Origin of the sequence: Microbacterium sp. NPDC091676 (assembly GCF_044756645.1) — a bacterium.
In the GTDB taxonomy this organism is placed as follows: domain Bacteria; phylum Actinomycetota; class Actinomycetes; order Actinomycetales; family Microbacteriaceae; genus Microbacterium; species Microbacterium paraoxydans_D.
Map to the genome: position 1 here is coordinate 2376737 of NZ_JBIVTI010000001.1, position 56958 is coordinate 2433694.

At 70.4% G+C, this 56958-nt stretch carries 50 protein-coding genes (2 of these 50 only partly in view); 34 read left to right on the plus strand and 16 right to left on the minus strand.

The genetic code is table 11. The annotated features are described in order from the left end of the window. The 4 genes in view from ACIQID_RS11605 to speB are tightly spaced (at most 42 nt apart) and all read left to right on the plus strand, a layout consistent with a single transcriptional unit that may run on beyond the window. A protein-coding gene (locus ACIQID_RS11605; RefSeq protein ID WP_400285021.1) for an MFS transporter crosses the window boundary here: on the plus strand, window positions 1-435 show its end. 909 nt of this gene lie to the left of the window's left edge; the window shows 435 of its 1344 coding nt (coding positions 910-1344); its start codon lies beyond the left edge, outside the window; the stop codon is at window positions 433-435. Window positions 436-477: 42 nt separating this feature from the next. Next, complete coding sequence (locus ACIQID_RS11610) at window positions 478-2145, plus strand: amidohydrolase (RefSeq protein ID WP_400285024.1); 1668 nt, start codon at window positions 478-480, stop codon at window positions 2143-2145. Between the two features lie 10 nt (window positions 2146-2155). Further along, window positions 2156-3772 carry a thiamine pyrophosphate-binding protein gene (locus tag ACIQID_RS11615; protein WP_400285027.1) on the plus strand — a complete coding sequence of 539 codons (1617 nt, stop codon included), beginning with the start codon at window positions 2156-2158 and terminating at the stop codon, window positions 3770-3772. A gap of 30 nt (window positions 3773-3802) precedes the next feature. Next, entirely contained in the window at window positions 3803-4750 is a 948-nt protein-coding gene (gene speB, locus ACIQID_RS11620; RefSeq protein ID WP_292785745.1) for an agmatinase, read from the plus strand. Between the two features lie 9 nt (window positions 4751-4759). Here the strand turns inward: speB and ACIQID_RS11625 are convergent, their stop codons facing one another. After that, window positions 4760-5632, minus strand: coding sequence for a serine protein kinase RIO (locus ACIQID_RS11625; protein WP_400285031.1), 873 nt, complete (start codon window positions 5630-5632; stop codon window positions 4760-4762). A 249-nt stretch (window positions 5633-5881) separates the two neighbouring features. Here ACIQID_RS11625 and ACIQID_RS11630 point away from each other — a divergent pair, with 249 nt between their 5' ends. Continuing rightward, entirely contained in the window at window positions 5882-7078 is a 1197-nt protein-coding gene (locus ACIQID_RS11630) for an MFS transporter (RefSeq protein ID WP_400285034.1), read from the plus strand. A 46-nt stretch (window positions 7079-7124) separates the two neighbouring features. Here the strand turns inward: ACIQID_RS11630 and ACIQID_RS11635 are convergent, their stop codons facing one another. Continuing rightward, window positions 7125-8039, minus strand: a complete 915-nt coding sequence (locus ACIQID_RS11635) for a helix-turn-helix transcriptional regulator (RefSeq protein ID WP_400285037.1) — start codon at window positions 8037-8039, stop codon at window positions 7125-7127. A 135-nt stretch (window positions 8040-8174) separates the two neighbouring features. On the opposite strand from ACIQID_RS11635, the gene ACIQID_RS11640 reads away from it, so the two are divergent. Continuing rightward, the gene (locus tag ACIQID_RS11640) at window positions 8175-8636 is read left to right on the plus strand and encodes a DUF3817 domain-containing protein (protein WP_085605135.1); all 462 of its coding nucleotides are present in this window, start codon (window positions 8175-8177) and stop codon (window positions 8634-8636) included. A 25-nt stretch (window positions 8637-8661) separates the two neighbouring features. Here the strand turns inward: ACIQID_RS11640 and ACIQID_RS11645 are convergent, their stop codons facing one another. Together ACIQID_RS11645 and ACIQID_RS11650 are read right to left on the minus strand one after the other, a co-directional pair. After that, window positions 8662-9270, minus strand: a complete 609-nt coding sequence (locus ACIQID_RS11645) for an HAD family hydrolase (RefSeq protein ID WP_400285041.1) — start codon at window positions 9268-9270, stop codon at window positions 8662-8664. A gap of 32 nt (window positions 9271-9302) precedes the next feature. Beyond that, entirely contained in the window at window positions 9303-10106 is an 804-nt protein-coding gene (locus ACIQID_RS11650; protein WP_312674671.1) for a MerR family transcriptional regulator, read from the minus strand. Window positions 10107-10317: 211 nt separating this feature from the next. Here ACIQID_RS11650 and dnaK point away from each other — a divergent pair, with 211 nt between their 5' ends. From dnaK to ACIQID_RS11680, 6 genes are all read left to right on the plus strand, one after another. Beyond that, window positions 10318-12180: a molecular chaperone DnaK gene (dnaK, locus tag ACIQID_RS11655; RefSeq protein WP_136052245.1), complete on the plus strand. Its 1863-nt coding sequence runs from the start codon at window positions 10318-10320 to the stop codon at window positions 12178-12180. A 2-nt stretch (window positions 12181-12182) separates the two neighbouring features. Beyond that, the gene (grpE, locus tag ACIQID_RS11660) at window positions 12183-12827 is read left to right on the plus strand and encodes a nucleotide exchange factor GrpE (RefSeq protein ID WP_331201399.1); all 645 of its coding nucleotides are present in this window, start codon (window positions 12183-12185) and stop codon (window positions 12825-12827) included. Window positions 12828-12834: 7 nt separating this feature from the next. After that, on the plus strand, window positions 12835-13818 hold the full coding sequence (locus ACIQID_RS11665) for a DnaJ C-terminal domain-containing protein (RefSeq protein ID WP_400285046.1): 984 nt from the start codon (window positions 12835-12837) through the stop codon (window positions 13816-13818). 94 nt (window positions 13819-13912) lie between these two features. After that, the gene (locus ACIQID_RS11670) at window positions 13913-14326 is read left to right on the plus strand and encodes a heat shock protein transcriptional repressor HspR (RefSeq protein ID WP_136052243.1); all 414 of its coding nucleotides are present in this window, start codon (window positions 13913-13915) and stop codon (window positions 14324-14326) included. A gap of 47 nt (window positions 14327-14373) precedes the next feature. Continuing rightward, window positions 14374-15033 carry a GntR family transcriptional regulator gene (locus ACIQID_RS11675; RefSeq protein ID WP_025102667.1) on the plus strand — a complete coding sequence of 220 codons (660 nt, stop codon included), beginning with the start codon at window positions 14374-14376 and terminating at the stop codon, window positions 15031-15033. A 127-nt stretch (window positions 15034-15160) separates the two neighbouring features. Beyond that, window positions 15161-15604, plus strand: coding sequence for a DoxX family protein (locus ACIQID_RS11680; RefSeq protein WP_312674679.1), 444 nt, complete (start codon window positions 15161-15163; stop codon window positions 15602-15604). Between the two features lie 4 nt (window positions 15605-15608). On the opposite strand, the gene ACIQID_RS11685 is transcribed toward ACIQID_RS11680, so the two are convergent. The 4 genes from ACIQID_RS11685 to ACIQID_RS11700 are packed head-to-tail and all read right to left on the minus strand — an operon-like array spanning window position 15609 to window position 19461. After that, the gene (locus ACIQID_RS11685; RefSeq protein ID WP_136050609.1) at window positions 15609-16040 is read right to left on the minus strand and encodes an ATP-binding protein; all 432 of its coding nucleotides are present in this window, start codon (window positions 16038-16040) and stop codon (window positions 15609-15611) included. Next, window positions 16030-16362 (minus strand): STAS domain-containing protein, encoded by a 333-nt coding sequence (locus ACIQID_RS11690; RefSeq protein ID WP_071329288.1) that lies wholly within the window; start codon window positions 16360-16362, stop codon window positions 16030-16032. The genes ACIQID_RS11685 and ACIQID_RS11690 overlap by 11 nt, the downstream gene beginning before the upstream one ends. Continuing rightward, window positions 16346-18310 (minus strand): glycosyltransferase family 2 protein, encoded by a 1965-nt coding sequence (locus ACIQID_RS11695; protein WP_312674681.1) that lies wholly within the window; start codon window positions 18308-18310, stop codon window positions 16346-16348. The genes ACIQID_RS11690 and ACIQID_RS11695 overlap by 17 nt, the downstream gene beginning before the upstream one ends. Next, complete coding sequence (locus ACIQID_RS11700; RefSeq protein WP_312674683.1) at window positions 18307-19461, minus strand: SpoIIE family protein phosphatase; 1155 nt, start codon at window positions 19459-19461, stop codon at window positions 18307-18309. The genes ACIQID_RS11695 and ACIQID_RS11700 overlap by 4 nt, the downstream gene beginning before the upstream one ends. Before the next feature lie 199 nt (window positions 19462-19660). On the opposite strand from ACIQID_RS11700, the gene ACIQID_RS11705 reads away from it, so the two are divergent. The 16 genes from ACIQID_RS11705 (at window position 19661) to ACIQID_RS11780 (ending at window position 35888) form a co-directional block, all read left to right on the plus strand. Beyond that, the gene (locus ACIQID_RS11705; protein WP_025102661.1) at window positions 19661-20581 is read left to right on the plus strand and encodes a carbohydrate ABC transporter permease; all 921 of its coding nucleotides are present in this window, start codon (window positions 19661-19663) and stop codon (window positions 20579-20581) included. Next, the gene (locus tag ACIQID_RS11710) at window positions 20581-21534 is read left to right on the plus strand and encodes a carbohydrate ABC transporter permease (RefSeq protein WP_312674685.1); all 954 of its coding nucleotides are present in this window, start codon (window positions 20581-20583) and stop codon (window positions 21532-21534) included. Before ACIQID_RS11705 ends, ACIQID_RS11710 begins: the two co-directional genes overlap by 1 nt. A gap of 26 nt (window positions 21535-21560) precedes the next feature. Then, window positions 21561-22925, plus strand: a complete 1365-nt coding sequence (locus ACIQID_RS11715; RefSeq protein ID WP_144881801.1) for an extracellular solute-binding protein — start codon at window positions 21561-21563, stop codon at window positions 22923-22925. 63 nt (window positions 22926-22988) lie between these two features. Beyond that, on the plus strand, window positions 22989-23774 hold the full coding sequence (locus ACIQID_RS11720) for a class I SAM-dependent methyltransferase (protein ID WP_312674691.1): 786 nt from the start codon (window positions 22989-22991) through the stop codon (window positions 23772-23774). 93 nt (window positions 23775-23867) lie between these two features. Then, window positions 23868-24827: a tripartite tricarboxylate transporter substrate binding protein gene (locus tag ACIQID_RS11725; protein ID WP_231729519.1), complete on the plus strand. Its 960-nt coding sequence runs from the start codon at window positions 23868-23870 to the stop codon at window positions 24825-24827. Window positions 24828-24886: 59 nt separating this feature from the next. Continuing rightward, window positions 24887-25426 (plus strand): tripartite tricarboxylate transporter TctB family protein, encoded by a 540-nt coding sequence (locus tag ACIQID_RS11730; protein WP_312674693.1) that lies wholly within the window; start codon window positions 24887-24889, stop codon window positions 25424-25426. Further along, the gene (locus ACIQID_RS11735) at window positions 25423-27093 is read left to right on the plus strand and encodes a tripartite tricarboxylate transporter permease (protein WP_312674694.1); all 1671 of its coding nucleotides are present in this window, start codon (window positions 25423-25425) and stop codon (window positions 27091-27093) included. Before ACIQID_RS11730 ends, ACIQID_RS11735 begins: the two co-directional genes overlap by 4 nt. Continuing rightward, window positions 27090-27959 (plus strand): dihydrodipicolinate synthase family protein, encoded by an 870-nt coding sequence (locus ACIQID_RS11740; RefSeq protein WP_312674695.1) that lies wholly within the window; start codon window positions 27090-27092, stop codon window positions 27957-27959. Before ACIQID_RS11735 ends, ACIQID_RS11740 begins: the two co-directional genes overlap by 4 nt. Window positions 27960-28140: 181 nt before the next feature. Beyond that, complete coding sequence (locus ACIQID_RS11745) at window positions 28141-28857, plus strand: FCD domain-containing protein (RefSeq protein WP_312674696.1); 717 nt, start codon at window positions 28141-28143, stop codon at window positions 28855-28857. Window positions 28858-28940: 83 nt separating this feature from the next. Further along, window positions 28941-30188 carry a sugar ABC transporter substrate-binding protein gene (locus tag ACIQID_RS11750; protein WP_312674698.1) on the plus strand — a complete coding sequence of 416 codons (1248 nt, stop codon included), beginning with the start codon at window positions 28941-28943 and terminating at the stop codon, window positions 30186-30188. An 8-nt stretch (window positions 30189-30196) separates the two neighbouring features. Next, window positions 30197-31150 (plus strand): sugar ABC transporter permease, encoded by a 954-nt coding sequence (locus ACIQID_RS11755; RefSeq protein WP_312674700.1) that lies wholly within the window; start codon window positions 30197-30199, stop codon window positions 31148-31150. Continuing rightward, a complete protein-coding gene (locus tag ACIQID_RS11760; RefSeq protein WP_312674701.1) occupies window positions 31147-32001 on the plus strand; it encodes a carbohydrate ABC transporter permease in 855 nt (284 codons plus the stop codon). The genes ACIQID_RS11755 and ACIQID_RS11760 overlap by 4 nt, the downstream gene beginning before the upstream one ends. 40 nt (window positions 32002-32041) lie before the next feature. After that, a complete protein-coding gene (locus tag ACIQID_RS11765) occupies window positions 32042-33127 on the plus strand; it encodes a mandelate racemase/muconate lactonizing enzyme family protein (RefSeq protein ID WP_136052890.1) in 1086 nt (361 codons plus the stop codon). Window positions 33128-33141: 14 nt separating this feature from the next. After that, window positions 33142-33969, plus strand: a complete 828-nt coding sequence (locus ACIQID_RS11770; protein WP_312674702.1) for an SDR family oxidoreductase — start codon at window positions 33142-33144, stop codon at window positions 33967-33969. Beyond that, a complete protein-coding gene (locus ACIQID_RS11775) occupies window positions 33963-34874 on the plus strand; it encodes a dihydrodipicolinate synthase family protein (RefSeq protein ID WP_400285064.1) in 912 nt (303 codons plus the stop codon). The genes ACIQID_RS11770 and ACIQID_RS11775 overlap by 7 nt, the downstream gene beginning before the upstream one ends. Window positions 34875-34904: 30 nt before the next feature. After that, complete coding sequence (locus ACIQID_RS11780) at window positions 34905-35888, plus strand: LacI family DNA-binding transcriptional regulator (RefSeq protein ID WP_312674704.1); 984 nt, start codon at window positions 34905-34907, stop codon at window positions 35886-35888. 11 nt (window positions 35889-35899) lie between these two features. Here ACIQID_RS11780 and ACIQID_RS11785 read toward each other — a convergent pair whose 3' ends face one another. Beyond that, window positions 35900-36946: a coiled-coil domain-containing protein gene (locus tag ACIQID_RS11785; RefSeq protein WP_400285068.1), complete on the minus strand. Its 1047-nt coding sequence runs from the start codon at window positions 36944-36946 to the stop codon at window positions 35900-35902. Between ACIQID_RS11785 and ACIQID_RS11790 the strand changes: the two genes are divergently transcribed. Further along, a complete protein-coding gene (locus ACIQID_RS11790) occupies window positions 36903-38420 on the plus strand; it encodes an FGGY-family carbohydrate kinase (RefSeq protein ID WP_400285071.1) in 1518 nt (505 codons plus the stop codon). The two genes, ACIQID_RS11785 and ACIQID_RS11790, sit on opposite strands and share 44 nt — an antisense overlap. Further along, entirely contained in the window at window positions 38417-40051 is a 1635-nt protein-coding gene (locus ACIQID_RS11795; RefSeq protein ID WP_331201387.1) for a fucose isomerase, read from the plus strand. The genes ACIQID_RS11790 and ACIQID_RS11795 overlap by 4 nt, the downstream gene beginning before the upstream one ends. Before the next feature lie 139 nt (window positions 40052-40190). Here the strand turns inward: ACIQID_RS11795 and ACIQID_RS11800 are convergent, their stop codons facing one another. The 5 genes from ACIQID_RS11800 to ACIQID_RS11820 form a co-directional block, all read right to left on the minus strand. Further along, window positions 40191-42053 (minus strand): heavy metal translocating P-type ATPase, encoded by a 1863-nt coding sequence (locus ACIQID_RS11800; protein WP_400285075.1) that lies wholly within the window; start codon window positions 42051-42053, stop codon window positions 40191-40193. Window positions 42054-42121: 68 nt separating this feature from the next. Next, a complete protein-coding gene (locus ACIQID_RS11805) occupies window positions 42122-45325 on the minus strand; it encodes a GH92 family glycosyl hydrolase (protein WP_400285078.1) in 3204 nt (1067 codons plus the stop codon). Further along, complete coding sequence (locus ACIQID_RS11810) at window positions 45322-46254, minus strand: carbohydrate ABC transporter permease (RefSeq protein ID WP_312674711.1); 933 nt, start codon at window positions 46252-46254, stop codon at window positions 45322-45324. Before ACIQID_RS11810 ends, ACIQID_RS11805 begins: the two co-directional genes overlap by 4 nt. Further along, window positions 46251-47138 carry a carbohydrate ABC transporter permease gene (locus ACIQID_RS11815; RefSeq protein WP_060922295.1) on the minus strand — a complete coding sequence of 296 codons (888 nt, stop codon included), beginning with the start codon at window positions 47136-47138 and terminating at the stop codon, window positions 46251-46253. The genes ACIQID_RS11810 and ACIQID_RS11815 overlap by 4 nt, the downstream gene beginning before the upstream one ends. Before the next feature lie 41 nt (window positions 47139-47179). Further along, on the minus strand, window positions 47180-48481 hold the full coding sequence (locus tag ACIQID_RS11820; RefSeq protein WP_400285083.1) for an ABC transporter substrate-binding protein: 1302 nt from the start codon (window positions 48479-48481) through the stop codon (window positions 47180-47182). Between the two features lie 177 nt (window positions 48482-48658). Here ACIQID_RS11820 and ACIQID_RS11825 point away from each other — a divergent pair, with 177 nt between their 5' ends. After that, the gene (locus ACIQID_RS11825; RefSeq protein WP_400285086.1) at window positions 48659-49957 is read left to right on the plus strand and encodes a glycosyl hydrolase; all 1299 of its coding nucleotides are present in this window, start codon (window positions 48659-48661) and stop codon (window positions 49955-49957) included. A 96-nt stretch (window positions 49958-50053) separates the two neighbouring features. Here ACIQID_RS11825 and ACIQID_RS11830 read toward each other — a convergent pair whose 3' ends face one another. Then, on the minus strand, window positions 50054-51079 hold the full coding sequence (locus ACIQID_RS11830; RefSeq protein WP_312674720.1) for a LacI family DNA-binding transcriptional regulator: 1026 nt from the start codon (window positions 51077-51079) through the stop codon (window positions 50054-50056). A 134-nt stretch (window positions 51080-51213) separates the two neighbouring features. Between ACIQID_RS11830 and ACIQID_RS11835 the strand changes: the two genes are divergently transcribed. Then, window positions 51214-54228, plus strand: coding sequence for an alpha-mannosidase (locus ACIQID_RS11835; RefSeq protein WP_400285089.1), 3015 nt, complete (start codon window positions 51214-51216; stop codon window positions 54226-54228). A 99-nt stretch (window positions 54229-54327) separates the two neighbouring features. Here ACIQID_RS11835 and ACIQID_RS11840 read toward each other — a convergent pair whose 3' ends face one another. Further along, window positions 54328-54915, minus strand: coding sequence for a hypothetical protein (locus tag ACIQID_RS11840; protein WP_025102630.1), 588 nt, complete (start codon window positions 54913-54915; stop codon window positions 54328-54330). Between the two features lie 121 nt (window positions 54916-55036). On the opposite strand from ACIQID_RS11840, the gene ACIQID_RS11845 reads away from it, so the two are divergent. Continuing rightward, window positions 55037-56266 carry a glycosyltransferase gene (locus ACIQID_RS11845; protein WP_400285744.1) on the plus strand — a complete coding sequence of 410 codons (1230 nt, stop codon included), beginning with the start codon at window positions 55037-55039 and terminating at the stop codon, window positions 56264-56266. A 5-nt stretch (window positions 56267-56271) separates the two neighbouring features. Then, window positions 56272-56958 carry the 5' portion of a glycosyltransferase gene (locus tag ACIQID_RS11850; RefSeq protein WP_400285747.1) on the plus strand. Its footprint extends 540 nt past the window's final position, so 687 of the gene's 1227 nt are visible here — the first part of the coding sequence; it begins with the start codon at window positions 56272-56274; the stop codon falls past the right edge of the window.

Genomic DNA, 56958 nt, shown 5'->3' on the forward strand with positions numbered 1-56958 from the left:
AAGTGGGGCCGGAAGAACGTGATGTACATCGGCCTGATCACGTCGGTGCTGACCTTCGCCCCGTTCCTGCTGCTGATGCCGGGCCGTGTCGAGCCGCTGATCTTCCTCTTCGCCTCGCTCGTGCGCATCGCGATGAGCGCGACCTACGCCCCGATCGCGGCGATCCTCGCGCAGATGTTCCGTCCGCAGGCCCGCTACACGTCCATCGCGCTGTCGTACGGCGTCGGCGCCGCCATCTGGGCCGGATTCTCGCCCTGGTTCGCGACGCAGCTCATCGCCTGGACCGGCAGCGTCTGGTCGGTGATCGCGATGTTCGTGGGCATGGCCGTCATCGCCGGGATCTGCACGCGTCTCGCGCCGCAGCACTCCGACGAGGCCCCGGTCACCGCGTCGTTCACCGCCCGGACCGACACCACGGCGAACCGCCTGCCCTGACCCGGCACCCTTCCCCGCACGACACCACCGCGAACAGGCATCATGAGAAAGCTCACCCCCTTCGACCGCTCGGCCCAGGCCGCTCCCGTCCTCGTCACCGCGCGAGCCATCCACACGGCGGACGCGGCGGACACCACCGTCACCGCGATGCTGACCGACCGGGGGCGCATCGTCGCCCTCGGCACGGCGGCGGAGTGCGAGGACGTGGCGGCGCGGGCCGGACTCACCCCGGAACGCGTCGATCTGGGGGAGGCGGTGGTCGTGCCCGGCTTCGTGGACGCGCATGCGCATCCGCTGATGTTCGGGCAGATGATGACCTGGGTGGACTGCGGTCCGGAGAAGGCGGGGAGCATCCCGGAGATCGTGGCGCTGCTGAAGGCCGCGGCCGCCGAGCTCCCCGCCGGACGCCCGGTGCGCGGCTACGGCTACGAGCAGCGGAACCTCGCCGAGAAGCGGCATCCCACCCGTTTCGAACTCGACGAGGTCGCCGCCGACCGGGAGGTGTACCTCATGAACGCCTCCGGCCACGGCGGGGTGGTGAACTCGTACACGCTCGACCTCAACGGCGTCGACCGGGACACCCCGAACCCGGACGGCGGCGAGTTCTTCCGCGACGGCGACGGCGAGCTCACCGGCGAACTGTCCGATGCGGCGTGCAACATCCTCACCGGCGTCCACGGGGTGAAGATCGGCCACCACGGTCCGAACTTCCACCTCGCGGACGAGCCGGAGGAGCACCTGCGCCAGCTCGACGCGGCGACGCAGCGCTTCCTCGCGGGCGGGGTCACCTCCATCGGCGACTGCCAGGTCACGCGGCGCGAGTTCGACATGTACCTGCGGCTCGCCGAGGCCGGGCGGCTGGAGCTGCGCGTATCGATGTACCTGCTGTCGCACCTGCTCGACGAGGCGCTGGAGATGGGTCTCGTCGGACAGTTCGGCAACGCCCACCTGAGTTTCGCCGGCATCAAGTTCTACGCCGATGGCACCCTGGGCGGCTGGACCGCGTACTTCCCGGACGGCTACGTGGGCGACCCCTGCCGTACCGGCCAGCTCTACCACGAGCCCGCCGACTACGCGGAGCTCATCCGCAAGGCGCATGCAGCCGGACTCCAGACCGCGACCCACGCCCAGTCGCCCACCGCGATCGAGATGGTCGTGTCGGCGGTCGAGGCGGCACTCGCGGAGCGTCCGGATGCGGACGCCCGGCACCGCATCGAGCACTGCGGCCTGCCGACCCCCGCGCAGATCGAGCGGATGGCGGCCGCCGGCATCCGTCCCGTGAACCAGACGCAGCACTACTTCAACTGGGGCGAGGGTGTGGAGGAGGCCATCGGCACGCCCGGTGAGCGCTTCAACCCGCTCGGGGAGTTCGAGCGTGCGGGCGTGCCCATGACGATCTCCTCGGACGCCCCGGTCGCCGAGCCCATCCCGCTGGAGGCGATCCAGACCGCGGTCACCCGGGTCACCCGCCGCGGACACCGGCTCGGCCCGGACGACCTGCGCATCTCCGCGACCGCGGCGCTGCGGGCGCACACGATCGAGGGCGCGGTCTCGATCGGCCGGGAGGACGACCTCGGCTCCCTGGAGCCGGGCAAGTACGCCGACTTCGCGGTGCTCTCGGACGATCCGCTCGCGGTGCCGGCCGAGGAGATCGCGGCGATCGAGGTGCGCGAGACCTGGGTCGACGGCGTCCGTCGGCACGCGATGTGAGGATGACACGATGAGCACCGACACCATCGAGGACGACCGGTACGCCGACACCGCGGGCCGCGCGGTCCTGGAGACCATCCGCGCCTACGGGGTGACCGCGGTCTTCGGCATCCCCGGCACGCACAACCTGGAGTTCTACCGGCCCCTCGCCGACCTCGGCATCCGCGCCGTGACCAACCGCCACGAGCAGGGGTCGGGGTACGGCGCGGACGGGTGGGCGCAGCAGACCGGGCTCCCCGGCGTGGTGATCACGACCTCCGGCCCCGGGCTGCAGAACGCGATGAGTGCGATCGGCACCGCGTTCTGCGAGTCGCGACCGCTCATCGTGCTCTCGCCCGGCGTGCCCCTCGGGGCGGAGTTCGCCGACGTCGGCACGCTGCACGAGACCAAGGACGCGACGGCCATGGTCGGCGCGATCGCGGAGTGGTCGCGGCGCGTGTCGACCGCGGCGGAGGCGGTGCAGGCCGTGCACGACGCCTTCCACCTCTTCCGCACCGGCCGCCCTCGGCCCGTGCACATCGAGATCCCGCTCGACGTGCTGGAGGCGCCCGCCGCCGTGCCCGCGGAGGACCGGAGGCCGTGGCCGATGCCGGACCGTGTCTCCGGGGATCCGATCGCACTCGCCGAGGCCGCCCGGCTGCTGTCCGCCGCCCGCCGCCCGGTGATCGTGGCCGGTGGGGGTGCGGTGGACGCCGCGCACCAGGTTGCCGCGGTGGCCGAACGGCTCGGAGCTCCCGTGCTCACGACCCTGAACGGCAAGGCCGTGCTCGACGAGCACCACCCGCTGGCGCTCGGCTCGAACCTGCGTCTCGCCGCCGCGCGGGCTGTGGCCGAAGACGCCGACGTGCTGCTCGTGGTCGGCTCGAAGCTGGGCGAGGCGGAGCTCTGGGCTCCGCGGCTCGAGGCGCGCGGCGCCGTGATCCGCGTCGACATCTCTCCGGAGCAGCGGGACAAGAACCTCCCGGCGACGGTCGGCCTCACCGGAGACGCCGCCGCCGTGACCGACGCCCTCCTGCCGCTGCTGCCCGACGACACGCGCTCGCCCCGTGACCTCATGGCCGAGCGGGCCGCGATCGAGGCCGAGTCGCGGGAGACGGCGCCGGACACCGTCGCACTGGCCGAGGTCATCGCCGACGCCCTCCCGGCCGACGCGATCGTGGCGGGCGACTCCTCTCAGATCGTCTACCTGGCGCTCGGCAGCGTGCTGCGACAGGAGCAGCCGCACTCCCTCCTCTACACGCCGACCTACGCCACGCTCGGCTACGGTCTGCCCGCCGCGATCGGTGCGGCCGTCGCGCAGACGGAACGCCCGGTCGTCACGGTCATCGGCGACGGCGCCCTGATGTTCTGCGTGAACGAGCTCGTCACCGCCGTCGAGCAGCGCCTCGACGTCACCGTGGTGTGCGTCGACAACGGCGGATACGCGGAGATCCGCCAGAACGAGCTCGACCGCGGCATGACCCCGGTGGGCGTCGACCTCGTGCAGCCGGACTGGGCCGCCCTGGCCACCGCGCTCGGGGCGACCGGGCGACGGGTGGCATCGCGCGCCGACATCGCCCCGAGCATCCGCGCAGCCATCGCCGACGGCGGGGTGCAGCTCGTGCACATCCCGCAGCACGCCCTCTGAGACCCACCTCCCGACGAACAGGAACGAGAAATGACCGACAACATCGGCCCCGTCGACGCCTCCGTGAACCCGCGGTACTCCGGCATCGCCACCTTCGCCCGCCTGCCCCGCATCGAGGACGTGCCGCGCGCCGACATCGCCGTGGTCGGCATCCCGTTCGACTCCGGCGTGAGCTATCGTCCCGGCACCCGTTTCGGCCCGTCGCACGTGCGGGAGTCGTCCCGGCTGCTGCGGCCCTACAACCCCGCGCAGGACGTATCGCCGTTCCAGCTCGCCCAGGTGGTGGATGCGGGGGACATCCCGGTGAATCCCTTCGACCTCACCGAGGCCGTGACCGAGGTCGAGCGCGCGGCGCTGGCGCTCGGCGAGCAGGTGCAGCGCCTCGTCACGATCGGCGGCGACCACACCGTGGCACTCCCTCTGCTGCGCGCGGTGGCCGCGAAGCACGGTCCCGTCGCCGTCCTCCACTTCGACGCCCACCTGGACACGTGGGACACCTACTTCGGCGCCCCCATCACGCACGGCACCCCCTTCCGCCGCGCGAGCGAGGAGGGGTTGATCGACCTCACCGCGAGCTGCCACGTCGGCACCCGCGGACCCCTGTACTCGAAGCAGGACCTCGAGGACGACGAGCGCCTCGGCTTCTCCATCGTCTCCAGCGAGTACGTCGAGGAACACGGGGTGGAGGCGGCGATCGACCGCATCCTCACCCGCATCGGCGACAAGCCGCTGTACGTCTCGATCGACATCGACGTGCTCGACCCCGCGCACGCGCCCGGCACCGGGACCCCTGAGGCGGGAGGGCTCACGAGCCGCGAGCTGCTGCGCATCCTCCGGGCGCTGCGCGACCGCGACATCGTCGGCGCCGACGTCGTGGAGGTGTCGCCCGCGTACGATCACGCCCAGATGACCGGGATCGCCGCGAGCCACGTCGTGTACGAGCTGGTGACCCTTCTCGCCGCCCGACTCGCCTCCTGACCCCGGGGGTCAGAACAGGGTCCCGAGGAGGTCGGCGAACAGGGCCTCGGCGTCGCCGTCCACCCGGCGGCGTGCGAACCAGTCGCACACGTTGACGCAGTCGCGGTGCAGCAGGTCGAGGCCCTGCGGATTCGCGATCACGTCGACGATCTGCGGCAGGTCGATCACCCGGACCCGTCCGTCGTGCACGAGGAGGTTGTAGGCGGAGAGGTCGCCGTGCGCGAAGCCCGCGGCGGCGAAGACCCGCATGAGGTCGACCACCTGCGTGAAGTACTCCTGCATCTCGGTGTTCGACCCGCGCACCTGGGCGAGCCGGGGTGCCGCGATGCCCCGGTCGTCGCCGAGGAACTCCATGAGCACCTCGGTGCCGCTGACCTGCACGGGATAGGGCACCGGGGCGCCGCGCTCCCACATCCGGCACAGGGCCTCGAACTCCGCGAGCGACCACTGCGCCGCGGCCACGTCCCGTCCGTGGGCGGTCTTCTTGGCGAGGGCGCGCGTGTCGCGGGTGTTCCGCGTGCTGCGTCCCTCGGTGTAGACGGCGGAGCGCTGGAAGCTCCGGTTCTCGATGCCGCGGTAGCGCTTGGCGGCGAGGAGGGTGCGCTGCGTCGGGTCGCCGGGCACGGCGCGCTCCAGCAGGAACACGTCGGCCTCCTTGCCCGTCTTCAGGATGCCGAGCTCGGTGTCCAGGGCGCCGGCGGAGGTCACCACCCAGGCGGGGCGGGGTTCCGGCCCCCGCTCGGTGGGGGTGGACGACGGCCAGGTCGTCCAGCGCTGGTCCGGGCCGGGCTCGACCTCGGCGAAGGAGAGGGCGGTCTCGAGGGCGTCGAAGGGGGTGGCGTCGAAGGACGCGGCTTCCGAGGAAGCGGGGGATTCGGTCACGGTGTGGCTCCGGGAAGGGAGGCCACGCGGCGATCAGGAGCGGGTGGCCTCGAAGGGAAGGTGGTCGGCGAAAGGCACGACGACGACAGCGTTCATCTCATCGCCTCCTTCGCTCGGGCTTCCCGGGCGGATCCCGGTGCGTCGTCGAGCCTAGGGGGTCCCCCGGGGGTTGTCCAGGGCCGGACGATCGGTCGGATGCGGCGGACGACCGGTCGGGCGCGCGCCCGACCCCGTTGCGAGTCTGGAAACATGACCACGACCGCCCCCGTCCCGACCCTGCCGACCACCCGCGGCGACCGCATCCGCTACGGCGGGCTCATCGCCCTCATGGTGATGGGCTTCCTGCTGGTGACCGCCGAGTTCCTCCCCAACGGCGTGCTCACCGAGATGGCGGACGGCCTCGGGGTGACCCCGGGCCAGGCCGGGCAGACCGTCACCGTCACCGCGCTCGTCGGGCTCTTCGTCGCCCCGACCGTCGGCCTCGTGTTCCCCCGTCTGGACCGTCGGTCGCTGCTGGTGTGGATGGCGCTCGCCGCCGCGGTGTCGAACCTCGTGGTCGCCATCGCGCCGAACCTCGTGGTCGTGCTGCTGGCGCGGTTCCTGCTGGGTGCCGCGATCAGCGCCTACTGGACGATGTCGATCACGGTCGCCGCGCGGCTCGCGGGGCCGGAGCACCTCGGTCGCGGGGTGATGTTCACCTCCGCCGGCGTCTCGCTCGCCACCGTCGCCGGCGTCCCGCTCGGAGTCATGCTGAGCGAGGTCGTCGACTGGCGCGCCGTGTTCGCGATCGCGGGAGTGCTCATGGTGGTGCTGGCCGTGGCCCTGCGGTGGGCGCTGCCGACCGTCCCGGCCGAGCGGGCGTCGAGCCTGCGTCTGCTCGTCGACACGGTGCGGCGTCCGGGCATCGGCCTCGGGATGGTCGGACACGTGCTCGTCGTGCTCGGCCACTTCCTCGCCTACACCTACGTCCGCCTCGCGCTGGAGCGCATCCCGGACGTGGACGCCTCGACGATCGTCGTGCTGCTGGCGCTGTTCGGTGTCGGGGGCCTTCTCGGCAACCTCTCGATCGGCCTCGTGATCGACCGCTCCTTCGCCTTCTTCGCGGTGTTCGCGCCGCTGGTGATCTCGGCCGCCGTGCTGTCGATGGTGCTCTTCTCCGGATCGATCATCGGCATCGGCGCGGTCGTGCTCCTCTGGGGCTTCTTCTTCTCGTCGTGGCTGATCGTCGTGAACACCTGGGTGGGCTACCGCATGCCGGACCGCCTGGAGGCCGGGGGCAGCCTCGTGGTCGTCGGGTTCCAGGGGGCGATCACGCTCGCGGCGGGCGTGGGCGGACTCCTCGTCGACACGCTGAGCGTCGAGCTGGTCTACACGATCGGTGCGGTCTCGCTCCTCGCCGGTGCCGTCCTCTTCGGCCTCTCGAACCGCCGCAGCTCCCGCTCCTGACGCCGTGCCCGCCCCGAGGCGGGGACGAGGATGGGGATCAGGCGGATCAGGCCGGAACGAGGGAGTGCGAGGCGCGCCAGGAGGACGGGGTCATGCCCGTCCGGCGGCGGAAGGCGCGGCTGAAGCCCTCGTCCGAGGCGTAGCCGAGCTCGCGCGAGACCCTCGACACCGACTGCCCGGCCTGGAGCATCCGCTTCGCGGCGTCGATCCGCACCTCGGTCACGTAGTCGGCGGGGGAGCGGCCCACGGTGAGACGGAACCGCTCCGCGAAGGCCGAGCGCGACATGGCGCCGACGGCGGCCAGGCGCTCGACGGTCCAGTCCCGTCCCGGCTGCTCGTGGATGGCGTCCACCACGCGGTCGAGGAAGGGGTCCTTCGACAACGAGGGCCACCCCGCGGGCGCGCACCCGTTGGCCGCCCACGCCCGGATGACCGAGAGCAGCACGGTGGTCGCCATCATCCGGCAGATCAGCGGGTCGCCCTGGCGCACCGGGCACGCGGCCGCGTCGACCACGCCCATGTTCTCGGCGAGCGCGGCGGCGGCCGGCTCCAGCGCGTCGAATCCGCTCACCGCGAGGAAGGGCGGCAGGAGCGCGGGGAGGGGAGAGGCGGTGTCCGCGAGCTCGATGTCGACGAGGAGGAGCGCGGTATCGGCGTCGGCCTCCAGTGCGAAGGCGTCGCCGCGGAGCAGCAGGAAGGCGTCGCCGGACACGAGTCGGTCGCGGTGTCCTGGCTCTTCGACCGTGAGCTGCTGCGAGGCGCGGTCCACGTCGAGGCGGCACCCCGTGCCCAGAGGCGGATGCCCGTGCACGGCGCCGTCGGCGATGTAGACGAGGGTGATCCGGCCGGGCGGCAGGGGGAGGAGTCCTCCGGGGGTCAGCCGCACGCGGCGGGCGATCCCCACGCGCAGGTCCACCGTGCCGAGCACCGAGGACAGCGCATCCGCATCCACCGTCACCATGCCTTCGGCAACGTCGGCCGCCGCCCCGCTATTCCCCTCCGAATCGCTCACCTTGCTCCATTTCGGCGGCGGATGGGGCCAAGTGGGCGATTCGAAGCGGGATACGCTGGAGGGGTACCCCACCCGAGGAGTTCCGTGTTCCGCACCCCTGGCCGCCTGTACCGTGTCCTCGCGATCGCGGAGGCGATCACCTGGACCCTCCTCATCGCCGCGATCATCGCCCGCGCCGTCGGTGCCCCGGGAGTCGTGGTGACCGTCGGCGGCGGCATCCACGGTTTCGTGTTCCTCGCCTACGCCGCGACCGCCGTCCTCGTCGCGCTCAACCAGCGGTGGCACCCCGGCGTCGGCGTGCTCGCCGTCCTCAGCGCCGTCGTGCCGTACGCCACCATCCCGATGGAGATCTGGCTGCACCGCACCGGTCGACTCCGGGGCGACTGGCGGCTCGACGCGACCGACGACCCGCGCGACCGTCGCTGGTACGACCGCCTGATGCGCTGGTTCCTCCGTCGCCCCTGGGTTCTCGCGGTGCTGCTGGTCGTGGGCATCGTCGCGCTGTATGTGATCCTGCTGCTGGTCGGTCCGCCCGGGGGCAAGTGACCCCGACCCCGAAGGGCATGACGCCCTAAGGGATCGGCGTCGATGCCGTCGCGCCGGGGACGCCGGCGGCGTGGAGGGCAGTCCGCAGCGCGGCGACTCCGGTGAAGTGGTGCGTCGTCATGCCCAGCGCTCGTGCGCCGCTGAGCTTCCCCGGCGAATCGTCGAGGAAGAAGACCTCCTCCGGTGGGAGGTCGAGGGCCGCGACCACGTGGCGGAAAGCCCGGACGTCCGGCTTGGCGTGTCCGATGTCGGCGGAGTTGAACACCCGATCGAAGTGCGCGTCGATGCTGCTGTCGCGAAGCTCCTCGTCGATGGTGTCGGTGCCGTTCGTGAGGATGGCGCAGGTGGTCCCGTGAGACCGCAGCGCGTCGACGAGCGCCAGCACGTCCCGGTCGGCGGCGAACGGCGTGCGTCCCCATTCCTGCGCTGCGGCGGCGGACCCCGCGGCCTCGCCGACGCGGATGATCCAGTCCTCGCGGCTGAGGAGTCCCGTGGTGACCTCGTCGATCAGCGGGGAGGAGAAGGCGATGCGGGCGATCGTGCCATCCGCGAGCCCGTGCCGTGCCTCCAGGGTGGGGTCGTGGTCGAAATGACGGATGACCCCGTCGAGGTCGAAGAGCACGGCGCGGATCATCCCCCCATCCTGCCTCCCGGGCGTGCGCCGCGTCAGCGCCGCGCGACGGGCTGCTGGAGTTCGGTGACCCAGTCCGACTGGTCGTCCCCGATGGCGCGGACGTAGAGCTCCCGACACGGCCCGGCGTGCACGAGGCCGCGCGCGACCACCTCGGTGTGGATGGCGTGCCAGCTCTCCGCGATCCGCTCCATCGAGCCGAGGTGCACCCCGCAGACGGCGTCCTCCTCGGCGGGGAGCTCGATGATCTCGATGCCGTCGGCGGCGGGGCCGGAGTAGGAGTATCCGGCGACGACCTCCATCCCGTCCGGCAGTGTCCGGTACTGGGCGATCGGGGTGGTGAGGGCGCCGCATTCGTCTCCGATGACCTCGGCCACGGCGTCGAAGGAGGGACCCACGACCTCGGCGACCGCCGGCTGCTCGGCGACGACGGTGCGCACGGCCGCCAGGCGCACGGCGGGGAGGGGCTTCTGGACGATCTCGATCTGCGACATGTGCTTCTCCTTCTCGATGAGGTGGAGGCGCCGCTCCACATCGACGAGTCGCGCGGCGGCGAGCCGGTGCTCCTGCTCCACCTCGGCGCGCCGGATGCGCAGCAGTGCGGCGATCCGGTCGGCGTCGACGCCCTCCGCGAGGATCGACGAGATGGCGTCGAGGCCGAAGCCGAGCTGCCTCAGGGCGACGATCCGGTGCAGGCGCTCGAGCTGCGAGGGGTCGTAGGAGCGGTAACCACTGGACTCGTCCACGTGGGCGGGCACGAGCAGCCCGGCCGTGTCCCAATGCCGGAGCATCCGGTGGGTCACCTGGCCGATCTGCGCGAACGCTCCGATGGACAACATGTCTCTGTTCTCCCGTCTGACACCGTGTGAGAGTCAAGCATGGCGGTTCGCGGACACGCGACCGCCCCGGTGGAAAACTTGAGCCTGTTCATATCAAGTTCATTTGACAGCGTTCAGGCCTCGGCGTACACTTGAGCCATCGCGACTCAGGTTTCCCTGATCGCCGCAGGTTTCCAGACCACTACAGACTTCCCAACAAAGGAGAGAACACATGGCACGTGCTGTCGGTATCGACCTCGGAACCACCAACTCCGTCGTCAGCGTCCTCGAGGGTGGCGAGCCCAAGGTCATCGCCAACGCCGAGGGCTTCCGCACGACCCCTTCGGTCGTCGCCTTCACCAAGGACGGGGAGGTGCTCGTCGGCGAGACCGCGAAGCGCCAGGCCGTCACCAACGTCGACCGGACGATCGCTTCCGTCAAGCGCCACATGGGCACCGACTGGACCTTCGACGTCGACGGCAAGAAGTGGACGCCGCAGGAGATCTCCGCGCGCATCCTCCAGAAGCTCAAGCGCGACGCCGAGTCCTACCTCGGAGACACCGTGACCGACGCCGTCATCACGGTTCCGGCGTACTTCAACGACGCCGAGCGTCAGGCCACCAAGGAGGCCGGTGAGATCGCGGGCCTCAACGTGCTCCGCATCATCAACGAGCCGACCGCCGCTGCCCTGGCCTACGGCCTCGACAAGGGCAAGGAGGACGAGCTCATCCTCGTCTTCGACCTCGGTGGCGGAACGTTCGACGTCTCCCTCCTCGAGGTGGGCAAGGACGACGACTTCTCCACGATCCAGGTGCGCGCCACCGCCGGTGACAACCGTCTCGGTGGAGACGACTGGGACCAGCGTCTCGTCGACTACCTGATCAAGCAGTTCAAGGAGACCACGGGCGTCGACGTCTCGGGTGACAAGATCGCCCTGCAGCGCCTCAAGGAGGCCGCGGAGCAGGCGAAGAAGGAGCTCTCCAGCTCCACGTCCACGAGCATCAACCTCCCGTACCTGTCGCTGACCGACTCGGGCCCCGTCTCGCTCTCCGAGACCGTGACCCGCGCCAAGTTCGAGGACCTCACGAAGGACCTGCTCGACCGCACCAAGAAGCCCTTCGAGGACGTCATCCGCGAGGCCGGCATCAAGGTCTCCGACATCGACCACATCGTCCTCGTGGGTGGTTCGACCCGTATGCCCGCCGTCGCCGAGCTCGTCAAGCGCGAGACCGGCAAGGAGGCCAACAAGGGTGTGAACCCGGACGAGGTCGTCGCCGTCGGTGCCGCGCTGCAGGCCGGTGTCCTCAAGGGCGAGCGCAAGGACGTCCTGCTGATCGACGTCACCCCGCTCTCCCTCGGCATCGAGACCAAGGGCGGCATGATGACCAAGCTCATCGAGCGCAACACGGCCATCCCGACCAAGCGGAGCGAGACCTTCACCACGGCCGACGACAACCAGCCGTCCGTCGCGATCCAGGTCTTCCAGGGCGAGCGCGACTTCACGCGCGACAACAAGCCGCTCGGCACCTTCGAGCTGACCGGCATCGCGCCGGCTCCCCGTGGCATCCCGCAGATCGAGGTCACCTTCGACATCGACGCCAACGGCATCGTCCACGTGTCCGCGAAGGACAAGGGCACCGGCACCGAGAAGTCGATCGTCATCTCCGGCGGCTCGTCGCTGTCGAAGGAGGACATCGAGCGCATGGTGCGCGAGGCCGAGGAGCACGCCGCCGAGGACAAGGCGCGTCGTGAGGCTGCGGAGACCCGCAACCAGGCCGAGACCCTCGCCTACTCCATCGAGAAGCTCATCTCGGAGAACGAGGACAAGCTCCCCGAGGACGTGAAGACCGAGGTCAAGGCCGACGTCGATGCGCTCAAGACAGCACTGGCCGGCGACGACGACGAGGCCGTGAAGACCGCGTTCGAGAAGCTCAACCAGTCCCAGTCGAAGCTCGGCGAGGCGATCTACGCCTCCTCGCAGGCGGACGCCGCCGGCGCTTCGGCCGAGGGCGAGGCCCCGACCGGTGACGCCCCCTCCTCCGAGGAGGACGTCATCGACGCCGAGGTCGTCGACGACGAGGACGAGAAGAAGTAATCATGACGGACAAGAACTTCGACGAGAACGAGGTTCCGGAGGGGTCGGATGCTCAGGCATCCGGCCCCGTGCCGCAGAACCAGGACTCCCGTGAGGCGAAGGCCGCCGAGGGCTCCGACGAGACCCCGGTCGACGCCGCTGCCGAGACGGAGGAAGGGCTGACGGTCGAGGACATCCTCGGTGCCGCGCAGACGGCGGATGCCGCCGCCGGCGACGCCGCGATCGCCGACGCCGAGAACGCCCTGCTGACCGACCTCAAGCGCCTGCAGGCCGAGTACGCGAACTACCGCCGCCGCACCGAGGAGCAGCGCCAGATCGAGATCGAGCGTGCGAAGGGCGAGGCCGCCAAGGGTCTCATCCCCGTGCTCGACGACCTGGCCCGCGCCGAGCAGCACGGCGATCTGGTCGAAGGCAGCCCCTTCGCCGTGATCGCCGAGAAGGTGCGCACGGTCGTGGAGCGGCTCGGCGTGGTCGCCTACGGCGAGAAGGGGGAGGAGTTCGACCCCCAGCGTCACGAGGCGATCTTCCAGCAGCCGACCCCCGGCACCTCGAAGACCACGGTGCTCGAGGTCGTCGAGGTGGGCTACCGCCTCGGCGAGGTCGAGCTGCGTCCTGCGAAGGTCGTCGTCGCCGTCCCTGCGGAGTAGGTGATCGATGGCCAGCCAGGATTGGTTCGACAAGGACTTCTACAAGACCCTCGGGGTCTCGAAGGACGTCAGCGACGCTGACCTGAAGAAGACGTACCGCAAGCTCGCGCGCAAGTATCACCCCGACTCCAATCAGGGCGATGCGAAGGCCGAGGCCAAGTTCAAGGAGATCAGCGAGGCCTACTCGGTGCTCTCCGACGCCGAGCAGCGCAAGGAGTACGACGAGATCCGCGCCATGGGCTCGGGCGCTCGCTTCACGGCGAGCGGCTCGGGCGCCGGCGGGTTCGAAGACGTCTTCAGCCGGTTCGGACAGCAGGGGCGCGGCCAGACCGCCGACTTCGAGGACATCTTCGCGATGTTCAACCAGGGCCAGGGCAGCTCGTTCGGCGGTGGCCGGTTCGGGCAGCCGAGCGGCGGCTTCCGAGGCTTCGGCGGCCCGCAGCGCGGCGCCGACGTCACGGCCCGCACCACGCTGGACTTCCGCACCGCCGTGCAGGGCGAGACCATCACCCTGCAGGGCGAGGACGGCAAGCCGTTCAAGGTGAAGATCCCCGCGGGTGTCGCCGACGGACAGAAGATCCGGTTGCGTGGCCGTGGTCGTCCCTCGCCCGACGGCGGGGAGAACGGAGACATCGTGGTGCAGATCACGGTGCGCCCGCACCCGGTCTTCACGCGGGACGGTCTCAACCTCCGCCTCGTGGTCCCGGTGACCTTCACCGAGGCGACGCTGGGCGCGACCATCGAGGTCCCGACCCTCGGTGGCGACGTGGTGAAGCTCCGCGTGGCCCCCGGGACCCCCTCGGGTCGCGTGCTCCGCGTCAAGGGTCGTGGTGTCGCGACCGCCAAGGGGACCGGCGACCTGCTCGCCGAGCTCCAGGTCGCGGTGCCGACGCACCTCGACGACGCCGCGCGCGAGGCTCTCGAGCGGTTCCAGGAACTGGAGCCGCAGGAGAACCCGCGCGCCGAGCTCATGGCGAAAGCCCGCCGTTGACGAGCACAGGCTTTCGCGTCGGGTCAGGCGCTTCCGGAAGGGAGTTGCCTGACCCGGCGCGGCGGCCTGACGTGAAATCAGGAAGGAAGGCGTGATGGACGCGGACACTCCGGTCTTCGCGATCGCCGCAGCCGCCAAGCTCTCCGGCCTGCACCCCCAGACCCTCCGTCAGTACGACCGGATCGGCCTCGTGGTGCCGGGGCGGACGCCCGGCGGCTCCCGTCGGTACTCGCACCGCAACATCGAGCAGCTGCGCGAGGTGGCCCAGCTCTCCTCCGAAGGGGTCAGTCTCCCCGCGATCGCCCGGCTCCTCGACCTGGAGGACGAGAACCGGATGCTGCGCGACCGTGTCGTCGCACTGGAGGGCGCCCTCCGCGCCGAGCGGGAGAACCGCCCCGGCGTGCGGGTGTTCGCCGCCGGATCCGCGGGTGTCGTGCCCATGCCGACCGGCCGCCGCATCCGTCGCTCGACGGAACTCGTGCTGTGGAGTCCGCGCTCCGGAGCCTGACCGCGCACCCCGGTGTGTATCCTGTCAACTGTTAACAGGAGGTCACCATGACGCAGACCGTCACCCGCGGGGAGTCGCTGGGAGCGCAGGTCGCGCGCGTGCTGCGCCAGCGCATCGTCCGGGGGGAGCTCGCACCGGGGGCCCGCCTCACCGAAGAGGCCCTCGCCGAGGAGTTCGCCGTCAGCCGCGGTCCCGTGCGCGACGCCCTGACCCAGCTGAGCTTCGAGAAGCTCGTCGAGGTGCAGCGTCCGCGCGGCGTCTACATCGTGGGCCTCACCAGCGACGACGTCGATCAGCTCTACAGTCTGCGGGGCGCGCTGGAGCAGCTCGCCCTCTCGCGGGCGATGCGGGTCGACGACGACGACCGGTGGCAGCCGATGGCCGACGCCGTCCAGCGCATGGCCGAGGCCGCGGACGCGGGTGACCATGCGGCCTTCGTGACGGCCGACCTCGACTTCCACTCCCAGATCTACGCCCTCGCCGATCACCCCCGGCTGGAGGGGGCCTGGAACCAGTACCTCCCCACGTTCACGGCCCTGCTCGAGGTCACGATCAATCACGACGAAGACCTGCACGAGTCATCGGACGATCACGTGAAGCTGCTCGACGTCATGCGCACGGGAGCCCCGGAGGACGCCGCTGCGGTGCTCTCGGCTCACCTCGACGGCGCCCGGGAGCGGATGCTCCACGAGGTCGGCTCCCGCTGAGGTCGCCCTCGTCCGCGAAGCCGAGGCGTTCAGCGGACGGAAAAGAACGGTTCCTACCGTGGGGGCCAGGGCAAGAGCCCTGGTCCGCGCCCGCGCGGGTGTCCTGCCACGAAGGAAGAACCTCCTCATGACGAACACCACAGCCTCCGCCTCCTCCGCCTCGTCGCTCGGACTCCTCGTCCTGCGCATCGTCGTCGGCGCGATCTTCGCCGCCCACGGCGCTCAGAAGATCTTCGAGTTCACGATCCCCGGCACCATCGGCAGCTTCGCCGGGATGGGGGTCCCGCTCGCCGAGATCGCCGCGCCCGTCGTGGCCTTCCTCGAACTCATCGGCGGGATCCTGCTGATCCTCGGTCTGCTCACGCGCCCGGTCGGCATCCTGCTCGCGGCCGACATGCTGGTCGCCCTCGTGCTCGTGCACCTGCCCGCCGGCCTGTGGGTGACGGCCGGCGGCTACGAGTTCGTCGCGGTGCTCGGCGCCGCGGCTCTCGCGCTCGCCCTCACGGGGGCGGGGCGCTACTCCATCGACGCCGCCGCCCTGCGCGGGCGCGCGCCGGCCTGGCTCGCCTGATCGCCTAGTCGCCCGCCGCGCGCGCGGGGTCCACGCGTCGCACGAGGATCCAGGTGTTGCCGAGATCGGTGACGGTGTGGGTGAACTCGTCGAGCGCGGCCTGCGACAGCGCGAGTCCGCGTCCGCTCTCCGCCTCCTCGCCCGGCATCGTCACGGCGTCCCAGTCGATCGGTGCCGGCGGGGCGGTGTCGCGGACGTAGGCGCGCGCCTCCTCCGGCGTCACGCGGACGTCGATGCTCAGCACGACGTCCGCGTGCTCGTTGTGCTGCGCGATGTTGGTCGTGACCTCGCTGAGCGCGAGGGTGAACAGCACCTGGTCCTGAGCCGGAACTTCCGGAGCGTGAGTCCAGAGCCGGTCGAGCTCATCGAGGGCGCGGTCGACGAGGGCGAGCCCCGCGGGCCCGTCGATGTGGAAGGACCGGGTCTCAGCGTCCATCGAACGCCGATTCCGGCGTCGGGTAGTCGCGGAGCACGCGGTCCAGGTTGGTGAGGTGGAGGACGGTGCGCACGGCCTCGGGGACGGCGGCGATGCGCAGATCGCCGCCCGCCACGCGGGCGCTCTTGAGGCCGCCGACGAGAGCCCCGAGGCCCGAGGAGTCGACGAACTCGGTGCCGCTCAGATCGATCGCGATGCGCGGCTGCCCGGCGGTGACCAGGTCGCTCACCGCGTTGCGGAGCAACGGCGCCCCCGAGGCGGTCAGGCGCCCCGTGATCGTGACGACGGCGTAGCCGTCCCTGGTGTCAGTGCTGACGTTCATTCGACTCCTTCTCGAGGACCTGCGCGGCGGGACCGCGGTAGCGCGCCGCCTGGATGATGACGCTGAGGACGACCAGGTCGTACAGGACCCAGGCCGTGTTGACGAGGGTTCCGGTGCCGTCGCCGGTGCCGACGATGACCCGGGCGACCCCGATGACGAGGGCGATCACGAGCACGACCATGGCGGTGAGCTGCGGCCAGATCTCCCGCCACGGGACGCCGCGCGGATCCCGGCCGTCCTTCCTGGTCACGGCGAAGGACAGCGGCCGACCGAGCACGACGTTGGCGAAGGCCGTCCAGCACGCGCGGATCCACACGGGGAACAGTGCGAGCGAGTACTGCTGACCGCGCCAGGTCTTCACCCCCTTGGCGACCACGAGGAACAGCGCCTGGTTGACGAGGAAGTACGGCAGGAACCGCACGAAGAAGTCGACCGACCAGGCGGTGACGGGGAGCACCCCGAACACGAGGTAGATCACCGGGGCGGCGAGATAGACGATCGCGGCGAAGCCGGAGAGGTAGCTCCACATCGTCGCGAAGTACATCAGGCGCTGTCCCACCGAGAGCCCGCGCTTGGCCAGGGGATTGTCCCGCAGCATGACCTGCAGCGTCCCCTGGGCCCACCGCAGCCGCTGGGTGAGCATCGTCCGGAGGTCTTCGGGTGCGAGCCCGTGGGCCAGGATCTCGTGGTGGTAGACGCTGCGCCACCCGAGGGCGTGCAGCTGCATCGCGGTCGCCATGTCCTCGGTCACCGAGATCGTGGCGAGGGGCAGGATCGGCTGCGCCTCGTCCGCCCGGTCGAGGCGCAGGGCATCCAGCAGCCCGCGGACGGCTTCCACGGCGGTGAGGGGGGAGAGGTCGGAGGAGGCGAGGGCTTCGAGTCCCGCCTCGTCCACGATCACCTGTCCGAGCTCGGCGTCGTGCTGCACCGGCAGGGATTCGATCACGGCGAGGTCGGCGCGGATGCCCTCGAGGTCGTGGGCCACGAGGATGCGGGAGGCATCGTCGACCGCGTCGCCCACGCGAGCGGCGACCTCGGCGACCGGCGCCCCTGCGGCGAGCTCCTTGCGACCGCGCGCGATCGCGATGCGGAGCGCTCCGAGCTCGGTGGCGAGGGCCGGGTCCGTCGCGGTCTCGGCCTCGCGGGCGATCAGCGCCTCGGCGGTCTTCAGCGCCCGCGCGGCGGAGTCGGTCACGTTCCGCACATAGCCGACGATGCCGAGCTGCATGAGGGCTTCGCGGCGGAGCACGGCGTTGGAGCCGCAGAAGAAGGCTGCGTTCCAGCCGTCCTTCCCCTGCTGGATCGGCCCGTAGAACAGCGGCGCCTGGCTGCCGAGCGGATCGGCCTCGTCGACGTTCACGAACCACTGCGGCGTCTGCACGAGGGCGACTTCCGGGTCATCGGCGAAGTACCCGAGCGTGCGGTGCAGGATCAGCGGATCCGGCACCTGGTCGGCGTCGAGGATGAGGAGGAACTCGCCGTCGGTCTGGAAGAGCGCGCTGTTGAGATTGCCGGCCTTGGCGTGCCGGGGTTTGCCGGTCCAGTCCTCGGAACGCGTGAGGTAGCCCACGCCGGCGGCCCGGGCCTCCGCCTCGAGTTCGGGGCGGGAGCCGTCGTCGAGGATCCAGGTGGAGTGCGGATAGGCGATCCGTTTCGCCGCCCTGGCCGTCGTCAGGACGAGCTCGATCGGCTCGTCGTAGGTGGTGATGAACACGTCGACCGTGCCCTGCGGCGGCGACACCGGCGCCGGACGCTCCTTCGCCCGCCACATGGTCAGACAGAACAGGAACGTGTCGATGAGGCTGTAGGTCTCGGCGATCACGAGCGGCACCGCGATCCACCAGGCGGACCAGTTCACCGACTCCAACCACCGCCAGGCGACGTAGTTGACGCCGAGCAGGACCGACAGCAGGGCCAGGACGCGGATGGTCGCGAACCGCGCGGTCATGCGTCCCTCCGCACCACCACGACGGTGATGTCGTCGGTGGCGCGGTCGTCGTTCGCGAGTCGCAGGGCCTCGCGCACGGCGCCGTCGGGTCCCATCGCGGTGAGCACCCGCTCGACGTGACCGAACGGGTCGTCGGCGTCGAGCACGTCGAGGAGCCCGTCGCTGCAGCAGATGAAGGCGTCGCCGGCCTCGAGTCGCGCGGTCATCGGCACCCGGGGGTCGGCGATGCCCATCCCCATGCCGAGGGGCAGGTTCGTGGAGCGGAGGGGCGTCCACGATCCGTCCGCACGGACGATGAACGCCAGGCTGTGTCCGGCGTCGATGACGTCGAGCTCTCCCGTCTCGGGTCGTAGTTCCGCCACGACAGCGGTCACGAACATCGACGTGTCGGCGAGGTCGTCCTCGAGCAGGCGGTCCACCTCGATCACGGCGTCGGCCAGCGAGCGCTCCGGTGCCGTGCGCAGGGACGCCCGCACGGTGGCCGCGACCAGCGCGGGCCCGGTGCCTTTGCCCATCGCGTCCGCAAGGGTGACGCGGATCGCATCGCCATGACGGGAGAAGTCGTAGTAGTCTCCCGCGAGCATCCCCCGGGGAGCGGCCCCGGCGGCGATCGTGTAGCCCTCGACCTCCGGGTGCACCCGCGGGCGCAGGGCCCGCTGCACCACGGCGGCGTGGTCGATGTCCGCGTCCTGGGCCAGTTCCGTCTGCACCCAGAACGCGAGATCGCGCAGAAGGTCCTGCTGTGCGTCCGTGAACGTGTGCGGCTCCGTGTCGAGCACGCACAGCGTCCCGACCGGCTCGCCGCCCGGGGCGTGCAGCGGATGCGCCGCGTAGAAACGCAGGTGCGGATCGCCGGTCACGAACGGGTTCTCGGCGAAGAGGTCGGTCGTGCTCGCGTCCTCCACCACCACCGTCCGGTCCTGCGAGACGGTGTAGTCGCAGAACGAGTCCTGTCGCGGTGCCTCGTTCCCCCCGAGGCCGATCTGCGATTTGCGCCACTGCCGGTCGCGGTCGATCAGCGAGACGCTGACCATCGGCACGCCGAACATCTCCTTCGCCAGTCGTGCCACCCGATCCACCCGCTCATCGGGTGGTGTGTCAAGGATCCCCAGTTCCTCGAGCGCTGCCTGTCGCCGTCGCTCGTCGAACATTCCCCCCGCCCCTCCTCCGTGTTTATTCCCCACATCCTATTGAGGAACGTCACCCGGGGCATCAGCGCGCCGACGAGGCATTCAGGCGAACCACAGGAAACGGTTCTGCGCAAGCCCCGAGGGGAACCGGTTCTCCGGATCTAGCATCGCGCCAGGACGGAGCGCCGTGTCTGCGCGTCCTCGGAAAGGAGGCAGGTGGATGCCGCTCAAGACCCGCCAGCGGGACCGGTACAACCGCCGAGAGGCCCTCGCCGGCTATCTGTTCATCTCCCCCTGGCTCCTCGGATTCCTCATCTTCACGGCCGGCGCGATGGTCTACAGCCTGTACATCTCGTTCAGCAGCTACAACCTGGCCACGAACAGCGCCCGCCCGGTCGGCATCGACAACTACGCCAACCTGTTCGAGGACCCGCGGGTGGGCGTCTCGCTCGCGAACACGCTGTTCTACGTGGTGATGGCGGTGCCGCTGGAGATCGTGTTCGCGCTCATCCTCGCTCTGCTGCTCAACCGCGTCGGGCGCGGTGCCGGAGCCTTCCGCGTGCTCTACTACCTGCCGAAGATGACGCCGGCCGTCGCGACCGCCGCCGTGTTCTTCCTGCTCCTGAACGGCAACTCCGGCGCGATCAACCAGTTCCTCCGGGTATTCGGCATCCAGGGACCGCAGTGGCTCGTCGACCCCGCGTGGGTCAAGCCGAGCATCGTGATCATGACGCTGTGGACGGTCGCGGGAACCATGGTGATCTTCCTCGCCGCCCTCAAGAACGTGCCCGTCGAGCTGTACGAGGTGGCCTCGCTCGACGGGGCGGGGCCGATCAGGAAGTTCTTCTCGATCACCCTCCCGATGATCTCGGGGGCGATGTTCTTCAACGTCATCGTGCTCTCGATCGCCGCCTTCCAGATCTTCGACCAGGCGTACCTGCTGTTCTGGCGGGATCAGAGCAACTCGTCACCGGAGGCATCCCTCTTCTACGCGATCTATCTGTTCCAGCAGGCGTTCCGGCAGTTCAACTTCGGCTTCGCGGCGGCGATGGCATGGCTGCTCTTCGTCATCATCATGATCATCACGCTCATCCAGGTGAAGGTCGGCAACCGCTTCGTCTACTACGAGGGAGACCGCTGATGTCCCAGACCCTGCGTCAGGTCCCCGTCGAGGCGGAGCCCGAGAAGGCCCCGGGCACGTTCACGACCACGGTGCCGACCCGCCCGCGCTGGCGGCGGCACCTGCGACAGCCGAAGAGCCTGATCGCCCGGATCGTGCTGAACGTCATCCTCGTGCTGTTCGCACTGCTGTTCCTGTACCCGTTCGCGTGGCTCCTCGCGGCGAGTTTCAAGCCGCGCGGAGAGGTGTTCGACAACGCCCTCATCCCGAAGACGTTCGTGCCGGAGAACTACGTCGAGGTGTGGAATCAGCTCCCGCTGCTGAACTGGATGGGCAACAGCATCGCCATCGCGCTGCTCGCCGCCGGTGCCGTCGCGATCTCCAGCTCGATCGTCGCGTTCGGGTTCGCCTACTTCCGCTTCCCGGGGCGCGGGCTGCTGTTCGGCCTCGTGCTCGCGACGATGATGCTCCCCGGCGCGGTGACGATGATCCCGATCTACCTCATCTGGAAGGAGACCGGACTCCTCGGCACCTGGGTGCCGCTGTGGGGCATGAACCTCTTCGGCTCGGCCTTCTACATCTTCCTGCAGCGGCAGTTCTTCCTCGGCCTGCCGCGGGAGCTGTTCGAGGCGGCGCGGCTCGACGGGGCCAGCGCCTGGGGCCTCTTCTGGCGGATCGCGATGCCGCTGTCGATCCCGTCGTTCGTCATCGTCTTCCTGTTCGAGTTCCAGGCGAGCTGGAACAACCTCCAGGCCGCCCTCATCTACCTCAACGCCGGGTCGGTGGACGAGTTCACCGCGCCGCTCGGCATCGCCTACGCCATGACCAAGTACAGCCCCACCGCGGGCGGTCACGGCGACTACCAGTACGTCATGGTCGCCTCCCTCCTGGTGACCCTCCCGATGCTCATCCTCTTCGCCTTCGGGCAGCGCGCCTTCATCGAGGGCGTCGCGACCCAGGGGCGCAAGGGATGACGAACCACAGATCGAAAGGAGCAGTCATGCGCACACGCATGCTGGGAATCACCGCGGTCGCCGCGGCATCCGTCCTCGTCCTCGCCGGGTGCGGCGGGGGAGGGGGAGACGACCAGGCAGCCGACGCCGACTTCGGGGCCGAGCCGAGCGGCACGCTGAAGGCGTGGGGCTTCGAGAACGCCGACGACGTCGGTACCTCGCGCATGGACTACGCCGCGGAGCAGCTGAAGGACGTCGAGGTCGACCTCGACGCGACGGCCTTCGACGCGCAGAAGTTCACCACGCGGATCGCGAGCGGCGACGTGCCCGACGTCGTGCAGATGGACCGCCGGTACGTGACCACGTATGCCGCGCAGGACCTCATCATGCCGCTCGACGAGTGCTTCGCCGCCCAGGACGTCTCGCCGCGGGACCACTGGTACCCCTTCGTCGTCGACGACGTCACCTACGACGATGCCGTGTGGGCGGTGCCGCAGTTCTACCAGCCGCCGGCGATCCTGCTGAACAAGGCCGTGCTCGACGAGGCGGGGGTGACGGCGGACGAGATCGACACCTCCAAGCCCGACGTGCTGCTCGGCGCGATCGAGAAGATGTACCAGGAGTCCGGCGGCGTGCCCACGCGGCTCGGGTTCGACCCGGTCGCGACGGGCCAGGCCGGGCTGTGGATCCTCGGCATGGGCGGCCAGCTCAACGATGAGAAGGGGGCGCCCACCCTGGACGACCCCAGCAACGTGGCCGGCATCGAGATGCTCAAGCAGATCACCGACGCGCAGGGCGGCTTCGCAGCCGTCAAGAGCTTCACTGACTCGTTCGACGCCTTCGGCGACCAGAACCAGTTCGTCGCCCAGCAGGTGGGCGCGCAGGTGAATGCGCAGTGGTATCCCAACGTGCTCAGCCCCTACGCCGACCAGATCGACCTGGAGGCCGTGCCGTTCCGGAACGCCGACGGGGAGCCGTTCTCAGTCGCCTCCGGCACCGCGTTCGTGATCCCGGCCGGCGCGGAGAACCCCGCGGCGGCGTGCGCGTGGATGGTGAACCTCACCTCCGACGACGCGTGGAATGCGGCGGGCGAGGCGCGTGCCGAGACCCTGAAGACCGACGGCGGGATCAACACCGGGCTGTTCACCGGGTCGCCGTCCGCCGACCAGTCCATCCGCGAGACCTTCGTCACCGACAGCGGCAACGCCGGCTTCGACCAGGTCATCTCCACCTACTACGACGTGGTGGACTACGGACAGTCGTTCGGCTCCTCGCCGGCGGGCCAGGAGATCCAGAACGAGCTCAACAACGCCATCACGGCCGCGCTGCTCGGGGACAAGTCGCCGGAGGACGCGCTGAAGGAGGCGCAGGAGGCCGCGATGCGGGCGTACGAGAACGCGACGGCCGGCTAGCCCCGGTCAGGCGCTTCGGCGGTCGTGGATGATGGAGGCCTACCGATCAGAGGGAGGCCGCCCATGGACCAGCGTGAGCTCGACGAGCGGATCCGCGACTACTACGAGGGGCAGTTCGACGAATCGGCGCGGTTGACGACCCGGTCGGCGCAGGGGCCGCTGGAGCACCAGCGCATCCAGGAGCTGATCGCCGGGCACCTCACCGAGGGTCGCGTGATCGATGTCGGAGGCGGGGCGGGCGTCCATGCGCGCTCGCTCCTGGACCGCGGGCATCAGGTCACCCTCGTCGACCCGGTGCGCGGGCACGTCCACAGTGCGGCGCAGCGGGGCGTGGACGCTCATGTGGGTGACGCGCGCTCCTTGCCGTTCGCCGAGGACAGCTACGACGCGGCCCTTCTCCTCGGTCCGCTGTACCACCTGGCCGATCGCGCGGACCGTCTCCAGGCGCTCGGCGAGGCCGCACGGGTGGTGCGATCCGGCGGCTGGGTGTTCGCGGCGGGCCTCTCGCGGTTTGTCGGATTCGGTCAGCTCGCGCTCGGCGTGACCGACCTCCACCTCGACGACGAACACGGCGCACTGCTGGAACGCGGGACTCCCTCCTCGCGGGGTCGCTTCCCGGCGGGGCATTTCCATACGGCGGAGTCGCTCGCCGAGGAGGCCGTCGCCGCCGGACTCGACGTTCTGGAGGTCCATGGCGTCGAAGGGCCCGGCGGGATGTTGCTGGAGGGGATGCCCGTGGAGGAGACGTCGCTCACGCAGGCGGCTCTGCTGCTGGCGCGAGCCGGGAGCACCGTGCCCGGAATCCGGGAGCTCAGCCCCCACCTCCTGGCCGTGTGCCGGGTACAGTGACGCTCCACAGTGTTGACTGTTAACAGTCAACACTGATAGCCTCGCGGTGTCGACAACACGGTCGACCCACGTAGAGGAGCAAAGATGCCCCGCATGCGCATCACTCGGGCGGCCGCTGCCTTCGCCGCCCTCGCCGCCACCGCTCTGGTGCTGTCGGCCTGCACGAAGGTCGACGAGAGCGAGGGGGCCGCCTCGACCTATCCCGAGGACGACATCCGGCTGATCATCCAGGCCAATCCCGGCGGCGGATCCGACCTGTCCTCCCGCGCGCTCGCCACCGAGCTCGAGAAGATCCTCGGCGTCAGCGTGATCCCGGAGAACATGCCCGGTGCCGCGGGAGCGCTCGCGATGGAGTACGTCGGCTCGCAGGACCCGGACGGCTACGTCATCGGCTTCGCACCCGTCGAGATCGCGATGCTCAACACGACCCAGAGCGCCGACGTGCTGCCCGACGACTTCGACCTGCTCGGCCAGATCATGCTCGCCCCCGGCGTCATCACGGTGGGTGCCAACAGCGGCATCGAGACCCTCGACGACCTCGTGACCCAGGCGAAGTCCGGCGCGGTCACGGTCGCGAACTCCGGCGCCGGCTCGATCTGGGAGGCCGCCACCCTCGGCCTCGGCAAGGCCACGGACGCCGACTTCACCCCCGTCCCCTACGACGGTGGCGCCACGGCGGTCGCGGCGGCCGCGTCCGGGGAGACCGTCGCCGCCGTCTCCGGACTCGGCGAGGCCCTCGCGCAGGGCGAGGCCGTCCGCATCCTCGCGGTCATGAACGACGAGCGTCACCCGGACGCGGAGGATGTCGAGACGGTCGAGGAGGCCATAGGCGAAGAGGTCGTCTTCGGCGGTTGGGGCGGCATCTACGCCCCGGCCGGCCTGCCCGACGACGTGCACGACGCCCTCGAGGCCGCCGTCAAGGAGGCCGTGGAGTCCGAGAGCTACCAGAAGTTCCAGGCGGACGCCGGCAACCTCGTGGTCTACCGCGACTCCGCGGAGTGGACCGGGTTCGTCGACGACCAGTTCGCCCTGTTCCAGGACCTCCTGGGCTGAACACCTCCGGTGGGGTCGGCACGCGCCGACCCCACCGCGTCCTCCGACGAAGGAGCACCATGACCAGCCCCGACACCGCGGCCGAGCCGGCCGCACCGGGCGGCTACGAGGGGGCGACCGCCTCGCGACCCCTCGAGATCGCGTTCGCCGCCGCCGCCCTCGCGATCACCGCCGGCTACCTCTTCCTCGCCACGCAGATCCCGCTGCGCCGCGAGGCCGCCCCCGGACAGATCGACGCCCGGTTCTGGCCGCTCGTCATCGGCGTGACCGGCGTCGTGATCGCGATCGCCCTGCTCGCCGTGGCGATCACCCGACCGGCACCCACGCGTGAGGATCTCGAGCGCATCCAGCCGGGCGGCGTCCTCCGGGTGATCGCGACGATCGCGATCGCCGGCGGCTTCATCGCGCTCTGGTCCCTCGGCTCGGTCATCCTCTTCGGCTACCGGATCGAGGTCTTCCCGATCGCCTGCGCCCTGCTCATGGCCGCACTGATGCTCCTGTACGGCCACCGCCGCTGGCTGAGCCTCGTCATCTACTCCGCCGCCGTCACGGCATTCGTCTACGTCGTCTTCGGCATGCTCCTGAGGATCCCCCTGTGAACGCGCTCCTGGAGGGGCTGAACTCGCTCCTCGACATCTCGATCCTGCTGTACATGGCGGTCGGCCTCGTCCTCGGCTTCATGGTCGGCGCCTTCCCCGGCATCACCGCGACCATGGCGGTCGCGCTCGCCGCCGGCTTCACCATGACCCTCGAACCGGTGCAGGGCCTCGCGGTGCTGCTGACGATCTACGTCGCGGCGAACTTCGGCGACCGGGTGCCGTCCATCCTCATCAACACCCCGGGGACTCCCGCCTCCATCGCCACCACCCTCGACGGCTATCCGATGGCGAAGCAGGGCAGGGCCGGGCTCGCGCTGACCATCTCGGCCATCGTCTCCGCCGTCGGCATCCTCGCCTCGCTCGTGCTCTTCGCGGTCGCCGCCGTGCCGATCGCCAGCTTCGCCCGGGACTACTTCAAGTCGCCCGAGCTGTTCGCGCTCGTCGTCTTCGGCATCGCGATCATGATCGGCATCTCGTCCAAGTCGATGCTCAAGGGCATCCTGGCCGGTCTCTTCGGACTCATGCTCGGCAGCGTCGGCACCTATGCGGCCACCGCCGACCAGCGCTTCACGTTCGGTGTGCTGGAACTCGTCGAGGGCGTGAACTTCATCGCCGTCATCATCGGGCTCTTCGGCATCGCCGAGCTGTTCGATCAGCTCCTCACGTACCGGAAGTCGCACGTCCGACCGATCTCGAGCCTCGGCCGGTGGTGGCCGAACCGCGCCGAGCTCAAGCAGAGCGGACGGGCCACCGCGGTCGGCGGGGCGGTGGGCCTCGGCGTCGGCCTCATCCCGGCGGCCGGCGGCGACATCGCGGGGCTCATCGGCTGGGAGCGGGCGCGCAAGGCGTCGAAGCGCCCGGAGATGTTCGGCAAGGGGTCGATCGAGGGCGTCGCCGCGTCCGACACCGCCTCCAGCGCGACGCTCGGCGGCTCGCTGACCACGACGATGGCGCTCGGCATCCCCGGCGACTCCGTGATGGCGGTCATGATCGGCTCGATGATCATCTGGGGCATCACCCCCGGGCCCACGCTGTTCACCAACCGCCCCGACCTCGTCGTCTCGATCGTCGGGATCATGCTCGTCGCGACCCTCCTGTCGCTCGCGCTGAGCCTCGTGCGGATGAAGGGCATGGTCAAGCTGCTCGACGTGCCGCAGCCGTACCTGTGGAGCGGCATCCTCATCTTCTGCATCATCGGCACGTACGCCACCTCGAACAGCCTGTCGACGGTCGTCACGATGCTCGTCTTCGGTGTGGTCGGCGTGCTGCTCAAGCGCATGCAGGTTCCGGCCGGGCCCGTGGTGCTCGGTCTCCTGCTCGGTCCGCTCGCCGAGGAGAACCTCGCCCGCACGCTGGCGATCCTGCCGACGCGGCCGTTCTTCGAGGTCGTCAGCCCGATCGCCCTCGTCCTGCTCGCGCTCGCGGTGCTGTCGATCGTCATGCCTGCGATCCGCGCCGCCCGCACGCCCCGCGCCGAGCGGGCCTCGTTGGAGGGCTCGATCCTCCACACCGACAGCATCGTGCAGATCGAGAAGGCGCACGACGAGCTCGCGGCGCAGCCCGACCTGCTCACCTCCACCGTCCGCAACGTCGACGCCGGTGCGCGCCGGGGACGCGCCGACCGCAAGAACCGCAAGAGCACGACCCCCGAGGAGACCGAGAAGTGACCCGCTACGACATCCTGACCGCCGTCCCGACCGCGTTCCACCGCGACGGGACCCTCGACCTCGACGGGTCGCGCGCGATCTTCCGGTTCGTGGCCGACTCGGGGAACGAGGGCGCCTTCGTCCTCGGCACCACGGGCGAGTTCCCCGCCGTGGACGCGGACGAGTTCCGGGGACTCGTGGGAGCGGCGCTGGAGGAGCTGGCCGACCGGATGCGCGTCATCGTGCACGTCGGGCAGCCGAGCACGTTCGAGGCCGTGCGCCTGGTGGGCATCGCGAAGGAGCTGGGGGCCACGGAGTTCGCGGCCCTCACGCCCTACTACCTGCGTGCCACGGACGACGCGATCCTCGAGTACTACCGCGCCGTCTCGGCGGCCGTGGGGGAGGGGCGCCTCTACGTCTACATCTACCCCGCGCGCAGCGGGAACCCCGTCTCGCCGGAGCTGCTCGTGCGCATCGCCGCCCTTCCGAACGTGGTCGGGGCCAAGGTGAGCGAGCTCTCGCTCGACGACATCGCGGCGTATCGTGCGGCCGTGCCCGCCGACTTCGAGCTGTACACCGGCGCCGACCGTGACCTCATCGCGGCCGTCGAAGCGGGCGCGCAGGGCGTCGTCTCGGGCGTCTCCTCCGTGACGCCGAAGCCGTTCCGCGCACTCGCCGACGCCGGACGCTCCGGAGATGCCGATGCCATCGCCGCGGCGCAGGCAGCCGTGGACGACGTCGTCGCGCTCATCGGCGGCGACATGGCGCGGATGAAGGAGGCGTACCGCGTGCTCGACGTCGTGGACACGCACTGCCGCATGGCGATCGCCGAACCCTCCGCCGATGAGCGCGCCGCGGTCGCACAGGTGGTGACCGCGCACCGCTGACCGGCCTCGGGCACGGCCAGGACGGAATGCCGCGACCTTCGGGTCGCGGCATTTTCGCATATGCTCGCATTTACTTGTCGGACAAGTTGGCGTTCTGAGAAGAGTGCTTGACGACAAGCGAGACGACTGTCTAGGCTCAGAACCGGGAATTCCGCCGACATCGCGAAGGAGCGAACGGAACATGTCAGACAAGATCGAGGTCACCGGGTCCGACTTGTCGGACGCGCTCGCCCGACGTCTGGCTCAGCACCTGCAGCGTTCCGGCCTGGAGATCGGCGACCCGCTGCCCACCGAGGCCGAGCTCGGTGCCGTGCTCGCGGTCGGTCGCCAGCGCATCCGGGAAGCCCTCAGCGTGCTCGAAGCGTTCGGCATCGTGGCGTCTCGGCAGGGCGCCCGCCGCGTGTGGCGCGGGTTCCGTGCCGCCGATCTCGCCACCCGCTGGATCGGCTTCGTCGACGACCCGGAGGCCGCCACCCGCGAGCTCCTGGAAGTCCGACACGCGCTGGAGACCTCGCTGCTGCCGATGGTGATCCCGCGCCTGCAGCCGAGCGACCTGGCCCGTCTGCGCCTGCTCTCGGAGGAGATGGTGGAGCGCGCCCTGCGCAACGAGAGCTTCGCCGAACTCGACCAGCAGTTCCACCGCGGGCTGCTCGCGCCGATGGGCAATGCGTTCGTGGACCAGTTCCTCCAGTCCTTCTGGGTGGTCTTCGCGGCCGCGCGTCGGGAAGAGCCCGTCGAGGAGGATCCGGCCATCGCCGCCATGCACGGCCGCATCATCGATGCGATCGAGGCGGGGGACACCCGCCGAGCGGTCCATGAGCTGGACGCCCACTTCTACGGCGTCCGCAACCGCTACCCGGACATCGACTTCGGCACCACGGCCGCGCTGCCGGTCTGATCCCCCCGCCCGGCACGTTCTGCCGGACCGTCTTGAAATCGATTTCGCACAACCCTCATCTGATCGACGAAGGAGTACGCATCATGAGATCCACCCGATTCCTCCCCGGACTGGCCGTCCTCGGCGTGGTCGCCCTCACCGCCGGCTGTGCCGGAGGCGCCTCGACGGGCGAGGGCGACGGTCCCGTCGAGATCACCTACTGGCTCTGGCAGGACGACGCGACCGACCCCACCTGGACGGAGCTCGCGGACGAGTTCAACGACGCGCAGGACGAGGTGGAGGTCGTGCTGGAGACGATCCCCCTCGACCAGTACCAGAACCAGCTCGTGTCCTCCGCCATGAACGGCACCGGTCCGGACGCCGCCCGCAGCAAGGACTGGTGGCTCGGGCAGTTCGCGCCGCAGGGCGCCATCGCGGACCTCACCCCGTACGTCGACGACTGGGACGCCTCGGACGACGTCGTCGACTCGCTCTGGGCGACCGGACAGCTCCCCGGCGAGGACGCCGTCTACATGCTGCCCCACCAGTACACGACGCTCTATCTCTACTACCGCGTGGACTACTTCGAGGAGCTCGGGCTCGAGGCGCCGCGCACGCAGCAGGACCTCCTCGACGCGGCGGCCGCCCTCACCGGCGACGGCCGCTACGGCATCGACGTCCGCGGCGGTGCGGGCGGTCAGGACCAGTGGCTCGCGTGGATGTACGCCGGCGGCGCGTCGGTCGTCGACGACTCCGGCGAGGTCGTCCTGGACGACGCGAAGGGCGTCGCGGTGAACGAGGACTACCTCCGCATCGTCACCGACCTGCAGGCGGCGCCCCCCGGATCGATCACGGCCGCCTTCGCCGACGTCAAGACGAACTTCGTCGAGGGTCTCACCGGCATGATGATCCACCACCCGGGATCCCTGAAGGAGCTGCAGGGCGTCTTCGGCGACAAGCTCGGCGTCGTCCCGATCCCCACGGAGGAAGGGAAGCCGGGCGCGACGCTCGGCAGCATGAGCGGCAACGTCATCCTCGAGGGCTCCGACAAGAAGGACGCCGCCTGGGAGTGGATCTCCTGGCTGAGCGAGGAGGCGCAGATGGAGAAGATCTCCGCCTCGCCGCAGGGCCAGCTGCCCGTGCTCGAGTCGGTCATCGACACCGAGGCGTACTCGTCCGACCCGCAGCTCGCTGTCGCGGTCGACGCGATCCCCACCGCCAAGACCTGGCCGGCGCTGGAGGGAGTGGCGGAGCTCGCCGCCAAGGAGTGGAACCCGCTCATCCAGCAGGCGTTCCAGGGTGAGATCAGCAGCCAGGACGTGCTGACGAAGATGTCCGACGTGCTGCGCTGAGGACCGACATGGCAAGCTCCACCCTCACGGAAGCGGTCGTCACCGGCCGGCCGGCCCCGCGCCGGCCGGTGGCCCGGCCCCGGCGACGCGCTCGCCGCGGGTCGGTGGCCCCGCTCGTCCTGCTCGCGCCGGCGATCGCGCTGGTCGCGGTCTTCGCCGGGTATCCGCTCGTCCGCTCGATCTGGTTCTCGTTCAACGACGTGAGCGTCTTCACCGGCGTGCTCGAGTTCGTCGGGTTCCAGAACTTCGCCAGCGTCATCGGCACCGCGGAGTTCCTCCCCACGCTGGGCCGCACGGCGTTCTGGACCTTCGGCGCCGTCGCGCTCCAGTTGATCGGCGGGTTGTCGCTCGCGCTCATGCTGAACAACCGCTTCCCCCTGCGGGGCGTGTATCGCGGGCTCATCATGATCCCGTGGGCGACCCCGAGCGTCCTGGTCGCGCTGATGTGGAAGTGGATCCTCGATCCCAACAACGGCGTCCTCAACCAGTGGCTGCTGAACGCGGGGATCATCGACGCTCCGATCGAGTTCCTCTCGCAGAACAGCACCGCGCTGCCGACGCTCGTGATGATCGACGTCTGGCAGGGCATCCCGCTCTTCGCCATCATGATCCTCGCGGCGCTGCAGAGCGTGTCCGGCGAGCTCAAGGAGTCCGCGCAGATCGACGGATGCGGGCCGGTCGGGGTGTTCCGGCACGTCGTGCTGCCCGCCATCCTCCCGACCATCCTCATCACCACGCTGCTGCGCCTGATCTGGACGTCGAACTACGTCGACCTCATCTTCATCCTCACCGGCGGCGGGCCCGGCACGTCCTCGACGACCCTAGCGCTCGAGTCGTATCTGACGACCTACAAGGCCAGCGACTTCGGCGCCGGCGCGGCGTACGCCGTCATCCAGGCCCTTTTCCTCGCCGTCTTCATCGCGCTCTACGTGCGCCTCACCCGGAAGGACACCACGCGATGAGTACGACGACCGCCCCCGTCCGCTTCGGCCGCCTCGCGGGACGGACCGGCTTCGCGATCGCCCTCCTCGGCGTGCTCGCGATGGTGCTCGGGCCGTACATCGTCATGCTGCTGACGTCGCTCACGCCCCGGGATCAGCTCGCCGGCGCCGGAGCGAACCTCATCCCGTCGGAGTTCACGACCGCCTCCTACGCCGAGCTGCTGTCGACGACGCCGTTCCTGACCTATCTGCGGAACAGCCTCACCGTCGCCGCGATCGCCGTCCCGGTGACCCTCGTCGTCTCCACCGGCGCCGCGATCGCGATGTCGCGGTTCGACTTCCGCGGACGCGGGGCCGTCATGATCGGGCTGCTGCTCGCGCAGATGTTCCCCGCCGTGCTGCTCGTGATCTCTCTGCAGGGGCAGCTCCGCGGCATGGGGCTGATGGACACGACGCTCGGCCTCGCACTCGTGCACGCCGCGTTCGCCACGCCCTTCGCCACCTGGCTGCTCAAGGGCTTCGCGGACTCGATCCCGCGCGAGATCGAGGAGGCGGGCCAGATCGACGGGGCCTCCTCCTGGCAGATCATCCGCATCCTGCTGCTGCCCCTGCTGCGGCCGGGCATGGTCGCGGCGGGAACCTACGCGTTCATCCTCACCTGGAACGAGTTCCTCTACGCCCTCACGTTCACCTCGCAGACGGCGACGCGCACGCTGCCGGTCGGCCTGCACCTGTTCATCGGCGAGTACCAGATCCGGTGGGACCTCCTCACCGCAGGAGGCGTGCTCTCGGTGCTCCCCGTCGTCGTCGGCTTCCTCCTCGTGCAGAAGCGCCTCGTCGCCGGTCTCGCCGCCGGCGCCGTCAAGGGCTGAAGCTCCCCGTCCCCTCCTCGTCGTCCCGGAAGGACCACGCATGAAAATCGAATCGATCGACCTCCAGCTCTCCCGCATCCCCCTCCCCAAGGGGCCGTGGGGGGACCAGATCCATCGGGTGACCCACATCGAGATCATCCTCGCCGACATCACCACCGACACCGGGCTGGTCGGCACCGGGTTCAGCCACACGTCCGGTGTCGGCGGCCAGATGATGATGGCGGCGTTGCGCGAGCTCATCCCCACGCTCATCGGCCGCGAGGTCAATCCGCGGGCCGTCTGGCAGCACTCCTGGCAGCACCTGCGCGACAACGGCCCCGGCGGGACCACCACCCTCGCCCTCGCTGCGATCGACGTGGCGCTGTGGGACCTGCTGGGGCTGCACTTCGAGCAGCCGCTCGCGAAGCTCCTCGGGCAGGTCCGCGACCGGGTCGCGCTGTACGGCAGCGGCATCAACCTCAACCTGTCCGCCGAGGAGGTCGTCGAGCAGGTCAAGGAATGGAAGGCCGACGGGTACGCCGCCGGGAAGGTCAAGGTCGGCAAGCCGGACCTCGAAGAGGACGTCTACCGGCTCACCAAGATCCGCGAGGCGGTCGGCGAGTATCCCCTCATGGTCGATGCGAACCAGGGATGGACGTACGGGGAGGCGGTCCGGGCGGTCACCCGGTTCCGCGACCTCAACCTGTACTGGGTCGAGGAGCCGCTGCGCGTGGACGACGTCGCCTCCCACGCTCGCCTCCGGGCCCGGTCGCCGATCCCGATCGGGCTGGGGGAGAACGTCTACACGCTCCAGCAGTTCAACCAGTACCTCCTCGCCGACGCGTGCGACTTCATCCAGGCCGACGTCGGACGCGTGGGCGGCATCACGCCCTACATGGACATCGCCGCCCTCGGCCGGGCGTACAACGCCCCGATGACGCCGCACTTCGTGATGGAGCTCACGGCCAACGTGCTCTGCGCGGTGCCCAACGCCCTGTTCGGCGAGATGACGGACGGCGGCACGCTCAGCGACCTCGGCGTCATCGTGCCGCAGCGGCCGCAGAACGGGTTCTTCGTCCCGACCGGAGCGCCGGGGAACGGCCTGGAGTACGACCGCGAGAACCTCGCGCGGCACGCGGTGAGCTGAGGGAGACGAACGACATGACGGACATCTTCGACCTCACCGACCGCATCATCCTGGTCACCGGCGGCCTCGGCCAGATCGGATCGGCCTTCGTCCGCGAACTCCACGGACGCGGCGCCCGGGTGGCCGTGGCATCGCGCACCGTCGACGCCGCGCGCCTGCAGGAGACGTTCCCCGAGATCGTCGACAGCCCGCGCCTCCTCGGCGTCTCCGTGGACATCGTCTCGAAAGCCAGTGTCGAGGCGGGCCTCGATGCGATCGTCGATGCGTGGGGTGCGGCGCCGGACGGCGTGATCAACAACGCCGGTCTGGACACCCAGCCGAGCGCGCCGCCCGAGGTCTCCGGCCCCTTCGAGGACTTCCCGCTCGACGTGTTCCGGGAGGTGGTCGACGTGAACCTCGTCGGCACCTTCCTCGTGACGCAGGCGGCCGGTGCCCGGATGCGCGCCGCCGGGAAGCCGGGCTCGATCATCAACGTCGGCTCGATCTACGGGATGGTGTCGCCGGTGCAGGACATCTACGCGTACAAGGAGGAGCAGACCGGGGTGCCGTTCGTGAAGCCGGTGGCGTACTCGGCAGCGAAGTCGGGGCTGTACAACCTCACCCGCTACTGCGCGACGTACTGGGGGCGGCAGGGGATCCGGGTCAACACCCTCACCCCGTCCGGCGTCGGCCGAGACACGCAGGACGCGACCTTCCGGCAGAACTACACGGCGCGCATCCCGATCGGGCGGATGGCGGAGGCGACCGACTTCAACGGGGCCGCGGTCTTCCTGCTCTCCGATGCCTCGCGCTACATGACCGGAGCGAACCTCGTCGTGGACGGGGGATGGACCGCATGGTGACCACGGCGGCGGACCTCGGCGTGCTGATGGCCGCGATCGCCACCCCCTACGACACGGACGGGGCCGTGGACACCGGACTGCTCTCGACGCTCGTGGAGGATTATGTCTCCCGCGGCGTCGAGGGGATCTACTGCTGCGGGTCGTCGGGGGAGGGGCTCCTCCTCTCCGCGGATGAACGGACCGCAGTGGTGGAGACCGCCGTGCGCGCCGCGGGCGGGCGGATCCCCGTCGTCGCCCACGTCGGGGCGCTGTCGACGAGGGAGGCGATCGAGCTCGGGCGGCGGGCGCAGCGCGCCGGCGCATCCGCCCTCTCGATGATCCCGCCGATCTACTACTCCTTCGGCATCGAGGCCGTCGTCGACCACTACCGCGCGGTGCTGGACGCCGTGGATCTCCCGCTCATCGTCTACAACATCCCGCAGTTCACGGGCACCGAGTTCACGCTCGAGACGGCCGGAGAGCTCCTGGGCGACGATCGGGTGATCGGTCTCAAGCAGACAGCGCACAACATGTACGCCCTCGAGCGCATGAAGGCGGCCTTCCCCGACAAGGCCTACATCAACGGCTTCGACGAGGTGTTCGTGCCGGCGCTCGCCGCCGGGGCCCGCGGGACCATCGGCACGACCGTCGGGCTGCAGGCCGAGCTCTTCCAGGCGGCGCGTCGCCTCCTCGACTCCGGCGACCTGGCCGGAGCCCAGCGGGTGCAGAGCAGGATCAACCATGTCATCGCCGAGCTCGTGGCGATCGACGTCTTCCCCGCGGCGAAGTACCTCTCCGGTCGCAACGCGGGAGGTGCGGGAACGCTGGGCGACTGCCGCCGTCCGTTCCGGCCGCTCTCGGCCGAGGCGCGGGGCCGACTGGATGCGCTCGGCGCGACACTCGACGGGTTCCTCGCGGAGGTCTAAGAGGGCTGAAACCGGTTACAGTGGGTGCCCATGGCCACCATCTACGACGTCGCGCAGCGGGCCGGCGTCTCGCCGGCCACGGTCTCGCGCGTCTTCAACGGCACGAGCGTGTCGGCGGAGAAGGCGGCGGCCGTGCGGGCGGCGGCCGAGGAACTGCGTTTCACCCCGAACCGGACCGCGCGCACCCTGCGGACCCAGAGCTCCGAGGTCATCGCCCTGGTGATCCCGGACATCGAGAACCCGTACTTCACCGAGATGGCGCGCGGTGTGGAGGACGCCGCGTCCGAGGCGGGGTACTCCGTCGTGCTGTGCAACTCCGACGCCCAGGTCGAGAAGGAGGCGACGTACCTCCGGATCGCGATCGCCGAGAACATGTCGGGGGTCATCATCGCGACGGCGGATGAGCACTCGGATCTCGCGCCGGTGCGGGCGACGGGGCGGCCCGTGGTCGCCGTGGACCGTCGCACGGTCACCGACATCGACGGCGTGGTGATGGCCAACCGGGAGGCGGGAGCCGCAGCGACGCGGAGTCTGCTCGACGCCGGGTATCGCCGCATCGCGTACATCGGCGGCCCCGCGCACATCGACACCGCGGCCGAGCGGGCGGAAGGCTGGCGGGAAGCGCTCGCGGCGATGGATCCCCATCACGAGCTCTCCTCGCTGCAGCGCTTCGCCACATTCCGCGTCGACGGCGGGCGCGCGGCCATGGAGGAGCTTCTGGCACTGCCGGAGCCGCCGGACGCGGTCGTCGCCGGGAACAACCTCATCGGGGTCGGCGCGATCCAGGTCCTCACGGAGCGCGGCCTCACACCTCCGGAACTCGGTGTCGCGGTGATCGGATCGCTGCCCTTCACGACGCTGTCTCCCTCCGCTGTGACCGTCGTGCGGTTGCCGGCGCGGCACATGGGTGTGACGGCGGCGCGGATGCTGCTCGAACGGATCAAGGGAGACGTGCAGCCGGCTCGGACGGTCGTCCTCTCCGGCGAGGTGCAGCGCGCGACCGCACGCGCCTGAACGCAGCGTCGCTACTGCGAGCGCCAGAATCGTGCTGCGAGGTTCGTCATCTCCTTGTCGAGATCGTCGACCTTCACCTCCAGTCGGTCGAGGCGGTGATCGAGGCCGTCGAGGCGCGCGGTCATCTCGCCACGGAGGCCGATCATCTCGCCACGCAGCCCGATCATCGCGCCGTGCAGCGCACCCATCGCCGCGCGCAGCGCTCCGATCTCGCTCCTCATCACGCCGTGCAGCGCCGCCAGCGCCGCGTGGAGTCCGCTGACCTCGGTCGTCGTGTCGATCCGGAGGGTGCCGATCTCCGTGGTCATGTCAGTGCGGAGGCCGGCGATCTCGGTAGTCATCTCGGTGCGGAGGCCGGCGATCTCCGTAGTCATCTCGGTGCGGAGGCCGGCGATCTCCGTAGTCATCTCGGTGCGGAGGCCGGCGATCTCACTGCGGAGAAGTGTGGTCTCGGTGGTCATGTCGGTGCGAAGGGTGCCGATCTCCGTGGTCATGTCGGTGCGGAGAGCGCCGATCTCACTGCGGAGAAGTGTGGTCTCGGTGATCATTTCGGTGCGGAGGCCAGCGATTTCGGTGGTCATCTCGGTGCGGAGGCCAGCGATTTCGGTGGTCATGTCGGTGCGGAGGCCGGCGATCTCCGTGGTCATGTCGGTGCGGAGTCTGCCGATCTCGCCGGTCATCTCTCCCCGCAGTCCGCCGATCTCCGCGCGGAGCACGCGACCGAACTGCGTCGTCATGAGGGTCATGCCGCCGAGCATCGTCGTCACGAAGATGCCGATCAGCGTCCATACCTGCGGGTCGTTCAAGGGCATGCCTCCAGTCTCGATCGGAGGGGTCAGGATGTCACGGTATTCCGGTGCTGAACCGGCGTTTTCCCGGTCAGGGTCGGGAATGGTGGAAGCCTCGGAGGTCGGTCGACGTGGTGCAGGAACAGTCAGCTCCTTGCGTCCTGAAATCGATTTCGCGTAGCCTGGGTCCAGGTCGGCACGGACCGTCGGTATCGAAGGAGAGACCATGCGCTGCACCCTCGGGGTGGACATCGGCACGTCCAGCAGCAAGGGCGTCCTCGTGGACCCCGCCGGCGCGATCCTCGCGACTGCGACCCGCGCGCACGACGTCTCCCGTCCGCAGTCCGGATGGGTCGAGATGGACGGCCGGATCTGGTGGGACGAGTTCGTCGAGCTGGCCACCGACCTTCTCTCCGTGGTCCCCGACGCGGAGGTCGTGGGGGTCGGAGTGAGCGGCATGGGCCCGTGCATCCTGCTCGCCGACGAGGACGACGAGCCCGTGCGCCCCGCGATCCTCTACGGCGTGGACACCCGATCCACCGCGCAGATCGAGCGCATGACGGCGGAGCTCGGCGTCGAGGAGATCACCCGCGTCGGCGGCTCGACCCTCACCTCGCAGGCCGGCGGGCCCAAGATCGCCTGGGTCGCCGAGGAGGAGCCGGAGGCCTGGCAGCGCGCGCGGCGGCTGTACATGCCCGCCTCCTGGCTGGCCCGCAAGCTCACCGGCGCCTACGTCCTCGACCACCAGTCCGCCAGCCAGGTCTCGCCGTTGTACGACATCGAGGGCGAGCGCTGGCACGAGCCCTGGTGGCAGCGGTTCGCCGGGACGGTCGAGCAGCCGCCGCTGCGCTGGGCGGGGGAGATCGCGGGCACCGTGACCACCGCTGCGGCCGCCCTGACCGGCCTGCCCGAGGGGACCCCGGTCATCACTGGAACGATCGACGCCTGGACCGAGGCGGTGAGCGTCGGCGCCCACGAGGTCGGCGACCTCATGCTGATGTACGGCACGACGATGTTCCTCGTGGCGACCGGGGAGCAGACCCTCCGCACGCCCTCGATGTGGACGACGGCCGGCGCCTTCGCGGGTACGCGCAACCTCGCCGGCGGTCTGTCCACATCCGGAGCGCTCACCGCGTGGCTGAAGGACCTCTCCGGCGCCGACTATCCGGCGCTGCTGGCCGAGGCGGAGGAGTCCGGGCCCGGTGCCGGCGGCCTGCTGATGCTGCCGTACTTCGCCGGCGAGCGCACCCCGATCCAGGATCCCGACGCTCGCGGGGTCATCGCCGGGCTCACCCTCCGGCACACCCGAGGAGACCTCTACCGCGCGGCCCTCGAGGCCACCGCGCTGGGCGTGCGCCACAACGTCGAGACCATGCGCGCCGCCGGTGCCGACATCCGCCGCATCGTGGCGGTCGGCGGGGGCACGCAGGGACGGCTGTGGCTGCAGATCGTCTCGGACATCACCGGGCTCGTGCAGGAGGTGCCGCACACCACGATCGGCGCGAGCTACGGCGCCGCCTTCCTCGCGGCGACGGCCACGGCCGCCGACGGTGCCGCGCCCGCGATCACCGACTGGAACCCCATCGCCGACACCGTCCGCCCGGACGAGGCTCTGCGCCCCTTCGCCGACGCCCTCTTCGACCGATACGTGCGCCTGTACGACGGCTCGAAGGACGTCGTCCATGAACTCGCCGCCGCTCAGCGCGACGGATCCCCCACCCCCTCGACCCCGGAGAACTCATGACCGCCTACACCCTGCCCACCCCGGCCTCCCGTCCCGCCGCAGCGCCGAAGACCGCCTACCTGATCGCGTCCGGCGACCTGCGCGAGTCGGCCAACACGGCCGGCTGGCCCACCCAGGTCGAGCTCGAGGCCGGAGTCACCGGCGTGCTGAACGACCTCGGGTGGACGGTCGTCCGCGCCAACGAGGTCGACCCGGAGACCGGTCACGGCTTCATCTCCAGCCAGCGCATGGGGCTCGAGGTCTTCAAGAACATCCCCGTCGACGCGCCGCTCATCGTCGCCGAGGCCGTCTGGCAGTACTCGCACCATGTGCTCGCGGGCCTCCGTACGCACGAGGGCCCGATCCTCACGGTGGCGAACTTCGCGGGCGACTGGCCCGGCCTCGTCGGCCTCCTCGGCCTCAACGCGGGCCTGACGAAGATGGACAAGCCGTACGCGACGATCTGGTCGGTCGACTTCACCGACGACTGGTTCCGCGACGGCATCCGGGAGTGGACGGAGACCGGCGCCATCACCCACGATGCCTCCCACGTGCGTCCCCTCCCCGCGCTGCCGGACAGCCCGGAGAAGCAGCTCGGTGAGGCCCTCGCCGCGGAGCTGCGCGCCGAGAAGGCCATCATCGGCGTGTTCGACGAAGGCTGCATGGGCATGTACAACGCCATCTTCGACGACGAGCTCCTCAACCAGACCGGCATCTACAAGGAGCGCCTGTCGCAGTCGGCCCTCTACGCGGAGATGCTGAACGTGACCGAGGAGGAGGCCGACGCCGCGTACGACTGGCTGGTCGAGCGCGGCATGACGTTCCGCTACGGCGAGGACGCCGCGACCGAGCTCACCCGCGAACAGGTGCAGTGGCAGCTGAAGATGTACATCGCGGCCCTCCGCATCGCCGACGACTTCGGCCTCGACGCGGTCGGCATCCAGTACCAGCAGGGGCTGAAGGACCTCGTGCCGGCGTCGGACCTGGCGGAGGGCATCCTGAACTCCACCGAGCGCCCGCCGGTGACCTCGCGCGACGGATCCCGCGTGCTGCACGAGGGGCGCGCGTTCCCCCACTTCAACGAAGCCGACGAGGGCGTCGCCGTCGATGCGCTCGTGACCGACCGCGTCTGGCGCGCGATGGGTCTCGTGCCCGACAACACCCTCCACGACGTGCGCTGGGGGGAGGACCACGACGGGCAGTTCGTCTGGGTGTACGAGATCTCCGGCTCGGTGCCGGCCTCGCACCTCGGAGGCTGGCAGAACGCGGAGGGCTGGCGCCAGGGGCACGTGTTCTTCCCTGCGGGCGGCGCCACGATCAACGGCGTCTCGAAGCCCGGCGAGGTCGTGCTCTCCCGGGTGTTCATCGCCGAGGGAGTCCTGCAGGCGGACATCTTCCGCGCGTCGGTCGTCGAGCTTCCGGCGGAGGAGACGCAGCGCCGGAAGGACGCCACGAACCCGGAGTGGCCGATCGCCCACGTGGTGCTGCACGGCATCTCGCGCGACCAGTTCATGGCTCGGCACAAGGCGAACCACGCGCAGCTCGTCTACGCCCCCGATGCCGACACCGCGGACAAGGCGCTGATCGCGAAGGCCGCGATGTTCGACGGCATGGGCATCAAGGTCAACCTCGTCGGCGACGTGGCGATCTGAGGCGGTCCACCTCGTCCACGGTCATGCCTCCCGTCTGAGTCCGGGGTCTCAGGCTGTCACGGTGTTCCGCAGCGGCAGGACCGCGAACACGGGACCTGTGGACGGAGAGGTGGAACCGCGTGCGGTGCAGGAACAGCGCTCAGGCGGAGGGGCGGAGGTCGCTCGGCGGGCCGCTCAGCGCGCGCAGGGCGTAGAGGATCGTCGCGAGGTCGACGAGCTCCTGCACCAGCGCGCCGACGACCGCGGGGATGACGCCGGTCATCGCGACGACCATCAGCCCCACGCTGAGACCGATGCCGATCCAGATCGCGGTGAGGGCGACGCGGAGGGTGTGCCGCCCGATCGCGACGGCATCGACGACCTTGGCGAGCGAATCCACGAGGATGACGACGTCGGCGGCGTCACCGGCGGCCGTCGCCCCCTTCGCACCCATCGCGATGCCGATGTCGGCCGCTGCCAGTACCGGGGCGTCGTTCACACCGTCGCCGACCATCAGCACGGGCCGTGGCTGCATCTCGGCGGCCAGGCGCACCTTCTCGGGCGGCAGGAGCTCGGCGTGGATCTCGTCGATCCCGACCTGCCGTCCGATCGACGCCGCGGTGGTCTCCACATCCCCGGTCAGCATCGCGAGCCGGTCGACCTCGTGCGTCCGCAGCCAGGAGATCACGGCCGGTGCCTCCGGACGGGCGGCATCGGCGAGGACCAGGACCCCCGCGAACCGTCCGTCCACGGCGACGTAGGCGGCGGCCTGTCCCGGCGCCAACTCCGCCCTGACGGTGTCCGGGGCGAGGGAGGCGACGTAGGCGGGCTTGCCCACCACGACGGCGCGGCCGCCGATCGTGGCGGAGACGCCGTTCGTCGCGGTCTCGCTCGCCTCCGTCGCCCCGTGCAGCTCCAGGCCTCGGGCGGAGGCGGCGCGACGGATGCCGTCGGCGAGCACGTGCGAGGAGTACTGCTCGGCCGACGCGGCGAACCGCAGGATCTCATCCGCATCGAAGCCCGTCGCCGGCCGCACCTCGACGAGCTCCGGCCTTCCCTGGGTGAGCGTCCCGGTCTTGTCGAACGCGGCCGAGCGCACCCGCCCGATCTGCTCGATCACCGCACCGCTCTTCATGATGACGCCCGACTTCGCGGCCCGGGAGAGTCCGCCGAGGAAGGCGACGGGTGCGGCGATCAGCAGCGGACAGGGCGTCGCCAGCACGAGCACCTCGGCGAACCGCGTGGCGTCGCCGGAGAGCGCCCACGCCGTCCCCGCGAGCACGAGCGCGACGGCGGTGAACGGGATCGCGAACCGGTCGGCGAGACGCACGATGGGGGCATGGGAGGACTCGGCCTGGGCGACCAGCGCCACGATCTGCTGGTACTGGCTGTCGGCACCGGTGCGCAGGGCGCGGAGACGGATGGCCCGGATGCCGTTGATCGCACCGGACAGCACCTCGTCGCCCGCGCCGCGCGTCACGGGCAGGCTCTCGCCGGTGAGCGAGGACTCGTCGAACGATGCGCTGTCGGTGAGCAGTTCGCCGTCCACGGGGATGATCTCCGACGGGCGCACGAGGAGGACGTCGCCCACGGCCACGTCGTCGACGGGCACCTCCCTCGCCTCGTCCGAGCCGGCGTCCTCGGGGTGGACGAGGACATGGGCGCTGCGCGGTGAGCGGTCGAGCAGCGCGGAGAGGTCGCGCTTCGCCCGGCGGCCCGCGAAGTCCTCCAGAGCCTCGCCGCCGGAGAGCATCAGGACGATGATGAGCGCCGCGATGTACTCGCCCACCGCGAGCGTCGCCACCATGGCGACGACGGCGAGGATGTCGAGCCCGACGTGGCCGCGGAGCACGTCGCGCACCATGCCGACGAGGGTCCACACCACCACCGCGGCCACGAAGACCGTGGCGACCCACCGGCCGACGGTCGCTTCGCCGGCGGCGTGCAGGGCTCCGACCACGACGAAGACGATGACCGTCAGCGTGATGACCGGGTATCGCCAGAGGAGTCGGAGGGCGCGCATGCGTCCAGCATCGTCGGAATCGGTGCGCACCGCCAGCATCCGCCGCCGGTCGGGGGCACGGGTACCGGTCAGCCCAGATCGAAGAGCTCGATCTGACGGAGCGTAACCGCGGCCTCCGCGCACACCCGGACGGCCGACATCACGACCCGCGCCTCCAGAGCGAACGGCGTCGTGCGGTCGGGCACCAGGGCTTCGCCGTGGGTCGTGGCCACGGGCCGCCAGCATCCGTCGGCCCCCTCCACCTCCCAGCGCAGGGCGTGGGCCTCGACATGCTCGCTGCTCGTGACGGTGACGTCGGTGAGGCCACGAGGCGCGGGGAACCGCCAGGCCACCCAGGAGTGCGTGGGCAGGCGGACGCCCTCGTCGCCCTGCGGGTCGCCGTTGTCGAACAGGCGCCGCGGGTCGAGGACACCCGGGGAGGTGAGGACCTCTCCCTCGTCGCCGGTGAGGTCGGGGCGCCACGGTGCCCCGTCGAGCGCGTCCTCTCCGGTCTCCAGCGCGCGCGCCGGGTCGGTGCCGAACACGAGCTCGAGCACCGCATCCCCCCGGAGTGCGTCGATCGGCAGATCGGCGGTGGGCAGAGGGCGTCCGTCCAGCCGGGCGTCCTCCAGCACGTGCGCGGCAGGGGAGCTCCGTCGCGAGCGGATGCGCAGCGACGAGCCGTCCCCGCGCTCGACCCGGATGTCGTCGGAGAGCGGGGACCCGATCCGCAGAGACCCCGCCGCGAGTTCCAGGGGATAGAGGCCGAGCGCGGCCCAGAGCCACCAGGCGCTCATCTCCCCGTTGTCCTCGTCGCCGGGGAATCCCTGGCCGATGTGGGCACCGGCGAAGAGGCGGCGCGCGAGGCCGTGCACGAGGCCGGCGCTGTGCCACGGCCGGTCGCTGAAGGCGTACATGAAGGGGATGTGGTGGGCCGGCTGATTCGACAGGGCGCACATGCCCGACCGTTGGGCGCGGGCTTCGCGCTGCTCGTGGATGACCGTGCCGTAGGCGCCGCCGAAGCGCTCGTCGGCGGTCTCCGGCTCGGCGACGAGGGCGTCGAGGTGCCGGCCGAGGCCCGCCCGGCCGCCGTGGAGCGCCGCGAGGCCCGGCCCGTCGTGCACCGTGCCGACCGACATGCCCCAGGCGTTCGTCTCGACGTTGTCCCCGCCCCATACCCGAGGATCGAAATCCGGAGCGAATGAGCCGTCCGTCGCGCGACCGCGGAAGAACCCGGACGCCGGGTCGAAGAGCACGCGCGCCGCGCGGGAGCGATTCGCGAAGTATCGCGCGAAGGCCCGGTAGCGCGCGACGTGGTCCGCCGCCGTCGCCGATGCCGCGAGCCGGGCGGCGAACCGGCCGAGGGCGGCGTCGCTGACGGCGTTCTCGATGCTCCAGCTCATCCCCTCCGGGACGTCGGACGGGATGAAGCCGAGGAAGCGCCCGCGGCCGATGCCCTTGCGCCCCCGTCGCGGATCGGGTCCCGGCTCGCACGCGTGACGCCACCCGCTCTCGAACGCCGTCTCCCGGTCGAAGGGCACGTCCCACCGCGCGGCGTCGGCGAAGATCTGGTCGCTCGAGGTGCCGACCATGCTGTCGACGTACCCGGGGGCGCTCCACCGCGCCATCCAGCCGCCGCGGCGATACTGGGTCAGCTGCCCGTCCAGCAGGCGTCCGGCCAGCGCGGGGTCGAGGAGCGCGAGCGCGGGCCACTCGGTGCGGTACGTGTCCCAGTAGCCGTTGTTGACGACGAGCTCGCCCTCCACGACCGGCGCCGCCGTTGCCGACTCGCCGAAGGCGGTCCGCGGGGCGAACACGTCGGCGAAGCGCCACGCCGGTGCCTCCGCGGTGCCCGTGTTCTCCGCCGCCGTGTTCGGATACAGGTGCATGCGGTGGAGCGCGGCGGCGATCCGGGCGCGCTGCTCCTCGTCGGCCAGGCCGCGGAACGGGCGCTCGGCCTCGGGGAGCGGGGAGATCGTCACGCGCCCGAGCAGGCGGTTCCACGCGGCGGCCGCGCGGGCGCGGAGCTCGTCGAAGGGGACGGCGGGAGGTGCCTCGAGGGTGAGGGTGTGCCGAGCCTGCGCGACGGAGAGGAACGAGACCCCGACCCGCACCTCGACAGCGCCCGCGGCGCGGACGAAGCCCGCGACCCGGGCACGCCCGTCGTCGTCGAGGACGCCGTGCGTGGTGTTCGACGCGCTGTGCACGGTCCCGGCGAAGTAGCAGCGCGGCGCGTTCCCCCAGTCCTCGGGCCCCTCGGGGATCCATCCCTCGAAGCCGGCGTCGGTGAAGGTGAGCCGGCCGTCGTCCGTGAGCTGGTCGATCACGAACCCCACGCCGGCACGCGGGTCCTCGCACCGCACGCGGAACGCGCCGGCGTGCGAGGTCGCGGTCATCTCGACCTGCAGCCCGTCGCCGAGATCGGCGGCGTACTCGTGCGGGCGGGCGCGCTCGCTTCCCTCGACGATCCAGCGGCGCCGGGCCTCCCTGTCCGACCTCGGTGTCCCTTGGAACGGCATGAGCTGGAGCACCGAGCGATCGCCGATCCACGGGCTGGGCTGGTGCGAGAACTGCAGGGCTTCGAGGCGCCGCCCCTGCGGATCGTCGTGCACGAACGGACGATAGGGCCAGCGCGGGTCCGCCGCGTCGGTCGCGGGCGTGACGAAGGTGAAGCCGTGCGGCACGGCGACCGCGGGGATCGTGTTCCCGCGGGAGAAGCGGGGACCGGAGTGGGAGCCGCGCCGGGTGTCGACCCGCTCGACGGGTGGGAGATCGCCGGGGCCAGGGCGCTCCTCGACGCGGACCTGGACGAAGCCGCTGACCTCGGTGGGCACATCCGGCGTGGCCGCCAGCTCGGCCGTGCCGAAGACCAGCTCGACCGCGCCCCTCCCGACCGCGAGGGGCGCGAGGGCGACGCTGTCGGCGTTCCACTGCTCGGGCATGCTCCACCGCGCGGCGAACTGCCCCTCGGCCGTGAGCGGGAAGTCGTAGCGGTCGCGGACGGCGGCGATGTCGCTCAGCCGGCCGCCGTCGGCGCTCCGCACGTCGACGGTGACCGCGAGCGCGGCCCAGGGGGCGAGGGTCGCCGCGGGGCCGTCGGCGTAGAACGCCCAGTGCAGCACGGTGTCCGGGGTGAGGGCGATGCCGTCGAGGCCGGGGACGTCGATCCGCTGCGCCCCGCGGGAGGGGTCGAACGTGTACGCGAAGACGACTCCGGGGAGCACCCCGGCGTGCGGGCGCGACGACGGAGGATCCGCGGGACCGGAGGCCGGGCGGAGCAGCGGCGCGTTCACCCCTTCAGCGCACCCTCCTGCACGCCCTTGAAGAAGAAGCGCTGCGTGAACGAGAACATGATGACGATGGGCACGAGCGCGATCATGGTGCCGGCGGCGATGAGTCGCGGATCGACCGAGAAGCTGCTGTTGAGGTAGGCCATGCCGACGGTCAGCGTGTACTTGGCCGGGTCGGAGAGCACGATGAGCGGCCAGAGGTAGTCGTCCCACGCGCCGATGAAGGCGAAGATCGCCACGACCGAGACCATGCCGCGGATGTTCGGCCACACGATGTGCCGGATGCGCTGCCACGTGGTCGCACCGTCGACGGTGGCCGCGTCGAGCACGTCCTTCGGGATCATCCGGCACGCGGTGGCGACGAGCAGCACGTTCATGGCGCTGATCGCTCCGGGCAGGAACACCCCCCACAGGGTGTCGGCGAGCCCGAGAGCGCGGATCGTGAGGAAGTTGCTCGTCACGGTGACCTCGCCGGGGAACAGCAGCGTGGACAGCAGGATGCCCATGACGATCCACTTCCCGCGGAAGCGCATGCAGCCCAGGGCGTAGCCGGCGAACGTGGCCAGGATCACGTTGCTGAGCACGGTGCCGAGCGAGACGAGCAGCGAGTGCCAGGCGTAGAGGTAGACGGGGACGATGTCGGCGACCCTCGTGTAGTTCTGCAGCGTCGGATCGCGGGGGATGAGCTCGGGCGGGAAGGAGTAGATGTTCTCCTGCGGACCCTTGAACGACGTGGAGAGCTGCCAGACGAAGGGGCCGATCACGAGGAAGAGGACGAACAGCAGCAGCGCGTACCGGCCGATGAGTCCGCCGAGCGTGGGCTTGCTGAAGTCGCCGGAGCCGCGGCGCCGGAAGATGCGTTCGCGGGACGGTCGCGCGGAGTCCTGGGCCGGCGGAGCGCTCTCCACCGGGGGCGTCGTCAGAGTCGTCATGCGGAGACCTTCGCCTTCTTCTCGCGGTTCATGAATGCGATCGCCGCGAGCGGCACGAGCGTGAGGAGGAACAGCGCCACGCTGATCGCGGACGCGTAGCCGATGTTGCCGTTCAGGCCCGAGCCCACCTGGCGGATGAGCATCACGAGCGACATGTCGTAGCCACCGGGGCCGCCCGTGCTCTTGGAGAGCACGTCGAGCTCGGCGAACACCCGCATGGCGGACACCGCGATGAGGACGGCGATGAGGAGCATCGCCCCGCGCACCGACGGGATCGTGACGGAGAGGAAGCGGCGGAACGAGCTCGCACCGTCGAGCATGGCGGCCTCGTGCAGCTCCTTGCCCACGTTCCCGAGGGCGGCGAGGTACACGACCATGTAATAGCCGAGCCCCTTCCACACGGTCAGCAGGATCGCGCAGCCGAGCAGCAGCCAGCGGTCGACGAGGAAGGCCATGGGCTGATCGATGAGGCCGAGGAACTCCAGGGTCTGGTTGATGATGCCGCGACTGTCGAACAGCCACGTCCAGATGAGGGCGACCACGACGACCGAGGCGATCACGGGGAAGTAGAAGGTGGTGCGGAAGAACGAGATGCCGGGGAGCTTCTTCTGCACGAGGAGGGCGAGGAGCAGGGGGAGGACCGTGAGCAGCGGCACGCACACGACCACGTAGATGAGGCAGGTGGTCAGCGCGTTCCAGAACATCTCGTCGCCGAACATGCGCTCGTAGTTCGCACCGCCGACGAACTCCGGGGTCCGCAGGGGGCGGGCGTCCGTGAAGCTGAGGACGACGGTGTTCAGGAACGGCCAGAGCGCGAACACCAGCACCCAGATCACGGCGGGGGCGAGGAGCAGCCACGGGGTGAACCACTTGTGGGATCTCATCGTCGACCTCCGCTGCCGGGTGCCGGTGTCCGCGCGCATGCTCACTGGTCCACGCGGTTCGCGTTGGCGTACTCGACGATCTTGTCGAGCTGCGTCTTGGCGTCGGCCTCGCCGTTCACGGCGAGAGCGATCTGCTGGGTCATGTAGGTGGCCATGTCCGCGGTCCACTGGAACGGCAGCGCCTTGGCGTCCTTCATCGCGCCGAACACGGTGTCGATCGCGGCGAGCTGCTTCTCATCCGTGACCGAGGAGGCGATGTTCTCGACGACCTGGTCGCCGCCGTCGGCCGTGCCGGGGGCGGTGCCGACCGCGAGGGAGGAGAACGCGACCTGGTTCTCCTCGTTCGTCGCGAACTCGGCGAACGCGAGGGCCGCTTCCTTGTTGTCGGAGTCGGCGGAGACGTTGAGGCCCTGGACGTAGAGCGGGGCGACACCCAGGCGCGGGGTGGCGACGGTGTTCTCCAGCAGTGCCGGGGCGTCCTTCTGCAGATCGGTCGTGAAGCCGGTGCCGCCGGTCGTGAAGGCGACCTTCTCCTGGATGTAGGCCTCCGCGTTCCCGCCGTAGTCGCCGGTGAGGGCCTCGGCGGGCATCGCGCCCGCGGCGTACGCGTCGGCGTACTGCTCGATGATCGCGGCGGCCTCGTCGGTGTTGAAGTCGAACTCGCCCTCGTCGTTGATGACCTCCATGCCGGCGGCGGTGAAGGTGTCCAGCGCCGGGATCGAGGAGAGGAGCTGGACCTTGCCGCCGGACTCCGTGGCGACGTCCTTCGCGAGGGTGAGCAGCTCGTCGACCGTCGTCGGGAGGTTCTCCTCGGTGACGCCGTACGGGGCGAGCTGGGCGAGGTTCCACCAGGACGCGTCGCTGGAGAGGTACCACGGCAGACCGTAGGTGCCCTCGACGCCGGGGTACTGGCTGTAGGCGTCCCAGGCGCCCGCGTTGTAGGCCGTCTTCAGGTCGGGGTCGGCAGTGTCGAGGTCGACGAGCTTCCCGGCGGCGACCAGCGGGTAGGCGATGTCGGGCGGCAGGTTGAGCACGTCCGGGAGGGTGTCGGCGTTCGCCTGGCTCAGGATCTTCTCCTGGTACCCGTCTCCCGGCTGGTCGAGCCATTCGACGGTCACATCCGGGTGCTCCTCCTCGAAGGCGGCGATGAGGTCTTCGAAGTACGGGGTGAACTTCTCGTTCTTCAGCGACCAGGTCTGGAACTGGATGGTTCCGCTGAGCTCGCCGGAGGTGTCGATGGGGCCGGCGTCGTCGGAGGCGGCGCCCCCTCCGGTGCAGCTCACGAGCGCCAGGGCGCCGATCGTGAAGGTTGCCAGAGCGACAATGCGTGCGGGAACTTTCATCGTGCTTCTTCCTCGAGGCGGGCGATTCGGCGTGGTCCGACGAAGGGACTACAGCGCTTTAGCAGATGAAACCATCCGATCCCGCCGGTGTCAAGGTGTGCGCTATCGACGGCGATGCTCAAGCGTTATAGTGGTGCGACATGTCCTCGTGAGAGGCACGGTCCGAAAGGTGCACACATGACGCAGCGCGGCGCTCTCGACGCTCCTCTCCGCTTCGGGGCGAACTACACGCCGTCGAAGGAGTGGATGCACTCCTGGCTCGACTTCACGCCGGACGACGTGCGTCGCGACTTCGCGGCCCTCGCCGCGCTCGGCCTCGACCACGTGCGCGTGTTCCCGCTCTGGACCGTCCTGCAGCCCAACCGCACCCTCATCCGCTCCCAGGCGGTCGACGACGTGCGCGCCATGGTCGACATCGCCGCCGAGTTCGGGATGGACGCGAGCGTCGATGTGATCCAGGGGCACCTGTCGAGCTTCGACTTCGTGCCCTCCTGGCTGTACACCTGGCACGACCGGAACATGTTCACCGATCCGACGGCCCTCGACGGTCAGGCGCAGCTCGTGGAGCGGCTCGCCGGCGCCCTGCGGGACGCGCCGAACTTCCTCGGGCTCACACTCGGCAACGAGACGAACCAGTTCTCCGCGCACACCCACCCCTCGCCGTGGCCGGTCACGACCGACGAGGCGGGCGGCTGGATCGAGGCGCTACTCGCCGCGGCGGAACGGGGCGCTCCGGGACTGCCGCACGTGCACAGCGAGTACGACGCGGTCTGGTACATGGACGACCACGGGTTCACCCCGGCGCACGCGTCCCGGCTCGGCGCGATGACGACCATCCACTCCTGGATCTTCAACGGCACCGCCCAGCGCTACGGCGGCCGCTCGATCGCGGCCGACCGTCATGCGGAGTACCTCATCGAGCTCTCCCGCGCGTTCGCGACCGATCCCGCCCGTCCGATCTGGCTGCAGGAGGTCGGTGCTCCGTCGAACTGTCTCGACGAGGCCGAGATGCCCGGCTTCCTCGAGGCCACCGTGCGCTCCGCCCTCCGCACCGAGAACCTCTGGGGCGTGACCTGGTGGTGTTCGCACGACGTGAGCCGGGAGCTCGCCGACTTCCCTGAGCTGGAGTACTCGCTCGGCCTGATCGATCAGGAGGGTGCGGCGAAGCCTCTCGGCCGCCGGTTCGCGGAGCTCATCCCCGAGTTGCGCACCCGCACCGCGGCTCCGGACCGCCCCACGGCGATCGTGGTGGACGTCGACGAGCAGGAGGTGCCGGTGAGCCGGGCGGCGCTGAGCCCCGGCGGTGCGGTCTTCCAGGCCTGGGTCGACGCGTGCGCCGCGGGCGACGATCCCGCGCTGGTGACCTCCCGCACCGCACAGGACCCCGCGGCGCTGGAGGCACGCGGCATTCGCCGTCTCATCCACCCCGCCCCGTCCGCCGTGACGCGCTACGCCTCCGTCAACACCGTCGTCTGAGTTTCTCCCCATCTGCGTCGCCGAGCCCCCGGGTTGTCGTCGAGCCCCCGGGGTGCGTGCGCCGAAAGCCCGGGGCGTGGACGGGAAGGCGGGGTCTCAGCGGGGCGGAGGTGCCGTGCTCTCCCGGGCGGTGAGCACCGGGGTCGGGCCCTCGACGCTCGGCAGCGCGGTGCCGGCCTCGATCTGCTGCAGCAGGAGCGTGGCCGCCTGCTCCCCGAGCTCGAACGTGTCGCGGGTCATCGCGGTGATCGACGGGTTGATGAGGCCTGCGATCACGGAGTCGTCGAACGACGCGAGGGAGACGTCGCGGGGAACGGCCCTGCCCATCTCCTGCGCCACGCGGAGGCCGGCGACGGCCATCACGTCGTTGTCATAGACGATCGCGGTGGGGCGCTGGCGGCCGGAGAGCAGCGCGCGCGTCACGGCGGAGGCGCGGGCCGGGGAGAAGTCGGTCGTGATGACCTCGCCGGCGACGCCGTCCGCAGCCATCCGCTCCAGCACCTCGGCGCGCAGGCGGGTGTGCTCCAGCTCCGCCGGACCCGCGACGTAGGCGATGCGGGTGTGGCCGAGGGCGGCGAGGTAGGAGAAGAGCGTCTCCGCGACGGCGTCGTCGCCGATCCACACGCTGGGCACCGCGCCGTCCGGGGACGGCTTCGAGCCGATCATCACGGCACGCGCGTCCAGGGCGGTGATGCGCTCGCCGCGGGGATCGTCGTCCCGCGGGTCGATGAGGATGATGCCGTCGACCTGGTTCGACGAGCGCCACTGCCGATGCACCTCCATCTCCTCGTCGATGTCGGCGACGAGGCGGAGCTGCAGCCCGACCTTGCTCTCGGAGAGCCGGGACTCGATGCCGGCGATGAGGTCGGTGAAGAAGGCCTCGGAGCCGAGCGAGCGCGCCGGGCGGGCGAGGGCGAATCCGACCGCGTTGGCCCGGGCACCGACGAGGGCGCGGGCGGCGGAACTCGGCTGCCAGTGGTGCTCCTCGATGATCGAGAGGATGCGCTGCCGCGTCTCCTCGCTCACGCCGGGGCGGCCGTTGAGGGCGAACGAGACGGCGCCGGGGGAGACGCCGGCCAGGCGTGCGATGTCCGCGATCGTCACGCGTTTCCCCGGGGTCATAGGCATCACCCTACTTGATCGGTTTAGTCTCTCGGAAGCGAGGGATGAGGTGCCGTAGACTCCCGTGCTAGATCGTTTTAGTAACGGCTAGCATCGAACCCCATCCCTCACCGTCGAGCCCGGAGAACCCCACCATGCATGACGACACCTCGCTCACCGTCGGCCGCGTCAAGCGGGTCCTCGAAGAGCGCATCCGCCCGGCGATCCACTCGGCCGCGGTTCCCCTCACGGTCGAGGCGCACCAGCTCCCCGGAGAGCCCATCTCCCCGGCGGAGGGGCTGGCGCTCTCGTTCGCCCCGGCCGCGGTCGGCGAGCTGTGGGGCCCGGCCTGGGGGACCACATGGTTCAAGCTCACCGGTCGGGTGCCCGCGGAATGGGCGGGACGCCGGGTCGAGGCGCTGGTCGACTTGGGCTTCGACGTGAACATGACGGGGTTCCAGTGCGAGGCTCTCGCCTACCGGCCGGACGGCACGCCGATCAAGAGCATCAACCCGCGCAACCAGTGGGTGCCGATCGTCGAGACCGCGGCGGGCGATGAGCCCGTCGAGCTCTACCTGGAAGGAGCGTCCAATCCCGTCCTCCTCGACTACCACCCCTTCCTGCCGACGCAGGAGGGCGACATCCTCACCTCCTCGAAGGAGCCCCTGTACCGGCTGCGGCGCCTCGACCTCGCGGTGTTCGAGCCCGAGGTGTTCGATCTCTCCCTCGACCTCGAGGTGCTGTTCGAGCTGCAGGCGGAGCTCCCCGCCACGTCGCCGCGCCGCATGCGCATCCTGCAGGCCCTGGACGACGCGCTCGACGTGCTCGACCTGCAGCACATCGTGGAGACCGCCGGCGACGCGCGGGCCCGGCTCGCGGATGTCCTCGCCGCTCCGGCCGAGGCGAGTGCGCACCGGATCTCGGCCGTCGGTCACGCGCACATCGACTCGGCCTGGCTGTGGCCGGTGCGCGAGACGATCCGCAAGGTCGCCCGCACCACCTCGTCCATGACCACGCTCATCGAGGAGCAGCCCGAGTTCCAGTACGGCATGTCCAGCGCGCAGCAGTACGCCTGGATCAAGGAGCACCGCCCCGAGGTGTGGGAGCGGGTCAAGGCCGCGGTCGCCGCCGGACGCTTCCTGCCGCTGGGCGGCATGTGGGTGGAGTCCGACACCGTCATGCCGACGGGGGAGTCGCTCGTGCGGCAGTTCTCGCACGGGCAGCGGTTCTTCGAGCGGGAGTTCGGCATCCGGTCGAAGGGCGTGTGGCTGCCGGACAGCTTCGGCTACTCGCCGGCCCTGCCGCAGCTCATGCGTCGTGCCGGGTTCGAGTGGTTCTTCACGCAGAAGATCTCGTGGAACCAGCAGAACGTCTTTCCGCACCACTCCTTCCTGTGGGAGGGCATCGACGGCTCGCAGGTGTTCACGCACTTCCCGTCGATGGACACCTACAACTCGCAGCTCAGCGGTATGGAGGTCGCGAAGGCATCCCGTCAGTTCAAGGAGAACCGTCTCAGCTCGCGGTCGATCGCCCCGGTCGGCTGGGGGGACGGCGGCGGCGGCACGACGCGCGAGATGACGGGCAAGGCCGAGCGGCTGCGCGACCTCGAGGGCAGCGCGCAGGTGGTGTGGGAGCACCCGGACGTGTTCTTCGACGCCGCCAAGGCCGAGCTGCCGAACCCGGCCGTGTGGGTCGGCGAGCTCTACCTCGAACTGCACCGCGGCACGCTCACGAGCCAGCACGCCACCAAGGCCCTGCACCGCTGGGCCGAGCACGCGCTGGTGGAGGCCGAGCTGTGGGCCGCGACCGACGCCGTGCGCACCGGCGCCGCGTACCCGCAGGCCGAGCTCGACCGGCTGTGGCAGGCCGTGCTGCTGCACGAGTTCCACGACATCCTGCCCGGCACCTCGATCGCGTGGGTGCACCGCGAGGCCGTCGCGGTGCTGTCCGACGTGCTGTCGGATGCGCGCGACATCGCCGACGCCGCGCGCCGGTCGCTCGCCGGGGAGGGTGACCGTGAGCTGCGGTTCGAGCCGACGTCGGTCGGACGGGGACGAGCGCTCGGCGCCTCGTGGATCCCTGAGCCCGTCGAAGGGCCGGTCTCGCTCGTCGAGGACGCTTCGGCAGGCTCGGCGACCCACCCGGGATGGCGGATCGAGAACGACCTCGTGTCCGTGCTCGTCTCCGGCGAGGGGCTGATCGTCTCCGCCGTCGACAAGGCCACAGGGCGGGAGACGGTCGCGCCCGGCAAGGCCGCGAACCTGTTCCAGCTGCACCAGGACTTCCCGAACATGTGGGACGCGTGGGACATCGACCGGTACTACCGCAACAGCGTCGACGACCTCACGGCGGTCTCCTCCATCGAGGCATCACTCGTGAACGGTGTCGCGCAGATCGTCGTCGTGCGTCCCTTCTCGGAGTCGACCATCACGCAGACGATCCTCCTCGCGCCCGGTTCGCGCACGGTGCTGCTGCGCAACGAGGTCGACTGGCACGAGACCGAGAAGCTGCTCAAGCTCGCGTTCCCGCTCGACATCCAGGCGTCGCACACCGAAGCCGAGACGCAGTTCGGCTACCAGGCACGTGTCACCCACACGAACACCAGCTGGGAGGTGGCGAAGTTCGAGACCTCGATGCACCGGTTCGTGCTGGTGCGCGAGCAGGACTTCGGTGCGGCCCTCGTGAACGACTCGATCTACGGGTACGACACGACGCGCGAGGTCGGCGAGGGCGGGGTCACCACCACCGTGCGCCTCTCCCTGCTGCGGGCGCCGCGGTTCCCGGACCCGGACACGGACCACGGGCTCCACGAGATCGAGGTCGGCTTCGTGATCGGCGCCGACGCCGCGATCGCGACCGCCGAGGGTATCCGCCTCAACAGCATGCCCACGGTGATCCGCGGGGCGCGCGAGGTCGAGCCGCTGGTGGAGGTGTCGGGCGAGGGGATCGTCGTCTCCGCCGTGAAGCTCGCCGACGACGGCTCCGGTGATGTCATCGTGCGGGTGTACGAGGCGCTCGGGCGCCGTGCGGTCGGCGCGTTGTCCGTCGGCTTCGAGCACCGCGAGGTGCGCGAGGTGAGCCTGATCGAGGACGAGGTCGAGGCGCCCGGTCTCGGGGGCGGGCTCCAGCTCCGCCCCTTCGAGGTGCGCACCCTCCGCATCGCACGCTGAGCCCCGGCCTCCTCGCGCCGGGCGCTCCGTGCCGGATCAGAAACGCGCCTCCCCGCCCTTGGGGAGGCGCGTTTCTCATCCCGCCGGGCGGGATCGGTGTCAGGCGGGCGGGAGGCGGAGGACGTCGGGCGACTCGCCGCCGGTGAGGTCGTCGGCGATGCGGAGGCTGCGGGCCAGCTCGTCGAGCGCGCCGATGAGCGTGCCGAAGCGTTCGCGGTCGCTGCAGACGGCCGTCAGGGTCACCAGGTGCGTACCGGTGTCCCACGTGTAGGTCGCGAAGGGCGGCGCCGAAGGCGAGGGCGGGGTCGGGACCACGAGCTTCTCGCCGACGCCGAGCCGGGTCGGGAAGGAGGTCGTGTCGTCGTACTCCATCGGCATCGACGCGCGGGCGATCCGGATGTCGGGGGTCAGCGCCTGCACCGTCGCCATCGCCACGACGAGGTCCGGCTCCGCCTTCCACGTCCACGCGAGGACCCGGCCGTCGGCCTTCTTCATGAGCATCGGCGCGGCCTGGCTCATCGCCCAGGCTCCGAACCGCGAACCGGGGCGTTCCGTCGCGCCGACCGCGGCGTTCACCTGGCCGAGCAGCATCCGGATCGCGGCCTTGCGATGCCGGCGTCCCCTCCACCCGAGCGAGTCCGTCACGGGGATCCACAGCTGGGGGTCGGCGTCGGCGTGCAGTCGCATGGCATCACGGTATCGGCCGAGGCTGAAGGATGCCGGTATGGCTCGGCGTCGGGGACAGGGCCCTCGGGTAGAGTTGCCACCGCCCGACCAGGGCTTCTCCTTGGCCGCCACCCCGTTAGGCATCTCTGTGACCTCCTCCGACGATCCGATCGATGCGTCGCGCGACGCCACCGCCGCACAGCCCCGTCCGCTGAAGATCCTCCTCGGGTGCGACACGTTCGCCCCCGACATCAACGGCGCCGCCCGGTTCGCCGAGCGTCTCGCCGCCGGACTCGTGCAGCGCGGGCACGACGTGCACGTCGTCGCCCCCAACCAGGCCTACCGTCGCACCGCGCCCCGCACCGAGGTCATCGAGGGGGAGCCGATGACGCTCCACCGCCTGCCCTCCGTGCGCTGGGCCCCGCACGACTGGCTGCGCTTCGTGTGGCCGTGGCGCTCCAAGCACTACGCCCGGAAGGTGCTCGACGCCGTGCAGCCCGACGTCGTGCACATCCAGTCCCACATCGTCATCGGGCGCGGACTCGCGCGCATCGCGAAGCAGCGCGGCATCCCGGTCATCGCGACGAACCACGTCATGGCCGAGAACATCCTCGACCACACGACCATGCCGAAGTTCGTCGACGACATGGTGCTCAAGGTCGCCTGGGCTGACGCGAAGCGCACCTTCGACCTGACGCGGGCGATCACCACACCCACGCGTCGGGCCGCCGACTTCCTGGAGAAGACGGTCGAGGTGCGCGGCGTCATCCCGGTGAGCTGCGGCATCGACCGCTCCCAGTACACCCCGGTCATCGCCCCGCGCGAGGAGAACCGGCTCGTGTTCGTGGGCCGGCTGACGGCGGAGAAGCAGGTCGAGGTCATCCTCAAGGCGATGACGAAGCTCGACCCGGCGCTGAACACGACGTTCGACATCGTCGGTGGCGGAGACCAGCGCAAGCAGCTCGAGCACCTGACGGCACAGCTCGGACTGTCGGACCGGGTCACCTTCCACGGCCGGACCACCGACGAGGAGCTGCGGGCGCTGTTGTCCCGTGCGAGCCTCTTCGTCATCGCGTCGATCGCCGAGCTGCAGTCCATCGCGACGATGGAGGCGATGGCATCGGCGTTGCCGATCGTCGCCGCGGACGCCGTCGCCCTGCCGCACCTCGTGCACGACGGCGAGAACGGTCACCTGTTCACGCCGGGAGACGTCGACGACCTCGCCGCGAAGCTCACCGCCGTCCTGACCGCCTCCCCCGGCGAGTACGAGCGGATGCAGAAGGCGTCCCTCGACGGCGTGGCCATCCACGACATCAACCGCACGCTCGACACCTTCGAGGCGCTGTACCGCGACGAGCCGCTGCCTGAGTGACGCGGATGCACGTCGTCTTCTTCGCCGATCAGCATCTCGACTCCCTCGGCGGGGCGCAGGTGTCGATGCGACTGCAGCGGACCTTCCTGGAGCGTGCCGGGCACACCGTGACGGTCGTCGCGCCCCGTATGCACGCGCGGCGTGACGACGCCGCATCGTCCGAGGGGAACGTCGACCTCCCGTCGCTGCCGATCACCCTCGATCGGGAGTACGCGATGACCTGGCCGGGGCGGGCGACCGATCGGACTCTCGACCGGGCCATGGCGCACCGCCCGCCCGTCGACCTCGTGCACGTGCAGGCCGACTTCTGGGGCGCCTTCATCGGCCACCGCTTCGCCGCCCGCCACGGGATCCCGGTCGTGCACACGATGCACAACCGCGTCGACGTGGGACTGGCCGCGGTCACCCCGCTGCACCGGCCCGTGCTCGCCGTGCTCAACCTGTGGCGCCGCGCCGCCCTCCGCGGCGTCGGCGTGCCGGTCGGCGGCAGCGACGGGTGGTCGTACCTCCGCGGACTCGCGGCGGGTGCCGCCGCCGTGACGGCGCCTTCCGGGCATTTCGCGCGGCGCCTGGAGCAGAACGGCGTGGCGCGGACGGTCGACGTCGTGTGGAACGGCATCGACGACGACGTCCGGGCGCAGACCCTCGCGGCGGCCCCTATCGAACGGGCACCGGGGCGCCCGCGCTTCGTC

Excerpts from the sequence above, each read along its gene's own strand:
- ACIQID_RS11615 (WP_400285027.1), top strand. The coding sequence starts at position 2,156 with ATGAGCACCGACACCATCGAGGACGACCGGTACGCCGACACCGCGGGC.
- ACIQID_RS11750 (WP_312674698.1), top strand. The coding sequence starts at position 28,941 with ATGAGATCCACCCGATTCCTCCCCGGACTGGCCGTCCTCGGCGTGGTC.
- ACIQID_RS11645 (WP_400285041.1), bottom strand. The coding sequence starts at position 9,270 with ATGATCCGCGCCGTGCTCTTCGACCTCGACGGGGTCATCCGTCATTTC.
- ACIQID_RS11835 (WP_400285089.1), top strand. The coding sequence starts at position 51,214 with ATGCATGACGACACCTCGCTCACCGTCGGCCGCGTCAAGCGGGTCCTC.
- speB (WP_292785745.1), top strand. The coding sequence starts at position 3,803 with ATGACCGACAACATCGGCCCCGTCGACGCCTCCGTGAACCCGCGGTAC.
- ACIQID_RS11780 (WP_312674704.1), top strand. The coding sequence starts at position 34,905 with ATGGCCACCATCTACGACGTCGCGCAGCGGGCCGGCGTCTCGCCGGCC.
- ACIQID_RS11730 (WP_312674693.1), top strand. The coding sequence starts at position 24,887 with ATGACCAGCCCCGACACCGCGGCCGAGCCGGCCGCACCGGGCGGCTAC.
- ACIQID_RS11610 (WP_400285024.1), top strand. The coding sequence starts at position 478 with ATGAGAAAGCTCACCCCCTTCGACCGCTCGGCCCAGGCCGCTCCCGTC.
- ACIQID_RS11725 (WP_231729519.1), top strand. The coding sequence starts at position 23,868 with ATGCGCATCACTCGGGCGGCCGCTGCCTTCGCCGCCCTCGCCGCCACC.
- ACIQID_RS11745 (WP_312674696.1), top strand. The coding sequence starts at position 28,141 with ATGTCAGACAAGATCGAGGTCACCGGGTCCGACTTGTCGGACGCGCTC.
- ACIQID_RS11815 (WP_060922295.1), bottom strand. The coding sequence starts at position 47,138 with ATGAGATCCCACAAGTGGTTCACCCCGTGGCTGCTCCTCGCCCCCGCC.
- ACIQID_RS11790 (WP_400285071.1), top strand. The coding sequence starts at position 36,903 with ATGCGCTGCACCCTCGGGGTGGACATCGGCACGTCCAGCAGCAAGGGC.
- ACIQID_RS11700 (WP_312674683.1), bottom strand. The coding sequence starts at position 19,461 with ATGTTCGACGAGCGACGGCGACAGGCAGCGCTCGAGGAACTGGGGATC.
- ACIQID_RS11630 (WP_400285034.1), top strand. The coding sequence starts at position 5,882 with ATGACCACGACCGCCCCCGTCCCGACCCTGCCGACCACCCGCGGCGAC.
- ACIQID_RS11795 (WP_331201387.1), top strand. The coding sequence starts at position 38,417 with ATGACCGCCTACACCCTGCCCACCCCGGCCTCCCGTCCCGCCGCAGCG.
- ACIQID_RS11710 (WP_312674685.1), top strand. The coding sequence starts at position 20,581 with ATGTCCCAGACCCTGCGTCAGGTCCCCGTCGAGGCGGAGCCCGAGAAG.
- ACIQID_RS11695 (WP_312674681.1), bottom strand. The coding sequence starts at position 18,310 with ATGACCGCGCGGTTCGCGACCATCCGCGTCCTGGCCCTGCTGTCGGTC.
- ACIQID_RS11760 (WP_312674701.1), top strand. The coding sequence starts at position 31,147 with ATGAGTACGACGACCGCCCCCGTCCGCTTCGGCCGCCTCGCGGGACGG.
- ACIQID_RS11670 (WP_136052243.1), top strand. The coding sequence starts at position 13,913 with ATGGACGCGGACACTCCGGTCTTCGCGATCGCCGCAGCCGCCAAGCTC.
- ACIQID_RS11690 (WP_071329288.1), bottom strand. The coding sequence starts at position 16,362 with ATGAACGTCAGCACTGACACCAGGGACGGCTACGCCGTCGTCACGATC.
- ACIQID_RS11680 (WP_312674679.1), top strand. The coding sequence starts at position 15,161 with ATGACGAACACCACAGCCTCCGCCTCCTCCGCCTCGTCGCTCGGACTC.
- ACIQID_RS11770 (WP_312674702.1), top strand. The coding sequence starts at position 33,142 with ATGACGGACATCTTCGACCTCACCGACCGCATCATCCTGGTCACCGGC.
- grpE (WP_331201399.1), top strand. The coding sequence starts at position 12,183 with ATGACGGACAAGAACTTCGACGAGAACGAGGTTCCGGAGGGGTCGGAT.
- ACIQID_RS11765 (WP_136052890.1), top strand. The coding sequence starts at position 32,042 with ATGAAAATCGAATCGATCGACCTCCAGCTCTCCCGCATCCCCCTCCCC.
- ACIQID_RS11675 (WP_025102667.1), top strand. The coding sequence starts at position 14,374 with ATGACGCAGACCGTCACCCGCGGGGAGTCGCTGGGAGCGCAGGTCGCG.
- ACIQID_RS11825 (WP_400285086.1), top strand. The coding sequence starts at position 48,659 with ATGACGCAGCGCGGCGCTCTCGACGCTCCTCTCCGCTTCGGGGCGAAC.
- ACIQID_RS11810 (WP_312674711.1), bottom strand. The coding sequence starts at position 46,254 with ATGACGACTCTGACGACGCCCCCGGTGGAGAGCGCTCCGCCGGCCCAG.
- ACIQID_RS11705 (WP_025102661.1), top strand. The coding sequence starts at position 19,661 with ATGCCGCTCAAGACCCGCCAGCGGGACCGGTACAACCGCCGAGAGGCC.
- ACIQID_RS11755 (WP_312674700.1), top strand. The coding sequence starts at position 30,197 with ATGGCAAGCTCCACCCTCACGGAAGCGGTCGTCACCGGCCGGCCGGCC.
- ACIQID_RS11840 (WP_025102630.1), bottom strand. The coding sequence starts at position 54,915 with ATGCGACTGCACGCCGACGCCGACCCCCAGCTGTGGATCCCCGTGACG.
- ACIQID_RS11720 (WP_312674691.1), top strand. The coding sequence starts at position 22,989 with ATGGACCAGCGTGAGCTCGACGAGCGGATCCGCGACTACTACGAGGGG.
- ACIQID_RS11820 (WP_400285083.1), bottom strand. The coding sequence starts at position 48,481 with ATGAAAGTTCCCGCACGCATTGTCGCTCTGGCAACCTTCACGATCGGC.
- ACIQID_RS11650 (WP_312674671.1), bottom strand. The coding sequence starts at position 10,106 with ATGTTGTCCATCGGAGCGTTCGCGCAGATCGGCCAGGTGACCCACCGG.
- ACIQID_RS11775 (WP_400285064.1), top strand. The coding sequence starts at position 33,963 with ATGGTGACCACGGCGGCGGACCTCGGCGTGCTGATGGCCGCGATCGCC.
- ACIQID_RS11830 (WP_312674720.1), bottom strand. The coding sequence starts at position 51,079 with ATGACCCCGGGGAAACGCGTGACGATCGCGGACATCGCACGCCTGGCC.
- ACIQID_RS11800 (WP_400285075.1), bottom strand. The coding sequence starts at position 42,053 with ATGCGCGCCCTCCGACTCCTCTGGCGATACCCGGTCATCACGCTGACG.
- ACIQID_RS11635 (WP_400285037.1), bottom strand. The coding sequence starts at position 8,039 with ATGGTGACGGTGGATGCGGATGCGCTGTCCTCGGTGCTCGGCACGGTG.
- ACIQID_RS11665 (WP_400285046.1), top strand. The coding sequence starts at position 12,835 with ATGGCCAGCCAGGATTGGTTCGACAAGGACTTCTACAAGACCCTCGGG.
- dnaK (WP_136052245.1), top strand. The coding sequence starts at position 10,318 with ATGGCACGTGCTGTCGGTATCGACCTCGGAACCACCAACTCCGTCGTC.
- ACIQID_RS11715 (WP_144881801.1), top strand. The coding sequence starts at position 21,561 with ATGCGCACACGCATGCTGGGAATCACCGCGGTCGCCGCGGCATCCGTC.
- ACIQID_RS11685 (WP_136050609.1), bottom strand. The coding sequence starts at position 16,040 with ATGGACGCTGAGACCCGGTCCTTCCACATCGACGGGCCCGCGGGGCTC.